Consider the following 56,591-nt stretch of genomic DNA (forward strand, 5'->3'; position numbering starts at 1 on the left):
CGATCACGGCCTGGCGGAGGAGGTTCCTGACCGCGGCCCGGATCGCGGCCTATGCGCTGGTGCCGCTGGGTCTGGTGATGACGGGCGCGATCGACTGGCTCTTCGAGGCCCTGACGTTCAACCTGACCGTGTGGGCCGGCTTCGGCGTGCTCGGTCTGTCCTGGCTGCTGTTCATGAGCACGCGCGCGATCGAGCGGCGCAGGGCCGGGGGGAAGGCGGTGGCCGGGGGAGAGGCCCCGCAGGCCGTGGCGCCCGCCGCGCCGGCGCCGTCGCTGGGAGCCGGTCGGCCCGCTCCGGCCGCGAAGCAGCAGGCGAAGCCGGCGGACGAGGACTTCAGCGACATCGAGGCGATTCTGAAGAAGCACGGAATATGACCGGGATCGGACCGCGGTCCGACCGGTTCTGACGCTTCTCGATTCCGTGGTCCACGGGATGGGGTGAACACGGCCGGGCGCGGGGGTGTTGCGTGATCTTCGGGGCCGGGCGTGCTGCATCATCCCCCCGAGATGCTCGAGACCTCGGGGGACACCGCCCCCGTCCCCGCCCCTGCCCCTGTGCCCGGTGCGGCGCCGCCCGCGTCCGCCGTGCCCGTCGCCGAGGAGCCGCGCGGTTGTCTGTTCGCGCTGTCCCAGCCGCCGCTGATGATCTTCCTCGCGGTGATCGGCGCGCTGCTGCTCATGGCCGCCGTCCACGACCTGTTCCTGCTGTGAGCGGGCCGGCGCCCGAGCCCGTTCCCGGGATCAGCCGGCGGCCTCCTTGCGGCGGGCGCGGTAGGCGGCGACGTGCAGGCGGTTGCCGCAGGTGCGGCTGTCGCAGTAGCGGCGGGAGCGGTTGCGGGAGAGGTCGACGAAGGCCCGGCCGCAGTCCGGCGCCTCGCAGCGGCGCAGCCGCTCCTGCTCGCCCGCGACGACGATGAAGGCCAGTGCCATGCCGCAGTCCGCGCCGAGGTGGTCGGCGACCGAGGCGCCCGGCGCGAAGTAGTGCACGTGCCAGTCGTAGCCGTCGTGGTCGGTCAGCTGCGGGGTGGTGCCGGCCGCCGCGACCAGCTGGTTGATCAGCGTGGCGGCGATCCGGGCGTCGGGCGCGGAGAAGACCGCCGCGAACCGGTCGCGCACCTCGCGCACCGCGCGCAGGTCGGCCGCTCCGAGCTGGCCCACGTCACTGATCTTGTGGGCGTGCACGAAGGACTGCAGCGCCTGGATGTCCCCGAGCGCGTCGTCGCGGTCCCCCTCCGGGGCGGTGTTCATCAGATCGACGACGGTGTCGAGGGCGATCCGGGTGTCGTGAGGGATCAGCACGATTCGCTCCCTGGCCGGCTGCGGGCGGGTGCCCGCGAATTGCGCTGACTCTAGCGTGGACCCGGAAACGGGCATCGGCGCTCCCACCGCGCCGGCTGCGCGGTGGGAGCGCCGATGAGGGACGTGCACGGTTGTCCGCGCGGCGCCGTCTCCCCGAGTCGGACGGCGCCGTGCGGCTGTAGGCCTGGCCTCAGCTGTCGGCCAGGATGTGGGAGAGCTCCGTGTCGAGGTCGAAGTGGCGGTGCTCGGTGCCCGGTGGCACGGCAGCGTCGGTCCGCTTGAGGAACGACTCCAGGGCCCGCGCCGGGGCCTCGAGCAGGGCTTCGCCCTCGGGGGAACTCAGTGCGATGCAGACGACTCCCTGACCGTGGCTGCGGGACGGCCAGACCCGGACGTCGCCCGTGCCGGTGGGCCGGTGCAGCCCCTCGGCGAGAAGGTCGCGGGCGAAGACCCACTCGACCGTCTCCTCGGCTCCGGTGTGGAAGGTGGCGTGCACGGCATACGGATCGGCCGTGTCATACCGCAGGCCCGCGGGTACAGGCAGTGAGGACTCGCTCGACACAACGAGGCGCAGGTGCAGCTCGCAGCTGACCGTGGTGTTCATAAGCGCCAGGGCCTTTCGCTCAGTGTGCGCTCGGGGATTCGCACGTCGGCGAAATCGACATGCCACCTACGGTGCCGTTGTAAACCCCTCTGTCTGTTTTGTGATCGTTCAGGTAGCTCGTATGGGCGCGTGTGACTTTGGGTAATAGCTCCATTTCGACAGTCGGAGGCGGTCCGGTAAGTTGGGGTCATGAATGCGGAGAGTGACGAGCGCACCGGGGAGTCCGCGGCCGACGGGGACAAGGGTGCGCGGCAGGAGACCACCCCGGACACGACCGGGGGTGCCGAAGGGGCGCCGCTCGGCTCCCGGGCGCCGGAGTTCATCAAGGCCCGCCGGACCCTGCATCTGAGCTGGCAGGTCGGCGTCTTCGTCGTCGGCCTCGCCGTCGTCGGCGCCGGCATCGTGATGCTGCCGCTGCCCGGCCCCGGCTGGCTGGTGATCTTCGCCGGCATGGCGATCTGGGCGACCGAGTTCGTCTGGGCCCAGCTGGTGCTGCGCTGGACCAAGCGAAAGGTCACCGAGGCCGCCCAGCGCGCCCTGGACCCCAGGGTCCGCCGTCGGAACATCATCCTCACCAGCATCGGCCTGGTGATCATCGGCGTGCTGCTCGCCATCTACCTGTGGAAGTTCGGCTTCGTCATGCCGTGGAAGATCGACGAGTGAGCGAGTGAGCCGGTGATGGTTCGGAAGCACCGCTGACATGCGGTAATGTTTGCGGTGCACCCGGGCGATTAGCTCAGCGGGAGAGCACTTCGTTCACACCGAAGGGGTCACTGGTTCGATCCCAGTATCGCCCACCCGGACCGAAGGCCCGGAGACGGAATCCGTCTCCGGGCCTTCGGCGTTCACCGCATCCGGCCGAGCCGCTCGCGCAGTCGGCGTGCGTCGCGCAGGCGCTGCTCGTACGTCGCGCCCACCGCGAGCAGCAGCAGACCGGCCAGGGCCGGCGGCAGCCAGCGGGGCAGCGCGCCCACCGCCTGCACCACGTACGGCGCGAGCTCGTGCAGTCCGACCAGGGCGAGCACCGAGCCCCCGAGCAGCAAGGGCGCCTGCAGCCGGAACCGCGCGCCGAGCAGCGTCACCGCGAGCGCTCCCAGGCCGAGCAGCAGCGGACGCGTCCAGTGCGGGTCGGCCCAGGCCGCGAAGAGGCTCGGCACCAGCGTGGCCGCGAGCCCCGGCCCGTAGGCCGTCCACGAGGACGCCTCCGGGTCCCGGCGTCGCCGCAGCACGCCGACCGCCAGGGCCGGCACCGTCACCGGCAGGGTGTACGCCTCCGGGGTCGTGACCTCCCACACCGCGAGGCGCACCCAGGTCGCGAGCAGGAACAGCACCGCCGCCGCCCACGAGGCCACCGGGCGCCGCTCCGGCCGTACCGCCGTCGCCGCCGCGAGCACCCCGGCCAGCGCCAGACCCAGCGCGAGCAGTGCCGGGCGCTCGGCCGTCAGCGCCACCCCGAACAGCCCCACGGCCGCGCCGGTGGCCTCCACCGCCACGGACACCGGACGGCGGCGCAGCCACGCGCCCAGGGCGCCCGTCCCGGCCGGCACGGCGAGCAGCAGCAGACCCGTCACCGGCTCCGACAGGCCCCCGGCCGCCGACCCGGCCCCCACCAGGCCCGCCACCGTCAGAACGGCCGCACAGGCCGCCATCGTCCGCCGGAGCCCGTCGCCGAACACCGCGACCGCGCCGAACAGCGCCGCCAGCACCCCGAGCACCGCGAACGTCGCCGCCCGCGAGTCGAGCGCCGGTGCCACCGCGGCCAGGCCCGAGGCCATGCCGAACCCGAAGCCGAGCCAGGCCAGGACCTCCGTCGCACCGTCGAGGCGGCGCGCCACCGGTGCCGGGCGCACCGCCACCGCCAGGGCCGCCGCCGCGGCCGCCGGCTGGACGGCGAGGGACGCCCCGTACGGCAGGCCGAACGCCACCGGCAGGCCGACGACCAGCGCCCACGCCAGCCCGAGCGCGGCCCCCCTCGCCCACAGACGCGGCACGGCCACGAGCGCGGCCGTCACCACAAGCAGCACCAGCGACGCCGTCGCCGGGTAGCCGGACAGCGTCCGCTCCGCGTGCTCCCCGGACCAGACCGCCGTCGAGCGCACCCGCGGGTCGAGCAGGGCCAGGACGGTCGGCGGCAGCGCCCACAGCGTCGCGAGGCCCAGCACCCCGGCGCCCGCGAGCGCCAGACCGTCACGCGGCCGCGCAAGCGCCACCGGAGCCGTCCGCGGGCCCGCCCACGGACCCCGGTGCCAGACCGCGGCGCCCGTGAGCGCCAGCGCGCACAGCGCGTACCCCGGGACGATCCACGCCTCCGGCACCCCGGACCGCAGCAGACCGCCGAGCGCGGCGATCCCCGCCAGACCCGCCACCGAGGCGGAGGCGAGCGCCGAAGGGGTGTGGCGCACCGCGAGGAACAGCAGCACGACGGCGCAGGCGAGCAGCAGCGGCAGCGCCCTCACCGGCGAGGTGAGCGAGAGCCCCAGGCCGGCGAGCAGCGCCCAGCCGCCCAGACCCGCCGCACCCACCCCGGCCGTCACCCGCACCGGCAGAACCTTGAGCCACACCATCGCCGCCACGTCCAGGGCGGCCGTGCCGAGCGCCGCCCAGGCGAACGCGGTGATCCCGCCGTCCGCCGCCAGGACCCCCAGCGTCAGCGGCAGTTGGGCCGCCACCACGGCGGCCGGGAGCGGGGTGCGCAGGCGGGGGAGGGCGGAGCCGTACGCCGCCCAGGCGCCGGCCAGGACCGCCGAGGCGGCCGCCGTGTAGCCGAGACCGCCGGTCTCCGGCAGCGCCACCCGGTGCAGGGCGTACGCGTCGAGGACCGTCAGGACCAGACCGAGCGCCGCCACCGACTCCGCCGTGGACACCAGACCGCGACGCAGCAGCACCACCGGCGCGAACAGCGCGCCCGACGTCACCACCGCGAGCACCGCGGACCGGCCGCCGATGCCCATCGTGCCCCAGCTGACCAGCGTGAACACGAGCGCGGCCACGGTCAGCAGCACGCCGCCGAGGGTGAGCAGCACGTTCTGGGTGCTGCGCGGGGTCGCCTCGGGCGGGCGCGGCACCGCACCGGGAACCGTGCCGGGCGTCGGCCAGGGCCGCGGGGCGGCCGCCGGCAGGGCCGACGCGGCCCGCTGCGCGTCGAGAACCCGTACCAGCCAGTCCCGGCGCAGCAGCAACTGCGCCCGGTGGGTGTCGAGTCGGGCCAGTTCGCGGTCGACGAGCGCGAGCTCTTCCGCGGGAGGCAGGGAGGTGTTCATAGCCGGAGTGTGGCGCCGGGCACGGCGAAAGGGGATGCGCTCGGATACTCAGATCCGGCCCTGAGTAGCCCACACTGGGCCCATGGACTGGTGCCGCTACCGCTTCCGCAGCGTCTGGCGTCTCGCCGCCCCGCCCGCCGCCGTCTACGGCGTCCTGGAGCGGGCCGAGGACTACCCGCTCTGGTGGCCGCAGGTCCGCGAGGTCGTCCCGCTCGACGAGCACACCGGCACCGCCCGCTTCCGCTCCCTGCTGCCGTACGACCTGGTGGTCACCGCCCAGGCCCGGCGCCGCGACCCCGACGCCGGGGTGCTGGAGGTCGGCATGTCCGGAGACCTGGACGGCTGGGCCCGCTGGACCCTCAGCGCCGAGGGCGCCGGCACCCGCGCGGTCTACGAGCAGGAGGTCGAGGTCCGCAGCCCCCTCATGCGCGCCCTCGCCGTCCCCGGCCGGCCCTTCTTCCGGGCCAACCACGCCCTGATGATGCGCGGCGGCCGCCGCGGCCTCGCCGCCCACCTGCGTACCTAGGGCGCACCCCACGCGCGCCCCGCCTGATCCGGTTTGAACGAAGCCCGTCCGGGCCTGTATGGTTTCACCCGTTGCCCGGGCGATTAGCTCAGCGGGAGAGCACTTCGTTCACACCGAAGGGGTCACTGGTTCGATCCCAGTATCGCCCACCGGGAAAAGGCCGGTCCGTCACACGACGGACCGGCCTTCGCCGTTCCGGTCGTCGTCCCGCCGTCGTTCGCGCCCCGCTCACGCCGCCGTCGACAGCTCCGGACGCAGCGGCCATGCCGGGTCCACCGTCTCCGGAGTGCCCTGCCGGGCGAACCAGGCCTGAAGACCGCGCGCCTGCGCCGCGTGCCACACCGCCTGCAGGGTGTGCAGCTCCGCCGGGGTCAGCCGCTCCAGGCGGGACGCGAACCGCCGCCCCACCGCCCGTACGACCTCGAGCGCGGCCTTCGCGTCCGCCGCCGCGTCGTGCGCGCCGTCGAGCACCACCTCGTACTGCTCGCACAGATCCGTCAGCGTCCGCCGGCCCTTGCGGTAGCGGTCCAGGTGCTTGTCCAGGACCCGCGGGTCGAGCACGCACAGCGGCACGTGCTCCGTGTAGCGGCCCAGCGAGGACGCCCGGTGCCGGCGCAGCTCGCGGTCCAGGATCGTCAGGTCGAACGGCGCGTTCATCACCACCAACGGGCGGCCCGCCGCGCTCTGTTCGGCTATCGCCCGGGCCAGCTCCTCCATCACGGGCGACGGCCACCGCCCGTTGCGCTGCAGATGATCGTCCGTCAGGCCGTGGATCGCGGTGGCCCCGGGCGGCACCGGCACCCCGGGGTTCACCAGCCAGCGTGTCACCCGCGGCCGCATGCCCGCCGCGTCCTGGACGACGAGGGCGGCGGACACGATCCGGTCCTCCTCGACGTCGACTCCCGTCGTCTCCGTGTCGAACGCGGCCAGGGGCCCGTCGAACCAGTGCGTCGTCATCCCGAACTCCTCGCACATGCACGGCAGATGGCCAGCCCCCTGCCCGAATCGTTGATACCCGGGCTGTTTGCGCCGTACGCGGGCCGGTGACAACACAGGTGACGGGGAAGGGAACTGACATGGCGCTCGCCCAGCCCGCGTCGGACGGGCTGCCGCCCCAGCGGGCGGCACCGCTGCGCGGCTCGCTCGCCACCACCGCCTGCATGGAGACCCTCCAGGTCGGATACCTCCACGCGGTCGCGGCGGCGGCCGGCTGCTCGCTGTCGCAGCCGTTTCCGGACAACGGCATCGACTGGCACGTGAGCCACAGCGCTCCCGACCACACCGTCGACGACGAGGTGACCATCAAGGTGCAGCTCAAGTGCACCTACCAGCTACCGCCGCGCACCCGGCGGGACGCGAGCGGCGCCTTCTCCTTCACGCTCGACAACGAGCACCTGGTGAAGCTCGCCCGCACCCCCGTCGCGGTCCACAAGATCCTGGTCGTGATGCTCGTGCCCCGCGACCGCGAGGACTGGCTGCGGGCCGGGCACGAGCGGCTCGACCTGCGGCACTGCTGCTACTGGATCAACCTGGCCGGCCACCCGGTCACGGGACGCCGCAGGACCACCGTGCGCATCCCGACGACGCGGATCTTCGACGACCGGGCGCTCTGCGAGATCATGGCGCGGGTCGGCGTGGGAGGGAGACCCTGATGCACCGGCCGATCGACGAACCGGAGAACGGGGCCGGACACGGCCCCGACCCACTGCTCCCACCGGGCCACACCGTGCCCCCACCCCTCCGGCCGCAGCCCCACCCGGCGCCCGGCGAGTTCCCCGGCCACTGGACCGGCGTGCCCGCCGCGCCCGTCGGCCCCTGGGCCGACGCGGGGGAGGCCCCCGACCCCTGCCGCGTCGACCCCCGGGTGCTCGGCGCGCTGCTCGCCCGCCACGGCTGGCGCCGCCGCGGCGGCGCGGCCGGCCGCTACAGCCGCTGGTCCCCGCCCGGACCCGGCACCGGCGGGCGCGGCACCAGCCTGCTCGTCCCCGAGAACCGGGCCTTCCCCGACTCCGACGACCTCATCGGCGAGGCCCTCGCCGCCCTCGCCCACAGCGCCGACCCCTCCGCCCGCGAGGTGCTCACCGGCCTCGCCGTCCCCAGCGACGAGATCCGCTGGTGGCGCGACGTGCCGCCGGGACCCGCCGGGGCCGTGCCCTGGCCCGTGCAGGAACAGCTCCGCAGCGCCGCCCGCGGACTGCTCCTCGCCGGCGCCCTCGCCGTCCGCGACCGCGCCGGCTACCACGGCGCCCGCCACAAGCGGCAGGCCCAGGCATCCCTGGAGTCCGTCGTCGTCGGCGCCGCCCCCGGCGGCCGCGGCCTCACCGCCTTCCTGCCCGTCGACCCCGGCCGCGCCGTCTCCGTCCGGCTCTACCACGCGCTGTACGCGACCCGGGAGGCCGTCGACTACCAGCGGGCCACCGGCGGCATGGAGGCCTTCGACACCGCCGTGCAGGCCGGTGTCAGCCGCGAGCTCACCGAGGCCCTGGTCGCCCTGGTGCGCGGCACCGAGGGCGCCGGCATCACCCTGGAGTGGTCCCCGGCCGCCGGCACCCCCGCGGGCTGCGCCGCGCGCCCCGAGCCCGTCGAGTTCTCGCCCGGCGACCTGCCCGCCCTGCGCGAGGCCGGCGCCCGCTATCTGAACGACGAGCCCTCCGTACCCGTACGCATCACCGGCACCGTCGTCCGCATGCGCCGCTCCGGCCCGCGCGGCGAGGGCACCGTCCGGCTCCGCGTCCTGGCCGGGGCCGAGGTCGGCCATGTCCGCGCCACCCTCGACGAGGAGGCCTACCGCACCGCCGGCCACGCCCACCTGGTCGGGCTGCCCATCCGGGTCGTCGGGCGCCTGGAGAGCCGCGGCGGCTTCCGCCGGCTGACCGACGCGACCGGGGTCGTCCCCGTCCAGGTCGACGAGGCCGAGCGGGACCGGCTGATGAAGGCGGTCCACGACAGCGGCGAGGGCGGCGGGTTCTTCGACGAGGGGGGCGACGCGGAGGAGACGTGAGCCGGAGGAACGCTCCTCGGGGCGCGACCGGGCCGCACGCGAGCCCGTAGGATCGGTGACGCGCGGCACCTCGTCTCTGCCGCGCACCGTTGGCGCCGGCACCTCGTGTCTGCCCGCGCCCCTATGTATGGAGCATCCGTGTCTGAAGTCCGTGTGACCGTCCAGTCCGCCTCCGGGCCCGAGGAGAGGACGGTGAGCGCGGGCACCACGGCCGGCGCGCTGTTCGCCGACGACCGCACCGTCATCGCCGCCCGCGTGGCCGGCGAGCTGAAGGACCTGTCGTACGAGCTCGCCGAGGGCGATGTCGTCGAGGGTGTCGAGATCTCCTCCGAGGACGGTCTGAACATCCTGCGCCACTCCACCGCGCACGTCATGGCGCAGGCCGTGCAGGAGATCTTCCCCGAGGCCAAGCTGGGCATCGGCCCGCCGGTCCGGGACGGCTTCTACTACGACTTCGACGTCGAGAAGCCGTTCACGCCGGAGGATCTCAAGACCATCGAGAAGAAGATGCAGGAGATCCAGAAGCGCGGGCAGCGGTTCGCCCGCCGTGTCGTCACGGACGAGGCGGCCCGCGAGGAGCTCGCCGACGAGCCGTACAAGCTGGAGCTCATCGGCATCAAGGGCTCCGCGTCGACCGACGACGGTGCGGACGTCGAGGTGGGCGGCGGCGAGCTGACCATCTACGACAACCTGGACGCCAAGACCGGCGAGCTGTGCTGGAAGGACCTCTGCCGCGGTCCCCACCTGCCCACCACCCGCAACATCCCGGCCTTCAAGCTCATGCGCAACGCCGCCGCCTACTGGCGCGGCAGCGAGAAGAACCCGATGCTCCAGCGCATCTACGGCACCGCGTGGCCGTCGAAGGAGGAGCTCAAGGCCCACCTCGACTTCCTCGCCGAGGCCGAGAAGCGCGACCACCGCAAGCTCGGCAACGAGCTCGACCTCTTCTCGATCCCGGACGAGATCGGCTCAGGCCTCGCCGTCTTCCACCCCAAGGGCGGCATCATCCGCCGGACGATGGAGGACTACAGCCGGAAGCGGCACGAGGAGGAGGGCTACGAGTTCGTCTACTCGCCGCACGCCACCAAGGGCAAGCTCTTCGAGAAGTCGGGCCACCTCGACTGGTACGCCGAGGGCATGTACCCGCCCATGCAGCTCGACGAGGGCGTGGACTACTACCTCAAGCCCATGAACTGCCCGATGCACAACCTGATCTTCGACGCGCGCGGGCGCAGCTACCGTGAGCTGCCGCTGCGCCTGTTCGAGTTCGGCACCGTGTACCGGTACGAGAAGTCCGGCGTCGTGCACGGCCTGACCCGGGCCCGCGGCTTCACGCAGGACGACGCGCACATCTACTGCACCCGCGAGCAGATGGCGGAGGAGCTCGACAAGACGCTCACCTTCGTCCTCAACCTGCTGCGCGACTACGGTCTGACCGACTTCTACCTGGAGCTGTCGACCAAGGACCCGAACAAGTTCGTCGGCTCGGACGAGGTGTGGGAGGAGGCCACCGCGGTCCTCCAGCAGGTCGCCGAGAAGCAGGGCCTCCCGCTGACCCCCGACCCGGGCGGCGCCGCGTTCTACGGCCCGAAGATCTCGGTGCAGGCGCGCGACGCCATCGGCCGTACCTGGCAGATGTCGACCGTGCAGCTGGACTTCAACCTGCCGGAGCGCTTCGACCTGGAGTACACGGCGGCGGACGGCTCGCGCCAGCGCCCGGTCATGATCCACCGCGCTCTGTTCGGCAGCATCGAGCGGTTCTTCGCGGTGCTCCTGGAGCACTACGCGGGCGCCATGCCGCCGTGGCTGGCCCCGGTGCAGGCGGTCGGCATCCCGATCGGCGACGCGCACGTCGAGTACCTGCAGGAGTTCGCCGCGGACGCGCGGAAGCGGGGTCTGCGGGTCGACGTGGACGCCTCGTCCGACCGCATGCAGAAGAAGATCCGGAACCAGCAGCGCCAGAAGGTGCCGTTCATGATCATCGTCGGTGACGAGGACATGAACGCGGGCACGGTCTCCTTCCGCTACCGCGACGGTTCGCAGGAGAACGGCATTCCGCGCGAGGACGCGCTGGCGAAGCTGGCCGACGTGGTGGAGCGCCGCGTCCAGGTCTGACCAGGCCTGACGAGGTCTGACGAGTCGGTCAGCAGGCCCCCGGGGTTCCCCGGGGGCCTGCTCCGTCGGTCAGTCCTCGTCGCCCTCCCGGCGGAAGACCTGGATCAGCCAGGACGAGAACGAGCCCGTCACCGCGCCGAGCAGGGCCAGGCCGCAGGCCATGATGCCCACCGCGACCATCCGTCCCGCCGGCGTCACGGGCACCACGTCCCCGTAGCCCACGGTCGCCAGCGTCGCGCAGGCCCACCACACCGCGTCGCCGAAGGTGACGATGGACGCGCCCGGGGCGCCGTACTCGAGGTCGTAGACGGTGAGCGCGCCCGCGAAGCCGAGCAGGATCGCGGAGATTCCCGCGTACGCCATGACGCGGGCGTAGAGCGTGAGCCGGGGCTCCTGATGTCGGCGCTGGGCGCGGTCGTACGCGGTCACCACCCGCAACGGCCGCAGCAGCGGCAGGATCAGCACCACCGTGTCCAGAAAGTGCCGGCGCACGAAGCGCAGCGGGCCGAGGCCGCTGAGCCTGAGGCGTACCGCGTAGTCGACGACGAACACGGCCCAGGACGCGAAGATGAGGGCGAGACAGAAGTCGCGCCAGCCGGTGGGCAGGTCGCGGCCGAGGATCCGCATCGCGTAGCTGCCGAGGTAGACGAGGGACGTCACCGTCAGGGGGATCTCCATCCGACGGTCCCAGCGCTCCTGCCTCGGAGGAGTCGGCGGCCTGTCCTTCATCGGACCAGCATGGCCCGTGCAGCGATCTTCCGCCCCGGCGACACGTTCCGAACGGGCGAAGCAATATGCTGCACAGCATGACGACTGAGCCGGAGCAGCAGATCGGAGTGGGGACGCAGGACGCGTTCCAGCGCCTGTGGACGCCTCACCGGATGGCGTACATCCAGGGCGAGAACAAGCCGACCGGGCCGGGTGCCGAGGACGGCTGTCCCTTCTGCACGATCCCGGCGAAGTCGGACGAGGACGGTCTGGTGATCGCGCGCGGCACGAGCGTGTACGCGGTGCTCAACCTGTACCCGTACAACGGCGGGCACCTGATGGTGGTCCCGTACCGGCACGTCGCCGACTACACGGACCTCGACGCGGCCGAGACGGCGGAGCTCGGGGAGTTCACCAAGCGGGCCATGGTGGCGCTGCGGGCGGCCTCGGGCGCGCACGGCTTCAACATCGGCATGAACCAGGGCACGGTCGCGGGCGCCGGGATCGCCGCCCATCTGCACCAGCACGTGGTGCCCCGCTGGGGCGGCGACACCAACTTCATGCCGGTGGTGGGCCACACCAAGGTGCTTCCGCAGCTGCTCGCCGACACCCGGAAGATGCTGGCCGACGCCTGGCCGGCCGGCCTCTGAGCCTGGACCGTACGGCAGTGAGGGGAGCCCCGTCCGGGGCTCCCCTCACTGCCGTACGGCGCGCTACGCGTCGTAGACGTCGGCCTTCTTCGGGCCCGGGTCCTGGATGCCGCCGCTGAGGACCAGCGAGCGGGCGGCGAAGCGCTCGGTGTCGACGTTGTGCTCGTCGAGGACCCGGAGGGTCGCCGCGTGCACCGCGCGGAGCACCGGGGTGGCGGTACGGATGGCGTCGTCGGCCATGAAGCGGTGGCGCCAGGGCTGGCCGGCCCAGGCGTGGCGGAGGCCGAAGGGCTCGGGCAGCACGAGCTTGCCGCCGAGGAAGTCCAGGATCGGCGGGAACCAGGTGAGCGGAGCGCGGACGGCCTGGCGGACCACGTCGTCGGTGTCGGTCAGCGGCAGCTTGATCTCGCGGGTCTCCCAGAACCGGACGGTCTTGGAGACCTCCTTGGTCTTCGCCTTCGGCTTCGTCGTGAAGAGGCCGTGGACCGGGCCGAGGGCGTGGCCGGTGACCTCGACGCGCAGGGTGTGGTGGAGGGAGGTGACCGTCACCATCATGGTGAGCACGAGCTGTCCGTCCCAGAGGGTGAACTGGACTCCCAGATAGTGGCGGTTCCCACTGCCGAACTGCTGGTCGTTGCAGATGCGCTGTATCTCGTGCGGCTTCACCTGGAAGTGCACGATGTTCTCGCCGTCGGGGCGGGCGACCTCGTCGGCGCCCTCGCCGACGGGGGAGACGATCCAGTGCTTGACGGTCGGCTTGGGGAAGCCGGTCTTGAGCGAGCCGCGTTCGAGCAGCGTCAGCTCGGTGTGGATCTGGCGGACCACGTCCCAGGCGCGGAAGTCGTGGATCTCCTTGCCTTCGCGCGGGAGCAGCTCCTCGGCCATGGTCCAGCTGCCCCAGCGGGTGCCCATGCCCAGTATTCCCTTGGGGCCCGCGTAGAAGACGACGTTGGACTGCTGCTCGGCGCCCAGCTTCTCCAGGTTGAGGCGCAGTTCCTCGGCGGTCTTCTCGGTGGGGTCCTTGGGCACGGCCTCGGGGATCGCGGCGCCGAGGCCGCCGCCGCTGAGCAGCGTGGTCCAGCGCTCGCGCAGGTCCTTGGCGGTGTTCTCGCAGATCTGCCGGGCCAGGTACCAGCCGACGACCGGGGCCACGATCATGGCGCGGAGGTAGTTGGGCAGCACGCCGTCGAAGGGCAGCTTGACCAGGACGAGCAGGGCGAAGAGGCCGGCCGCGACGAGGAGGGCGGTGCCGATGGCGCTGGTGCGCTTGTTGGCGGATCCGGCGGCGGTGCGGCGCAGCCAGATGACGCCGAGCCAGATCAGCAGACCGGGCAGGAACAGCACGCCGAAGACGACGGTGACCAGGGTGAGCCGGATGTCGCGCCGCTTGCGGATGCCGTTGGCGGCGAGGCAGTGCTCGACGACGGGCTGGGGGTCGGCGCCGAAGGACTGGATGAGCGGCTTGCGGGCGCCGCCCAGCATCCGCACCTGGACGGCGCGGGAGAAGGCCTCGCCGAGGTCGGGACGGAAGAGCGTGGACGCCTTGCCCTCCTTGACCGTCGACTTGTGCAGGTCGTTGTTGGCGTCGAGGATCGCCTCGACCGGGCTGTCGCGGTACGCGGCGGAGGCGAGGGCATGGGTCGCCGCCGTAGTCGCGTCCGAGCCCTGGAGGGGAATCTGTGCCCCGGGTCCGAAACTGCCGATCGTCACTGCCGCCCCCATCGCCACGGTTCCTGTGCGGGCTGTTCCCAACTGCCGCGCCCCGCACACCTTCTGAGCTGGGCACCACAGCGTAACCGGGTGGCGACGGATGCGTCACCGGAGCGCGCGGAGGCGGCCGAATGCACGAGGGGCGGCCGAATGCCGCCCGCCGGAGGGGAGTTGACGGGCGGCACCGGCTGTCGGAGGGTCAGGATCCGGACGTCGGCGTCCGGATCCGGCGCGTCAGGCGGCGGACTCCGCGCGGAGCCTCTCCGCCAGGTGCGGGGGCATCGCCTCGTGCCGGGCGTAGGAGCGGTCGAAGGTGCCCGTGCCGTGGGAGACGGACCGCAGGTCCACCGCGTACCGTCCGATCTCGATCTCCGGCACTTCGGCGCGCACCACGGTCCGGCCGGGACCGGCCTGTTCGGTGCCGACCACCCGGCCGCGCCGGGTCGACAGATCGCTCATCACCGCGCCCACGTAGTCGTCGGGAACGAGGACGGTGACCTCGGCGACCGGTTCCAGGAGGTGGATCGGCACCTCGGCCGCCGCCTCCCGCAGGGCGAGCGCGCCCGCCGTCTGGAAGGCCGCGTCGGAGGAGTCCACCGAGTGCGCCTTGCCGTCCCGCAGGGTGATCCGGATGTCGACCAGCGGATAGCCGGCCGCGACCCCGCGGGCCGCCTGCGCCCGGACGCCCTTCTCGACGGACGGGATGAACTGGCGCGGCACCGCGCCTCCGACCACCTTGTCCACGAACTCGATGCCGCTGCCCGGCGGCAGCGGTTCCACGTCGATCTCGCAGATGGCGTACTGGCCGTGGCCGCCGGACTGCTTGACGTGCCGGCCGCGCCCCGCGGCGCCCGCGCCGAAGGTCTCCCGTAGCGAGACCTTGTGCGGGACGGTGTCGACCTGGACGCCGTACCGGCCGCGCAGCCGCTCCAGTGCCACGTCCGCGTGTGCCTCGCCGAGGCACCACAGCACCACCTGGTGCGTGTCCTGGTTCTGTTCGAGCCGCATGGTCGGGTCCTCGGCGACGAGCCGGGCGAGCCCCTGCGAGAGCCGGTCCTCGTCGGCCTTGCTGTGCGCCTCGATCGCCAGCGGCAGCAGCGGCTCGGGCATCCGCCACGGCTCCATCAGGAGCGGGGCGTCCTTGCCGGACAGGGTGTCGCCGGTCTCCGCGCGGCCCAGCTTGGCGACACAGGCGAGGTCGCCGGCGACGCAGTGGGCGAGGGTGTTCTGCTGCTTGCCGAAGGGGGCGGTCAGCGCCCCGACCCGCTCCTCCACGTCATGGTCCTCATGGCCCCGGTCGGCCAGGCCGTGCCCGGAGACGTGCACCGTCTCGTCGGGCCGCAGCGTCCCGGAGAAGACCCGGACGAGGGAGAGCCGTCCCACGTAGGGGTCGGAGGAGGTCTTCACGACCTCGGCGACCAGCGGCCCGGCCGGGTCGCAGACCACCGCCGGGCGCGACTGCCCCTCCGGGGTGGTCACGGCCGGTGCCTCGCGCTCCAGCGGGCTGGGGAAGCCGCCGGTGATCAGCTCCAGGAGCTCGACCGTGCCCAGGCCCTGCTTGCCGCCGTCCGCCGCCGGGGCCGCGGCGAGCACCGGATGGAAGGAGCCGCGCGCGACGGCCTTCTCCAGGTCGGCGATCAGGGTCTTCAGGTCCACCGCCTCGCCGCCGAGGTAGCGGTCCATCAGGGTCTCGTCCTCGCTCTCGGCGATGATCCCCTCGATCAGCCGGCCCCGGGCCTCCTCGATGAGCGGCCGCTGCGCCGCGTCGGGCGGGTCCTCCCGCCGTACCCCCGTGGAGTAGTCGAAGATCCGCTCCGTGAGCAGTCCCACCAGGCCGGTGGCCGGGGCGTGCCCGTCGGCGCCCTCGGCGCCGCGCACGGGCAGGTAGAGCGGGAGCACGGCGTCCGGGTCGTCGCCGCCGAAGTGCTGCCCGAGGAGCTCGGTGAGCCGGGTGAAGTCGGTGCGGGCCGTGTCCAGGTGGGTGACGACGATCGCCCGGGGCATGCCGACGGCCGCGCACTCCTCCCACACGGCGCGGGTCGAGCCGACCACGGCGTCGGCCTCCTGGGCGGCCGAGACGACGAAGAGGGCCGCGTCCGCCGCGCGCAGACCGGCCCTCAGTTCCCCGACGAAGTCGGCGTATCCGGGTGTGTCCAGGATGTTGATCTTGTAGCCGCCCCATTCGACCGGGACGAGCGAGAGTTGTACGGAGCGCTGCTGGCGGTGCTCGATCTCGTCGTAGTCGGAGACCGTCCCGCCGTCCTCGACGCGGCCTGCCCGGTTGACCGCGCCCGCGGTCTGCGCCAGTGCCTCGACGAGGGTCGTCTTTCCCGATCCGCTGTGGCCGACCAGCACCACGTTCCGCACGGCCGAGGGCCGGTCGGCCGTTGGAGCCCTGCCGGCGGCTCCGGAGCGGGGGTTCGCCTTGTCGCCCATGATGTTCCTCCCGACTGCTCGTACGGTGAGGCGGGGCGCGGGCCCCGGGGGAGCGGCGGCACCCGGGCCGTGTCTTCCGGCCCGGCGGGCGGCGCACGGCACCGCCCGTCGCGTGCGGCTCGGCTCCGGCCGACGCCCGCGGTTGTCCTTCGAGCTTTGCACCGACGTCACGGTGCGTCCATACGTCGTACGTGCGGTGGCCGGCGGCCGGCCACCGCACGGCGGGGGCGACGCGGCGGGCGGGTGCCGCCGCTGCGGCGGGGGCCCGCGTGGCTACGATGGGCGGGCCGGTGGCCGTAGGGGCCGCGCGGCCCACGAACATCGGGAAGGCCACAAGGCCATGCTGAACAAGTACGCGCGTGCGTTCTTCACGCGTGTCCTCACACCGTTCGCCGCGTTTCTGCTCCGCCGGGGTGTGAGCCCCGACACCGTCACGCTCATCGGCACGGCCGGTGTCGTCGTCGGCGCCCTGGTCTTCTTCCCCCGCGGAGAGTTCTTCTGGGGGACGATCGTGATCACGCTGTTCGTCTTCTCCGACCTGGTCGACGGCAACATGGCCCGGCAGGCCGGGGTGTCCAGCCGCTGGGGCGCCTTCCTCGACTCGACCCTCGACCGGGTCGCCGACGGGGCGATCTTCGGCGGGTTCGCGCTCTGGTACGCGGGCAAGGGCGACGACAACGTGCTGTGCGCGGTCGCGATCTTCTGCCTGGCCAGCGGCCAGGTGGTGTCCTACACCAAGGCGCGCGGCGAATCGATTGGCCTGCCGGTGGCCGTCAACGGTCTCGTCGAGCGCGCCGAGCGCCTGGTGATCTCGCTGGTCGCGGCCGGCCTCGCCGGACTGCACGGCTTCGGCGTGCCCGGCATCCAGGTCCTGCTGCCGATCGCCCTGTGGATCGTGGCGGTCGGCTCGGCCGTGACGCTCGGCCAGCGGGTCGTGACCGTGCGCAGGGAGTCGGCGGAGGCGGACGCCGCCGCCCGGGGGAGCGAGGCGACGTCATGAGCGGTCTGAAGGACCGGGTGGTCGACGGCCTGTACGGGCTCGGCTGGACCACCGTGAAGAAGCTGCCCGAGCCGGTGGCGAGGGGCCTCGGCCGGCGTATCGCCGACACCGCGTGGAAGCGGCGCGGCAAGAGCGTGCTGCGCCTGGAGGCGAACCTCGCCCGCGTGGTGCCCGACCCGACGCCGGCGCGGCTCCAGGAGCTGTCGAAGGCCGGCATGCGCTCGTACATGCGCTACTGGATGGAGTCCTTCCGGCTGCCCACCTGGAGCAAGGAGCGGGCGGCGGGCAGCTTCGACCCCAAGGACGTCCACCACCTGACCGACGGGCTCGCCTCGGACCGGGGCGTCATCCTCGCCCTGCCGCACATGGCGAACTGGGACCTCGCGGGGGTGTGGGTGACCCGGGCGCTCGGCGTGCCGTTCACCACCGTCGCCGAGCGGCTCAAGCCGGAGACCCTCTTCGACCGGTTCGTCGCCTACCGCGAGTCCCTGGGCATGGAGGTGCTGCCGCACACCGGCGGCTCCGCCTTCGGCACGCTCGCCCGCCGGCTGCGGGCCGGCGGCCTGGTCTGTCTGGTCGCCGACCGCGATCTGTCGGCCTCGGGCGTCGAGGTCTCCTTCTTCGGCGAGAAGGCGCGGATGCCCGCCGGGCCCGCGATACTCGCCCAGCAGACCGGTGCGCTGCTGCTGCCCGTGACCCTCTGGTACGACGAGACCGAGGTCATGAAGGGCCAGGTGCACGCGCCGATCGAGGTACCGGAGTCAGGGACGCGCGCCGTGAAGACGTCCTCCATGACGCAGACCCTCGCCGACGTCTTCGCCGGGGGCATCGCCGAGCACCCGGAGGACTGGCACATGCTGCAGCGGTTGTGGCTCGCGGACCTGGAGGAGCGGCCGGGAGAGGGGCGCCCGGAGGAACAGCGCCCGGAGGAACAGCGCCCGGAGGGGGAGCGGACCGCGTGAAGATCGGGATCGTCTGCCCGTACTCCTGGGACGTGCCGGGCGGCGTCCAGTTCCACATTCGCGACCTCGCGGAGCATCTGATCCGGCTGGGCCACGAGGTCTCCGTCCTCGCGCCCGCCGACGACGAGACGCCGCTGCCGCCGTACGTGGTGTCGGCGGGCCGCGCGGTCCCGGTGCCGTACAACGGCTCCGTCGCCCGGCTCAACTTCGGCTTCCTGTCGGCGGCCCGGGTGCGGCGCTGGCTGCACGAGGGCACCTTCGACGTGGTCCACATCCACGAGCCGGCCTCGCCCTCGCTCGGGCTGCTCACCTGCTGGGCGGCGACGGGGCCGCTGGTGGCCACCTTCCACACCTCCAACCCGCGCTCGCGGGCGATGATCGCCGCGTACCCGATCCTCCAGCCGGCCCTGGAGAAGATCAGCGCGCGGATCGCGGTGAGCGAGTACGCCCGCCGCACCCTGGTCGAGCACCTGGGCGGCGACGCGGTGGTCATCCCCAACGGTGTCGACGTCGACTTCTTCGCGCGTGCCGAGCCCAAGAAGGAGTGGACGGGCGGGACCCTCGGCTTCATCGGGCGGATCGACGAGCCGCGGAAGGGCCTGCCGGTCCTCATGCGCGCCCTCCCGAAGATCCTGGCCGAGCGGCCGGACACCCGGCTCCTGGTCGCCGGCCGCGGCGACGAGGAGGAGGCCGTCGCCTCCCTGCCGAAGGACATGCGCTCCCGCGTCGAGTTCCTCGGCATGGTCAGCGACGAGGACAAGGCGCGGCTGCTGCGCAGCGTCGACGTGTACGTGGCGCCCAACACCGGCGGCGAGAGCTTCGGGATCATCCTCGTCGAGGCCCTCTCGGCGGGCGCCCCGGTGCTCGCCTCCGACCTCGACGCCTTCGCCCAGGTCCTCGACCAGGGCGCGGCGGGCGAGCTCTTCGCCAACGAGGACGCCGACGACCTCGCGGCCCGGGCCGTCGCCCTCCTGGGCGACGCCCCCCGCCGCGAGGAACTCCGCGAGCGCGGCTCGGCGCACGTCCGCCGCTTCGACTGGTCGACGGTCGGCGCGGACATCCTCGCGGTCTACGAGACGGTGACGGACGGCGCGGCCTCGGTGGCGACGGACGAACGCGCGAGCGGGGGGCTGCGGGCGCGGCTGGGGCTGTAGACCGCGCGCACCGCGCCCTGAGCGCGAGGTGCGGGAGAGGAGGCTGCCGGCGCCCCGGTAGCCTGTGCGCCCGTGACCGAAACCCTGATCTGGACCGTCGCCGCGCTGATCCTCGTCGGCGTCTACCTCAGCTGGACGGCCGGCCGGCTCGACCGGCTGCACACCCGCATCGACGCGGCGCGCGCCGCGCTGGACGCGCAGTTGCTGCGCCGGGCCTCGGTCACCCAGGAGCTCGCCACCTCCGGCGTCCTCGACCCGGCCGCCTCGATCGTGCTGTACGAGGCGGCGCACGCGGCCCGGCAGGCCGAGGAGGACCAGCGGGAGGTCGCCGAGAGCGAGCTCAGCCAGGCGCTGCGGGCCGTGTTCGGGGAGCCCGAGCAGGTCGAGCTCGTGCGGGCGGCGCCGGGCGGCGAGGAGGCCGCGGGGGAGCTCGCGGCGGCCGTGCGCCGGGTGCCGATGGCCCGCCGCTTCCACAACGACGCCGTACGGGCGGCCCGGGCGCTGCGGCGGCACCGCAAGGTCCGCTGGTTCCGGCTCGCGGGCCACGCCCCCTTCCCCATGGCCTTCGAAATGGACGACGAACCGCCCGTCGCACTTGCGGATCGTCCGGCCTGAGCATTGATCACCTTCGGAACCTGAGAAAACGATCCACCGGCTGCATATTGGCCCTTGATGTGGACCGCACGCGGCCTGTTTCCTCACTCTTGTCGTCAACCCCGTTGTCACATGTGAGGTACCCGTGTCCAGCACGCCTTCCACCACCGCCCAGTCCCCCGAGACCGGCACCGCCCGCGTCAAGCGCGGCATGGCCGAGCAGCTCAAGGGCGGCGTGATCATGGACGTGGTCAACGCCGAGCAGGCGAAGATCGCCGAGGACGCCGGCGCCGTCGCCGTCATGGCCCTGGAGCGGGTCCCCGCGGACATCCGCAAGGACGGCGGCGTGGCCCGGATGTCCGACCCGAACATGATCGAGGAGATCATCGGCGCGGTCTCCATCCCGGTGATGGCCAAGTCCCGCATCGGCCACTTCGTCGAGGCCCAGGTCCTGCAGTCCCTCGGCGTCGACTACATCGACGAGTCCGAGGTCCTCACCCCGGCCGACGAGGTCAACCACTCCGACAAGTGGGCCTTCACCACCCCCTTCGTCTGTGGCGCCACCAACCTGGGCGAGGCCCTGCGCCGCATCGCCGAGGGCGCGGCCATGATCCGCTCCAAGGGCGAGGCCGGCACCGGCAACGTCGTCGAGGCCGTCCGTCACCTGCGCCAGATCAAGAACGAGATCGGCCACCTGCGCGCCCTCGACCACAACGAGCTCTTCGCCGCCGCCAAGGAGCTGCGCGCCCCGTACGAGCTCGTCAAGGAGGTCGCCGAGCTCGGCAAGCTGCCCGTCGTGCTGTTCTCCGCCGGTGGTGTGGCCACCCCGGCCGACGCCGCGCTGATGCGCCAGCTCGGCGCCGAGGGCGTCTTCGTCGGCTCCGGCATCTTCAAGTCGGGCGACCCGGCCAAGCGCGCCGCCGCCATCGTGAAGGCCACCACCTTCTACGACGACCCGAAGGTCATCGCGGACGCCTCCCGCAACCTGGGCGAGGCCATGGTCGGCATCAACTGCGACACCCTGCCCGAGGCCGAGCGCTACGCGAACCGTGGCTGGTAAGCACCGATGAGCAGCACACCCGTGATCGGTGTCCTGGCCCTCCAGGGCGACGTACGGGAGCACCTGATCGCCCTGGCCGCGGCGGACGCCGTGGCCAGGCCGGTCCGGCGCCCCGAGGAGCTCGCCGAGGTCGACGGCCTGGTCATCCCCGGTGGCGAGTCCACCACCATCTCCAAGCTGGCCGTGCTCTTCGGCCTGATGGAGCCGCTGCGCGAGCGGATCGCCGCGGGCCTGCCGGTCTACGGCACCTGCGCCGGCCTGATCATGCTCGCCGACAAGATCCTCGACCCGCGCTCGGGCCAGGAGACCTTCGGCGGCATCGACATGATCGTGCGCCGCAACGCCTTCGGGCGGCAGAACGAGTCGTTCGAGGCCGGTGTCACCGTGGCCGGAATCGACACTCCCGTCGAGGGCGTCTTCATCCGCGCCCCCTGGGTGGAGTCCGTCGGCGCCGAGGTCGAGGTGCTCGCCGAGCACGAGGGCCACATCGTCGCCGTGCGACAGGGCAAGGTCCTGGCGACCTCGTTCCACCCCGAACTCACCGGCGACCACCGCATCCACGAACTCTTCGTGGACATGGTGCGCACCGAGCGGTGACCCGATCCTTGTAGGATCTCTGGGGTTCGTTCAGAAATTGGTTACGCGAAGGAGACAGGCAGATGTCCGGCCACTCTAAATGGGCTACGACGAAGCACAAGAAGGCCGTGATCGACGCCAAGCGCGGCAAGCTCTTCGCGAAGCTGATCAAGAACATCGAGGTCGCGGCCCGCACCGGCGGTGCCGACCTGGACGGCAACCCGACGCTGTTCGACGCCGTCCAGAAGGCGAAGAAGCAGTCGGTCCCGAACAAGAACATCGACTCCGCGATCAAGCGCGGCGGCGGCCTCGAGGCCGGCGGCGTCGACTACGCCACGATCATGTACGAGGGTTACGGCCCGAACGGTGTCGCGGTGCTCATCGAGTGCCTCACCGACAACCGCAACCGTGCCGCCTCCGACGTGCGTGTCGCCATGACCCGCAACGGCGGCTCGATGGCCGACCCGGGCTCGGTCTCGTACCTGTTCAACCGCAAGGGCGTCGTCATCGTCCCCAAGGGCGAGCGGACCGAGGACGACGTCCTGGAGGTCGTGCTCGACGCGGGCGCCGAGGAGGTCAACGACCTCGGCGAGAGCTTCGAGGTCATCAGCGAGGCCACCGACCTGGTCGCGGTCCGTACCGCGCTCCAGGAGGCCGGCATCGACTACGACTCGGCCGAGTCCAGCTTCGTCCCGACCCTCCAGGTCGACCTGGACGAGGAGGGCGCGCGCAAGATGTTCAAGCTGATCGACGCGCTCGAGGACAGCGACGACGTGCAGAACGTCTACGCCAACTTCGACGTGAGCGACGAGATCATGGAGAAGGTCGACGCCTGATCAGGCGCCTGACCGACGCCTGATCCAGGGCGCCTTCCGCAGCGGGCCGACGGGACACACCCCGTCGGCCCGCCGTCGTTGTCAGTGGCGCCGATTAGCCTGAGGCCGCAACCATCAATCGAGGAACCACGACGGCGAATGCCACCTCCGCGAGAGCGGCGGCGGTTTGGCCGCAAAAGGGGAGGGGGCGGGGCGTGCGCGTACTCGGGGTGGACCCGGGGCTCACCCGGTGCGGCGTCGGCGTCGTCGAGGGCGTCGCCGGACGGCCGCTCACCATGCTCGGCGTCGGTGTCGTCCGCACCCCGGCCGACGCCGACATCGGCGTCCGCCTGGTCGGCATCGAGCGCGGCATCGAGGAGTGGATTGACCGCTTCCAGCCCGAACTCGTCGCCGTGGAGCGGGTGTTCAGCCAGCACAACGTGCGTACGGTGATGGGCACCGCACAGGCCAGCGCCGTCGCCATGCTGTGCGCCGCCCGCCGCGGACTGCCCGTCGCCCTGCACACCCCCAGCGAGGTCAAGGCCGCCGTCACCGGCAGCGGCCGCGCCGACAAGGCCCAGGTCGGCGCCATGGTCACCCGGCTGCTGCGGCTCTCCGCGCCGCCGAAGCCGGCCGACGCCGCCGACGCCCTGGCCCTCGCCATCTGCCACATCTGGCGCGCCCCCGCCCAGAACCGCCTCCAGCAGGCCGTCGCCCTGCACGCCTCGAAAGGCCGCACGTCATGATCGCCTTCGTCAGCGGCCCGGTGGCCGCCCTCGCCCCCACGACCGCCGTCGTCGAGGTCGGGGGCGTGGGCATGGCCGTCCAGTGCACCCCGAACACCATCGCGGGCCTCCGGATCGGCGAGCACGCGCGCCTCGCCACCTCCCTGGTCGTCCGCGAGGACTCGCTCACCCTGTACGGCTTCGCGGACGACGACGAGCGGCAGGTCTTCGAACTGCTGCAGACCGCCAGCGGCGTCGGCCCCCGCCTCGCCCAGGCCATGCTCGGCGTGCACAGCCCCGACGCGCTGCGCCTCGCGGTCTCCACCGGCGACGAGAAGGCACTCACCGCCGTTCCCGGCATCGGCAAGAAGGGCGCCCAGAAGCTCCTCCTCGAACTGAAGGACAAGCTCGGCGCCCCGCTCGGCAGCAGCGGCCTGGTCGGCCAGCAGCGCGCCGTCGCCACCGGCCCCGCCCCCTGGACCGAGCAGCTCTCCGCCGCCCTCGTCGGCCTGGGCTACGCGAGCCGCGAGGCCGAGGAGGCCGTCGCCGCCGTCACTCCGCAGGCCGAGGCCGCGATCGCCGACACCGGCTCCGCGCCCGTGCCGCAGCTGCTGCGCGCGGCGCTCCAGACGCTGAACCGGGCGCGCTGAGCCGCCCGCCCCCCTCCCCGTACGAGCGAAAAGGCGACCACCACCGTGAACTGGGACGACGACAGCACCGCCGAGCCGGACGCGCGCCTCGTCGGCGCCGCCGCCGAAGGCGACGACCAGGCCGTCGAGGCCGCGCTGCGCCCCAAGGACCTGGGCGAGTTCATCGGCCAGGAGAAGGTGCGCCAACAGCTCGACCTGGTCCTCAAGGCCGCCCGCCAGCGCGGCGCCACCGCCGACCACGTGCTGCTCTCCGGCGCTCCCGGCCTCGGCAAGACCACCCTGTCGATGATCATCGCCGCCGAGATGAACGCGCCGATCAGGATCACCTCCGGCCCCGCCATCCAGCACGCCGGCGACCTCGCCGCGATCCTCTCCTCCCTCCAGGAGGGCGAGATCCTCTTCCTCGACGAGATCCACCGGATGTCCCGGCCCGCCGAGGAGATGCTCTACATGGCGATGGAGGACTTCCGCGTCGACGTCATCGTCGGCAAGGGCCCCGGCGCCACCGCCATCCCGCTCGACCTGCCGCCCTTCACCCTGGTCGGCGCCACCACCCGGGCCGGTCTGCTGCCGCCCCCGCTGCGCGACCGCTTCGGCTTCACCGCCCACATGGAGTTCTACGAGCCGCACGAGCTGGAGCGGGTCGTCACCCGCTCCGCCGGACTCCTGGACGTCGCCGTCGACCCGGCCGGAGCGGCCGAGATCGCCGGCCGCTCCCGCGGCACCCCGCGCATCGCCAACCGGCTGCTCCGCCGCGTCCGCGACTACGCCCAGGTCAAGGCCGACGGCATGATCACCCGCGAGATCGCCGCCGCCGCCCTCGGCGTGTACGAGGTGGACAGCCGCGGCCTCGACCGCCTCGACCGCGCGGTCCTGGAGGCCCTGCTCAAGCTCTTCGGCGGCGGACCGGTCGGCCTGTCCACCCTCGCGGTCGCCGTCGGCGAGGAGCGCGAGACCGTCGAGGAGGTCGCCGAGCCCTTCCTCGTACGGGAGGGACTGCTCGCGCGCACGCCCCGTGGTCGGGTCGCCACGCCCGCCGCCTGGAACCACCTCGGACTGGTTCCGCCGCAGGCAGCGGGCCCGGGAGGGGCCGGAAGCGGTGGGGGAAAGGGACAAGCGGGGCTGTTCGGGATGTGACGACGGGGTGACGGCGCGGATAGTCGCCCGGTCAGGAACCACGGTGCCATGCTGGGCGTTGTTCCATCGATGCGGACTCGCCTAGACTCCGCCGATGCCGCCCTTTCTGGTCGGCGTACCCACCCCCGAAGATCAGGCCGCGGTTCCTCCGCGACCGTGCGAAGGAAACCCGTCCCGTGAACATCGTGACCCTCCTCCCCTTCATCGTCCTCATCGGGGCCATGTTCCTGATGACCCGCTCTGCCAAGAAGAAGCAGGCGCAGGCGGCTCAGATGCGGAACGAGATGCAGCCCGGCACCGGCGTACGCACCATCGGGGGGATGTACGCCACCGTCAAGGAGATCGGCGACGAGACCGTTCTCCTCGAGGTCGCGCCCGGCGTGCACGCCGTCTACGCCAAGAACGCGATCGGCGCGGTGCTCGAGGACTCCGAGTACAACCGGATCGTCCATGGTGACGACGACACCGAGACCGACACCGTCGTGCCGGACGACGCCTCCTCGCTCACCGGGGACGCCGACACCGCTGCGGACCAGGAGGGGGCGGCCAAGGCCGACCTGACCAAGAAGGACGCCGCTCCGGCGGCGGACTCCGAGGTCGAGAAGGACGGCAAGGCCGACGGGGAGACCGAGGCGAAGTAATCGCCTCCGGGGCGAAGGCGGACGCCCACCGGCGTCCGCCGCCCCGGAACGGTTCCACGTCTGCGGGGGCAGGTCCCCACACACACTTCGTGGCCGTCTCGCGCCCACCCGGCGCGGGGCGGTTTGGACAGGGAGAAACGACAGGTGGCAGCACCGAAGAAGGGCCGAAGGCCGGCGGGGGGCCAGAGCCGGCCGGGCCGTGCCCTGGCACTCATTGTGATCGCCATGGTCGCGCTCACCGGCGGCATGTTCTGGTCGGGGCACACCACCCCGCGCCTGGGCATCGACCTCGCCGGCGGCACGTCGATCACACTCAAGGCGAAGGCGGAGCCCGGCAAGGAGTCCGCCGTCAACGAGACCAACATGAACACGGCGGTCGGCATCATCGAGCGCCGTGTCAACGGTCTGGGTGTCTCCGAGGCCGAGGTCCAGACGCAGGGCCGCGAGAACATCATCGTGAACGTCCCGCGCGGGGCGAACGAGAAGCAGGCTCGCGAGCAGGTCGGCACCACCGCCCAGCTGTACTTCCGGCCGGTCCTGGCCGTCGCCGCCGGCCAGCCCACGCCGAACCCGAGCGCCACGCCGAGCGGTTCCGCCACCCCGTCCGCGAAGCCCTCCGGCGCCACCGCGGACAAGCCCAAGGGCGACGCGTCGGCGAAGCCGACCGCGACCGCCTCCAGCCAGGGCCGCGCGGTCTCCGAGGCCCTGAAGGCCCCGAGCCCGACGCCGACCGCGAGCTCCTCCGCATCGCCGAAGGCCACCACGCCGCCGGCCGCGACGCCGCCGGCCGACCCGGCCACCGCGAAGCTGGAGCAGCAGTTCGCCACGCTCGACTGCACCCCCAAGACCGAGGGCGACAAGAAGGTCGTGCCCAACCCGGCCCGCACCGTTCCGGCGGACCAGCCGACCGTCGCGTGCAGCACCGAGGGTGACGCCAAGTACCTGCTCGGTCCGGCCGAGGTCGACGGCAAGGACGTCGACGACGCCGCCGGCGTCTTCGACCAGCAGCGCGGCATGTGGATCGTGACCATGGACTTCACGGACGCCGGTTCGAAGAAGTTCCAGAAGATCACCGGCAAGCTGTCGACGCAGACCGAGCCGCAGAACCAGTTCGCGATCGTCCTCGACGGCGAGGTCGTCTCGGCCCCGTCCGTGCGCCAGACGCTGAGCGCCAGCGCCGAGATCTCCGGCAGCTTCGACCAGCAGTCGGCCCAGGACCTGGGCAACATCCTGTCCTACGGTGCCCTGCCGCTGTCCTTCGAGACCCAGAGCGTCGACACCGTGACCGCCGCCCTCGGTGGCGAGCAGCTGCAGGCCGGTCTGATCGCCGGCGCCATCGGCCTCGCCCTGGTCATCATCTACCTGGTGGTCTACTACCGCGGTCTGTCGCTCATCGCGATCGCCAGCCTCGGCGTCTCGGCCCTGCTCACCTACGTGATCATGTCCCTGCTCGGCCCGGCCATCGGCTTCGCCCTGAACCTGCCGGCCGTCTGCGGCGCCATCGTGGCCATCGGTATCACCGCCGACTCGTTCATCGTGTACTTCGAGCGCATCCGCGACGAGATCCGCGAGGGCCGGACCCTGCGCCCGGCCGTCGAGCGCGCCTGGCCGCGGGCCCGCCGCACCATCCTGGTCTCCGACTTCGTGTCGTTCCTCGCCGCTGCGGTGCTCTTCATCGTCACCGTCGGCAAGGTCCAGGGCTTCGCGTTCACCCTCGGTCTGACCACGCTGCTCGACATCGTGGTGGTGTTCCTCTTCACCAAGCCGGTGATGACGCTGGTGGCCCGCACCACGTTCTTCGGCAACGGCCACAAGCTGTCCGGCCTCGACCCGAAGAGCCTCGGTGCCAAGCCGCCGCTGCGCCGCACGCGCCGTACCTCTGTCAATGCCGCCGGCCCTGTCGACCCGAAGGAGGCGTGAGATGTCGAAGCTCGGCGATCTCGGCGCCCGACTGCACCGCGGTGAGGTCGGCTACGACTTCATCGGCAACCGCCGTATCTGGTACGGCATCTCGATCCTGATCACCATCACGGCCATCGTCGCCCTCGCGGTGCGCGGCCTGAACATGGGCATCGAGTTCCAGGGCGGCGCCGTCTTCACCACCCCGAAGACGCCCGTCTCCGTCTCGCAGGCCCAGGAGTACGCCGAGGAGGCCTCCGGCCACCCGGCGGTCGTCCAGAAGCTCGGCAGCGGCGCCCTGCGCATCCAGGTCGGCGGCCTCGACACCGCCAAGTCCGACCAGGTCCGCGCCGAGCTCGCCAAGGACCTGAACGTCCCCGAGCCGAAGATCGCCGCCGAGCTCGTCGGCCCGAGCTGGGGCGAGCAGATCGCCAACAAGGCCTGGACCGGCCTCGGGATCTTCATGATCCTCGTGGTGATCTACCTCGCGATCGCCTTCGAGTGGCGGATGGCCGTCGCGGCGCTCGTCGCGCTGATCCACGACCTCACCATCACCGTCGGCATCTACTCGCTGGTCGGCTTCGAGGTCACGGTCGGCACGGTCATCGGTCTGCTGACGATCCTCGGTTACTCGCTCTACGACACGGTCGTCGTCTTCGACTCGCTCAAGGAGCAGACGAAGGACATCACCAAGCAGACCCGCTGGACCTACAGCGACGTCGCGAACCGCTCGATCAACGGCACCCTGGTCCGTTCGATCAACACCACGGTCGTGGCCCTGCTCCCGGTCGCCGGCCTGCTGTTCATCGGCGGCGGCGTCCTCGGCGCCGGCATGCTGAACGACATCTCGCTGTCGCTGTTCGTGGGTCTCGCCGCCGGTGCGTACTCCTCGATCTTCATCGCCACCCCGCTCGTCGCCGACCTCAAGGAGCGCGAGCCGGCGATGAAGGCCCTGCGCAAGCGCGTCCTCGCCAAGCGGGCCGCCGCGGCCGCCAAGGGCGACGAGCCCGACGGCGCCGACCTGGCGGACGACACGGGCGCCGAGCCGGCCGTCGTCGGCCAGCACGGCCGCCGCGGCCGGTCCTCCGGGCGGCGCGGATGACGGCCGAGGCGCAGAGCATCACCGAGCTGCTCCTCAGCCGTATCCGGGACGTCCCCGACTACCCGAAGCCCGGGGTGCTGTTCAAGGACATCACCCCGCTGCTCGCGGACCCGGAGGCGTTCACGGCGCTCACCGGCGAGCTGGCCGAGCTGTGCGCCGCGCACGGCGCCACGAAGATCGTGGGCCTGGAGGCCCGCGGCTTCATCCTGGCCGCGCCCGTCGCCGTCCGCGCGGGCCTGGGCTTCATCCCGGTCCGCAAGGCCGGCAAGCTGCCCGGGGCCACCCTGCGGCAGGCGTACGAGCTGGAGTACGGCACCGCCGAGATCGAGGTGCACGCCGAGGACCTGGCCGCGGGCGACCGCGTCATGGTCATCGACGACGTCCTCGCCACCGGAGGCACCGCCGAGGCCTCCATCGAGCTCATCCGGCGCGCCGGGGCCGAGGTCGCCGGCGTCGCCGTCCTCATGGAGCTCGGCTTCCTGCCGGGCCGGGCCCGTCTGGAGCCCGCCCTCGGCGGCGCGCCGCTCACCGCGCTCATCACGGTCTGACGGGCCACGTCCGACCCGCACCGAACGCACCGAAGCCGCCCCGGCCGAGGCCCACAGCCTCCCGCCGGGGCGGCTTCGCGTCGCGACCGGCGCGTCCGCACGGCGCCGGACCCGGACGACGGGGGCGGCCCGGGGAATCCCCGGGCCGCCCCCGTCGTTTTTCGGACAGAGCCCGGAACGGGTCCCGGTGCCGTCTCAGCTCTCAGGCGCGTGAGCACCGGCGCTCCCAGGTCGATACGATGGCCTTTCCGGGCCTGACCGGGGGACCCGGAAGCTCCCCCAGACTCCGTCCGGGGGTACCGCCAGAGGAGCGCTCTTGCCAGACGAGGCCCAGCCACTCTCCGCCGCGCAGCCCGACAAGCAGGCCGACCAGGCCGCGCCGGGCACCGCCGCGCCCAAGAACCCGCCCGCGGAGACCAAGCCCCGTCCCGCGGCGCCGGCTCCGGCCCCGTCCGCCCGGCCCACGCCGGCCCCGCCCGCCCGCTCCGGCGGCTCCTCCAGCCGCGTCCGCGCCCGGCTCGCCCGGCTCGGCGTCCAGCGCTCCTCCCCGTACAACCCGGTCCTCGAACCGCTGCTGCGGATCGTCCGCTCCAACGACCCGAAGATCGAGACGGCGACCCTGCGCCAGATCGAGCGCGCCTACCAGGTCGCGGAGCGCTGGCACCGCGGCCAGAAGCGCAAGAGCGGCGACCCTTACATCACCCACCCGCTCGCCGTCACCACCATCCTCGCCGAGCTGGGCATGGACCCGGCGACCCTGATGGCCGGACTCCTCCACGACACCGTCGAGGACACCGAGTACGGCCTGGAGGACCTGCGCCGCGACTTCGGCGACCAGGTCGCCCTCCTCGTCGACGGCGTCACCAAGCTCGACAAGGTCAAGTTCGGCGAGGCCGCGCAGGCCGAGACCGTCCGCAAGATGGTCGTCGCCATGGCCAAGGACCCCCGGGTCCTCGTCATCAAGCTCGCCGACCGCCTGCACAACATGCGCACCATGCGCTACCTCAAGCGGGAGAAGCAGGAGAAGAAGGCCCGCGAGACCCTGGAGATCTACGCCCCGCTGGCGCACCGGCTGGGCATGAACACCATCAAGTGGGAGCTGGAGGACCTCGCCTTCGCGATCCTCTACCCCAAGATGTACGACGAGATCGTCCGGCTCGTCGCCGAGCGCGCCCCCAAGCGGGACGAGTACCTCGCGATAGTGACCGACGAGGTCCAGGCCGACCTGCGGGCCGCCCGGATCAAGGCCACCGTCACCGGCCGGCCGAAGCACTACTACAGCGTCTACCAGAAGATGATCGTCCGCGGCCGGGACTTCGCGGAGATCTACGACCTGGTCGGCATCCGCGTGCTCGTGGACACCGTCCGCGACTGCTACGCGGCCCTCGGCACCGTCCACGCGCGATGGAACCCGGTCCCCGGCCGGTTCAAGGACTACATCGCGATGCCGAAGTTCAACATGTACCAGTCGCTGCACACCACGGTCATCGGCCCCAACGGCAAGCCGGTCGAGCTGCAGATCCGCACCTTCGACATGCACCGCCGCGCCGAGTACGGCATCGCCGCGCACTGGAAGTACAAGCAGGAGGCCGTCGCGGGCGCCTCCAAGGTGCGCACCGACGTGCCGAAGAACGCCGGCAAGGACGACCACCTCAACGACATGGCGTGGCTGCGCCAGCTGCTCGACTGGCAGAAGGAGACCGAGGACCCGGGCGAGTTCCTGGAGTCGCTGCGCTTCGACCTCTCGCGCAACGAGGTCTTCGTCTTCACCCCCAAGGGCGATGTCATCGCGCTGCCCGCCGGCGCCACCCCGGTCGACTTCTCCTACGCCGTCCACACCGAGGTCGGACACCGCACCATAGGGGCCCGGGTCAACGGGCGCCTGGTGCCGCTGGAGTCCACCCTCGACAACGGCGACCTGGTCGAGGTCTTCACCTCCAAGGCCGCCGGCGCCGGGCCCTCCCGGGACTGGCTGGGCTTCGTCAAGTCGCCGCGCGCCCGCAACAAGATCCGCGCCTGGTTCTCCAAGGAGCGCCGCGACGAGGCCATCGAGCAGGGCAAGGACGCCATCGCGCGGGCCATGCGCAAGCAGAACCTGCCGATCCAGCGCATCCTCACCGGCGACTCGCTCGTCACCCTCGCCCACGAGCTGCGCTACAGCGACATCTCGTCCCTGTACGCGGCGATCGGCGAGGGCCATGTCACCGCCCAGTCCATCGTGCAGAAGCTGGTCCAGGCCCTCGGCGGCGAGGAGGCCGCGACCGAGGACATCGCCGAGGCCGCCCCGCCGACCCGCGGCCGCGCCAAGCGCCGCTCCAACGCCGACCCGGGCGTGGTGGTCAGGGGCGTCGAGGACGTCTGGGTGAAGCTGGCCCGCTGCTGCACCCCGGTGCCCGGCGACCCGATCATCGGCTTCGTCACCCGCGGCAGCGGCGTATCGGTTCACCGCAGCGACTGCGTCAACGTGGAGTCCCTGTCCCGGGAGCCCGAGCGGATCCTGGAGGTCGAGTGGGCCCCTACCCAGTCCTCCGTCTTCCTGGTCGCCATCCAGGTCGAGGCCCTGGACCGCTCGCGCCTCCTCTCGGACGTCACCCGGGTCCTCTCGGACCAGCACGTCAACATCCTCTCGGCCGCCGTCCAGACCTCCCGCGACCGCGTGGCCACCTCCCGCTTCACCTTCGAGATGGGCGACCCCAAGCACCTGGGGCACGTGTTGAAGGCGGTACGGGGCGTGGAGGGCGTGTACGACGTGTACCGCGTGACCAGCGCGCGCAGGCCGTAACGGCGTACGCGTCGTACGAGCAGGTACGAGGAGGGCCCCCGGCACAGCGTGTGCCGGGGGCCCTCCTCGTACCGCTACGGGGCCGGCGTCAGCCGCCGAACTCCTGCAGGCCCTTCAGCGCCTGGTCCAGCAGGGCCTGGCGGCCCTCCAGCTCCTTGGCGAGCTTGTCGGCCCGGGCGTCGTTGCCGGCGGCGCGGGCCGTGTCGATCTGCTTCTGGAGCTTGTCGACCGCGTCCTGGAGCTGGCCCGTCAGACCGGCCGCACGGGCGCGGGCCTCCGGGTTGGTGCGACGCCACTCGTTCTCCTCGGCGTCCTGGATGGCGCGCTCCACCGCGTGCATCCGGCCCTCGACCTTCGGGCGGGCGTCGCGCGGCACATGGCCGATGGCCTCCCAGCGCTCGTTGATCGAGCGGAAGGCGGCCCGGGCGGCCTTCAGGTCCGAGACCGGGACCAGCTTCTCCGCCTCGCCCGCGAGCTCCTCCTTCAGCTTGAGGTTCTCGACCTGCTCGGCGTCGCGCTCGGCGAACACCTCGCTGCGGGCCGCGAAGAACACGTCCTGGGCGCCGCGGAAGCGGTTCCACAGGTCGTCCTCGTGCTCGCGCTGGGCCCGGCCCGCCGCCTTCCAGTCCGCCATCAGCTCGCGGTAGCGGGCGGCCGTCGCACCCCAGTCGGTCGAGTTCGACAGCGACTCGGCCTCGGCGACCAGACGCTCCTTGGTCTTACGGGCGTCCTCGCGCTGCGCGTCGAGCGCGGCGAAGTGGGCCTTGCGGCGCTTGGAGAACGCCGAGCGGGCGTGCGAGAAGCGGTGCCACAGCTCGTCGTCGGACTTGCGGTCGAGCCGCGGCAGACCCTTCCAGGTGTCCACCAGGGCCCGCAGCCGCTCGCCCGCGGCGCGCCACTGCTCGCTCTGCGCCAGCTCCTCGGCCTCGGTGACCAGCGCCTCCTTGGCGGAGCGCGCCTCGTCGGCCTGCTTCGCCTTCTGGACCTTGCGTTCCTCGCGGCGCGACTCCACCGACTCGGTCAGCTTGTCGAGCCGGACCTTCAGCGCGGCGAGGTCGCCCACCGCGTGGTGCTCCTCGACCTGCTGCCGGATGTGCTCGATGGCCGCCGTGGCGTCCTTGGCCGACAGGTCGGTGGTCCGCACCCGCTTCTCGAGGAGGCCGATCTCGACCACCAGCCCCTCGTACTTGCGCTCGAAGTAGGCCAGCGCCTCCTCAGGGGTGCCGGCCTGCCACGATCCGACGACCTGCTCGCCCTCGGCCGTACGCACGTACACGGTGCCCGTCTCGTCGACGCGGCCCCACGGGTCGCTGCTCACAGCGCCTCCTCCACATGATGCCGTCGCGGGGGCCTCGGCCCCCGGGCATCGTCCACGGTTTCCCGGCGGGTCTCGCCCGCCCTCCACAGCGCGGCCGTCGGCCTGCGCTGCACAACGCCAATCTAGGCGAACGGCGGCCCGGCTGTCCGCACTCAGCGCGACCGAAATTCAACGGTCGTACGCAGGTGTGGTCGCCGGGCCGCCTCCGCACTCACTTCTTGGCGACGGTGGCCTTCTCGATCGTGACCGCCTTCTGCGGCGCGCCGTCGCCCGCACCGCCCTGGACGCCCGCCTTCGCCACGTCCTCGACGACCTTCAGGCCGTCCGCGTCGAAGGTGCCGAACGGGGTGTAGTTCGGCGGGAGTTTGGTGTCCTTGTAGACGAGGAAGAACTGGCTGCCGCCGGTGTTCGGGCCGGCGTTGGCCATCGCCACGGTGCCCTTCGGGAAGGTGACCGAGCCGTCCTGGCCCGCCTTGCCGAGGCCGTTCAGGTTCTCGTCCGGGATCGAGTAGCCCGGGCCGCCGGTGCCGTCGCCCTTCGGGTCGCCGCACTGGAGCACGAAGATGCCCGAGGTGGTGAGACGGTGGCACTTGGTCCCGTCGAAGTACTTCTTGTCGGCGAGGTGCTTGAAGGAGTTCACGGTGTGCGGGGCCTTCGCCGCGTCCATCGTGACCCTGATGTCGCCGACGTTCGTGCTGAGGGCCATCGTGTACGTGGCCTTCTGGTCGATCGACATCGCCGGCTCGGGCTGCGCCGAGGGCGTCGGCTCCGCGCTCGGGGTGTCGCTCGCGGTCGCCGCACTGTCGCTCTTCGCGTCGTTGTCGCCGGTCAGGGCCACCGAGGCCCATACGGCGAGGCCTGCGGCGAGCACCACCGCGAGCGACGAGGCGATGACGGTGTTCCGGCGCGCCTTGCGCTGCGCCTCGGCACGCCGCTGCTGCTGCCGCGCGTACTTCTCCCTGGCGAGCTGCCGCCGCCGCTGATCGCTGGTGACCACCGGGTCCGCTCCCTTTCGATCGGGTGTTCCTGTCCTGGTCGGATGTGCCCGTACCGTATACGGGTTGGCTGTGGAATACGCACCGCCGGTAGGCTCTGATCTGCTGCATTCCGCTGCGTTCCGCGCCGGCGCAGCCAACTGCCGGACGACAAATAAGGACGATCGTGCTGATTGCCGGGTTCCCCGCCGGGGCCTGGGGGACCAACTGTTATGTGGTCGCCCCCGCCGCGGGCGAGGAGTGCGTCATCATCGACCCGGGCCACCAGGCGGCCCAGGGAGTCGAGGAGACGCTGAAGAAGCATCGGCTCAAGCCCGTCGCCGTGGTCCTCACGCACGGCCACATCGACCACGTCGCCTCCGTCGTCCCGGTCTGCGGCGCCCATGACGTACCCGCGTGGATCCACCCTGCCGACCGGTACATGATGAGCGACCCGGAGAAGGCCCTCGGCCGCTCCATCGGGATGCCCCTCATGGGCGAGCTGACCGTGGGCGAGCCGGACGACGTGCACGAGCTCACCGACGGTGCCGCGCTGAAGCTCGCGGGCCTCGACTTCTCCGTCGCGCACGCGCCCGGCCATACCAAGGGGTCGGTGACCTTCCGGACGCCGGAGACCACGGAGATCCCCTCCGTCCTCTTCTCCGGCGACCTGCTGTTCGCCGGCTCCATCGGACGCACCGACCTGCCCGGCGGTGACATGGACGAGATGCTCGCATCGCTGACCCGCGTGGTCCTGCCGCTCGAGAACTCGACCGTCGTCCTGTCCGGCCACGGTCCCCAGACGACCATCGGCCAGGAGCGCGCCACCAACCCGTATCTGCGGCAGGTGGCCTCCGGTCTCGGGAGCGAGACCCAGGCTCCCCGACGAGGAATGTGACAAGACTTTCGTGAGCACCTTCAAGGCCCCCAAGGGCACCTTCGATCTCATCCCGCCGTTCTCGGCGACCTATCTCGCTGTCCGCGACGCGATCTCCGCGCCCCTCCGGAAGTCCGGATACGGCTACGTCGAGACCCCCGGCTTCGAGGACGTCAACCTGTTCGCGCGCGGTGTCGGCGAGTCCACCGACATCGTGACCAAGGAGATGTACACCCTCACGACCAAGGGCGGCTCCAATCTCGCCCTGCGTCCCGAAGGCACGGCCTCCGTGCTGCGGGCGGCTCTGGAAGCGAACATGCACAAGGCCGGCGGACTGCCGGTCAAGCTCTGGTACAGCGGCTCGTACTACCGCTACGAGCGTCCGCAGAAGGGCCGCTACCGCCACTTCTCCCAGGTCGGTGCCGAGGCCATCGGCGCCGAGGACCCGGCGCTCGACGCCGAGCTGATCATCCTGGCCGACCAGGCCTACCGCTCGCTCGGGCTGCGTGAGTTCCGCATCCTGCTGAACTCGCTCGGCGACAAGCAGTGCCGTCCCGTCTACCGCGAGGCCCTGCAGACCTTCCTGCGCGGCCTCGACCTCGACGAGGAGACGCTGCGCCGCGCCGAGATCAACCCGCTGCGGGTGCTCGACGACAAGCGCGCCGACGTCCAGAAGCAGCTCGTCGACGCCCCGCTCCTGAAGGACTACCTGTGCGAGGAGTGCAAGGCGTACCACTCCGAGGTGCGTGAGCTGCTCACCGCGGCCGGCGTGACCTTCGAGGACGACGACAAGCTGGTCCGTGGCCTGGACTACTACACCCGGACCACCTTCGAGTTCGTCCACGACGGTCTCGGCTCGCAGTCCGCGGTGGGTGGCGGCGGTCGCTACGACGGTCTGTCGGAGATGATCGGCGGCCCCGCGCTGCCGTCCGTCGGCTGGGCGCTCGGCGTGGACCGCACGGTGCTGGCGCTGGAGGCCGAGGGCATCGAGCTCGACATCCCGCCGGCCACCAGCGTCTTCGCGGTGGCGCTGGGCGACGAGGCGCGCAAGGTGCTGTTCGGGTTCGTCACGCGGCTCCGCAAGGAGGGTGTCGCCACGGACTTCAGCTATGGCGCGAAGGGCCTCAAGGCCCACATGAAGAGCGCCAACCGCTCCGGCGCCCGCTTCACCCTCGTCGCCGGCGAGCGCGACCTCGCCGAGGGCGTCGTCCAGCTCAAGGACATGGAGTCCGGCGAGCAGACGGCGGTCGCGCTCGACGAGCTGGTCGACGCGGTGAAGGCGAAGCTCGCCTGATCCGGAAGCGCTGTACGTGCGAGCGGGCCCCCGGCCGTGTGCCGGGGGCCCTCCGCGTTCGCTCACACCGTCCGTACGGCCGGGTGCGGCAGAATGTCCGTACCCCCGGCCGTGCCCAGGCCATGCCCCGTCAGCGGAATCGACGAAGAGCGAGTGAGCGACATGACCAACGCAGCGGCCGCGAGCGGGACCGCCGGGCGGGAGGACTCCCGCACCATCGGCGCGAGCCGTGCCTTCGCCTGGCTCCTGGTGATCACCGGGGCGGCGGGACTGCTCGCCGCCTGGGTCATCACCATCGACAAGTTCAAGCTCCTGGAAGACCCGAACTTCGTCCCCGGGTGCAGCCTCAACCCCATCGTGTCCTGCGGGAACATCATGAAGAGCGAGCAGGCCTCGGTCTTCGGCTTCCCGAACCCGATGCTCGGCCTGGTCACCTACTCCGTGGTGATCGCGATCGGCGTCGGCCTCCTCGCCGGCGCCCGCTACCGCCGCTGGTACTGGCTCGGGCTCAACGCCGGCACCCTCTTCGGCGTCGGCTTCTGCACCTGGCTGATGCAGCAGTCCCTGTACGAGATCAACGCGCTGTGCCTGTGGTGCGTTCTCGCCTGGGTCGCCACCATCGTCATGTTCTGGTACGTGACCTCGCACAACGTGCTGGGCGGGGTGCTGCCCGCGCCGGCCGGCCTGCGCACCTTCTTCGCCGAGTTCACCTGGGTGCTCCCGGTGCTGCACATCGGCATCATCGGCATGCTGATCCTGACCCGCTGGTGGGACTTCTGGACCAGCTGAGCGACCGGCTGAGCCCGGGCCGAGCCACACGGACTGTCAGTGCTCTGACTTAGGCTTCTCTTCCGTGGAGCCCGACCTTTTCACCGCAGCAGCCGAAGAACGCCAGGAGAAGGACCCGGCCAGCAGCCCGCTGGCCGTGCGGATGCGTCCGCGCACCCTCGACGAGGTCGTGGGGCAGAGCCATCTGCTGAAGCCCGGCTCCCCGCTGCGCCGCCTGGTCGGCGACGGCTCGGGCGGACCGGCGGGCGCGTCCTCGGTGATCCTCTGGGGCCCGCCCGGCATCGGCAAGACCACCCTCGCCTACGTGGTCTCCAAGGCCACCGACAAGCGCTTCGTGGAGCTGTCCGCGATCACCGCGGGCGTCAAGGAGGTCCGGGCCGTCATCGACGGGGCCCGCCGTGCCGTCGGCGGCTTCGGCAAGGAGACCGTCCTCTTCCTCGACGAGATCCACCGCTTCTCCAAGGCCCAGCAGGACTCCCTCCTCCCGGCCGTCGAGAACCGCTGGGTGACCCTGATCGCCGCCACCACCGAGAACCCGTACTTCTCGGTGATCTCCCCGCTGCTCTCCCGCTCCCTCCTGCTCACCCTGGAGCCGCTCACCGACGCCGACCTGAGCGGACTGCTGCACCGCGCCCTGGACGAGGAGCGGGGGCTCGGCGGGGCCGTCGGGCTCGACGAGGACGCCGAGGCGCACCTGCTGCGGATCGCAGGCGGGGACGCCCGGCGTGCCCTGACCGCCCTGGAGGCGGCGGCCGGCGCGGCCCTCGCCAAGCAGGAGAAGACCATCACCCTGGAGACGGTCGAGGAGACCGTCGACCGGGCGGCCGTGAAGTACGACCGGGACGGCGACCAGCACTACGACGTGGCGAGCGCGCTGATCAAGTCGATCCGCGGCTCCGACGTGGACGCGGCGCTGCACTATCTGGCCCGGATGATCGAGGCGGGGGAGGACCCGCGGTTCATCGCCCGGCGCCTGATGATCTCGGCCAGCGAGGACATCGGCCTCGCCGATCCGAACGCACTGCCGCTGGCCGTCGCCGCCGCCCAGGCCGTCGCCATGATCGGCTTCCCCGAGGCGGCGCTGACCCTGAGCCACGCCACCATCGCCCTGGCGCTCGCCCCGAAGTCCAACGCGGCGACGAACGCGATCTTCGCCGCCCGCGCGGACGTCCAGGGCGGTCTGGCCGGCCCCGTACCGCCCCATCTGCGCGACGGCCACTACAAGGGCGCCGCCAAGCTGGGCCACGCCCAGGGCTATGTGTATCCGCACGACGTGCCGGGGGCCATCGCCAGCCAGCAGTACGCGCCGGACTCGGTCCACGGGAAGCAGTACTACGAGCCGACGCGCTACGGCGCGGAGGCGCGCTACGCGGACGTGGTCGAGAAGGTGCGGGAGCGCCTGAGGGGCGAGGGCGGCTGAGAGGGCCCGGCGCGAGGCGCCCGGCGGACCCGGTACACTGATCCGAAGTGCTGCGTCCTGTGTCCGGCTCCGGCCGGCATCACCAGAACAGGACGGACAGCCGGAGTCCCGGTCTTCGGGCGGGGTCTCCAGGAGCGTCGCGCACCTTCGAAGGTGTCGCGGGCAACCCACCACCACCGGGATTCCCGGAGCGGGCGGTGGGTCGTTCGCGTGCTGCACGTATGTGCCCAGACCTGGGAGCGGCTGCCCGGCAGGTCCCTTGCGGACCCGACGGGTTTCCCGGCTGCGGATTGCGACCTCCCTAACCCTGGTGAAGCCGTATTCGAAACAGTGAGAGAGGTTGGTTCATGCCGAACCAGTCCCGTCCCAAGGTCAAGAAGTCGCGTGCCCTCGGCATCGCGCTGACCCCGAAGGCCGTCAAGTACTTCGAGGCCCGCCCCTACCCGCCGGGCGAGCACGGCCGTGGCCGCAAGCAGAACTCGGACTACAAGGTCCGTCTGCTCGAGAAGCAGCGTCTGCGCGCCCAGTACGACATCAGCGAGCGCCAGATGGCCCGCGCCTACGACCGCGCCAAGAAGGCCGAGGGCAAGACGGGCGAGGCGCTGGTCGTCGAGCTCGAGCGTCGCCTCGACGCCCTGGTCCTGCGTTCGGGCATCGCCCGCACCATCTACCAGGCCCGCCAGATGGTCGTCCACGGCCACATCCAGGTCAACGGTGGCAAGGTCGACAAGCCGTCCTTCCGTGTCCGTCCCGACGACGTCGTGATGGTCCGCGAGAAGTCGCGCAACAAGACCCTGTTCCAGGTGGCCCGCGAGGGTGGCTTCGCCCCCGACGGCGAGACCCCGCGCTACCTGCAGGTCAACCTGAAGGCCCTGGCCTTCCGCCTGGACCGCGACCCGAACCGCAAGGAGATCCCGGTCGTCTGCGACGAGCAGCTGGTCGTCGAGTACTACGCCCGTTGATCTTCAGCGAGCGCTAGTACCACCTCCGCGGTGTTCAGCCCGCCGCTTCCCCACCCGACACGGTGGGGGAGCCGGCGGGCTTCCGCGTGTCCGGGACGGGTGCCCGTCCGGTACGGAAGGGGCGCGGGGCCGCCGCGCCCGCCCCTTCCCCGGCGGCCGGATCCCGGCGCTCGGCGAGCGCCCGGTCCACCGTCGCGTCCAGCGACAACCGCTCGCCCTCGCCGTACCAGGCGCCGTACGCCTCCCCGCCGAGCAGCTCGCCCGCCTGCCGGGCACACAGCGCCCGGGCCCCGTTGAAGTTGCTCGAACCGAACAGCGGCAACCCCACCGCCTGCCACACCGGTGCCGCCGCCCCCTGCAGCAGCGCCGCCTCCGTCGGATCCCCCTCGACCGCCGTCACCAGCGCGAGCAGCTCGATCCCGAGCACCAGACCCACCAGGTCGTGGAACGCGTGGTTGATCGTCACGCACTCGGTGAGGAGCTCCCGCGCCGACAGCGGATCGCCGTCCGTCAGCGCCGCGTACGCCAGGACGTACAGCGCGTACGCCCGGGTCCACCGCTCCCCGCGCTCCTCGCAGACCTCCCGCACCTCGGCGCACAGCGCGACCGCACTCTCCAGATCCCCCTGGAAGGCCCGCGCCATCGCCAGCTCCACCTGCCCCATCAGCACATTGCTGTTCAGCTCGCCCAGCTCGCGATAGGCGTCGAGCGCCCGACCGATCAGCTCCTCGGCCCGCGGCAGCTCGTCCGAGATCAGCGCCAGACACCCCATCCGGTGCGTCGCGTACGCCTCCGCCAGCGCGTTCCCGGTGATCCGGGCCCGCTCCCCGCACTCGTGCAGCGCCGCCACCGCCGCCGTCGGATCGCCCTGCAGGATCGCCACGTACCCGAGCACCCACAGGGCCTTGAGCCGCGCCTCCTCGTGCAGCGCCACCGGCTGGTGCGCGCAGGCCGTCACCGCCCGGTCCAGCCAGTGCCGGCCCTCTGAAAGGCGCCCGCAGCCCGCCCAGTAGAACCACAGCGTGCCCGCCAGATGCTGGGCGAGCGCAGAGTCCTCCGCCGACTCCAGACACAACTCCAGCGCCGCCCGCAGATTCGGCAGCGCCACGTCCGTGGCCGCCGCCACCTCCGCCTGCCGGGGACTGAACCACTCCAGCTCGCACCAAGTGGCCAGGCCCATGTACCAGTCCCGGTGGCGGCGCCGCATCCGCTCGGTGTCGCCGAGCGCCGCCAGCCACTCCGCCCCGTACGCCCCGACCGTGTCGAGCATCCGGTAGCGCGGGCCCGCCGCCGTGGACTCGCGGGTCACCAGGGACTGTGCGAGGAGCTCGCCGAGCACGTCGAGCACCCGGTCCGCCGGCAGCTCGGGGCCCCCGCACACGTACTCCACGGCCTCCAGGTCGAAGGGACCGGCGAAGACCGAGAGCCGCGCCCACAGCAGCCGCTCCTCCGGCGTGCACAGCTCATGGCTCCAGCCGATCGCCGTGCGCAGCGTCTGATGCCGGGGGAGTGCGCCGCGCCGCCCGCCGTCGAGCAGCCGGAAACGGTCCTCCAGACGCCGGAGCAGCTGCTCCGGCGTGAGCAGCGGCAGCCGCGCCGCCGCCAGTTCGAGAGCCAGCGGGATCCCGTCGAGCCGCCGGCACAGTTCCCGCAGGGTCTCCGGGTCCCCGCCCGCGTCCGGGCCCGCACCCGCCTCCGCGGCCCGCCCCGCGAGCAGCTCCATCGCGTCCGCCGCGCCCATCGGCGCCAGCGTGCACACCGCCTCGCCGTCCACCCGCAGCGGCCGGCGGCCCGCCGCGAGCACGGTGAGCCCCGGACACCGGGCGAGCAGCTCCCGCAGCAGCCCCGCGCACTCTTCGACCAGGTGCTCGAAGCCGTCCACCACGAGGAGCAGCCGCCGCTCCGCCAGGTGCTCGAGCAGCACCTCGCGCGGCGGGCGCGCCGTGTGGTCGGTCAGGCCGAGCGCCTCCACCAGGGCGTGGGCGACCAGGCCCGGGCCGCGCAGCGCGCTCAGCTCCGCGAGCCGCACCCCGTCGACGTAGCGTTTCTGCGACGCCGCGGCAGCCCGCACCGCAAGGCGTGTCTTGCCCACCCCGCCCACTCCGACCACCGTGACCAGCCGGAACTCGGCGAGCATCCGGGCCAGTCGGTCCTGTTCGGCGGTCCGGCCCACGAACCGGTTCAGCTCCGCCGGGAGATCGCTCCGTCGCATGGCACACGGAGCGTACTCATCCGCGCGCACTCCGTACAATCGGCCTGCGCAACTCCCCTCCCACAGGCGGTAATGCGGTGCGGTCGCGGACCGCGGGCGCGATAGGGTCGGAGGACGTGTACACACGGGTCCGACGACCGTCCGGGACCCGACGACAGCAGAGAGCGGTGCAGCGTGACCGGTGGTGAGGTTGCCGGGATCCTGGTGGCCGTGTTCTGGGCGATCCTCGTCTCCTTCCTCGCCGTGGTGCTGGTGAGGCTGGCGCAGACGCTCCGGGCGACCACCAGGCTCGTCGCGGACGTGACCGAGAAGGCCGTCCCGCTGCTCGCCGACGCCTCCGCGACCGTGCGCTCCGCGCAGACCCAGCTGGACAAGGTCGACGCCATCGCGTCCGACGTCCAGGAGGTCACCTCCAACGCCTCCGCGCTGGCCGGCACCGTGGCCTCCACCTTCGGCGGCCCGCTCGTCAAGGTCGCGGCCTTCGGCTACGGGGTGCGCCGGGCGCTGGGCCGGGACCGGGACCGGGACCGCCAGGACGCGCCCCCCGAGGCCGACCGGCGTACTGTGATCGTCGGTCGTACCGTGCCGTCCGCGAGACGCCGGAAGCAGAAGGGCTGAGCACGATGTTCCGCCGTACGTTCTGGTTCACCGCGGGCGCGGCCGCCGGTGTGTGGGCCACCACCAAGGTCAACCGGAAGCTCAAGCAGCTGACCCCGGAGAGCCTGGCCGCACAGGCGGCGAACAAGGCCGTCGAGACCGGCCACCGGCTCAAGGACTTCGCCCTCGACGTGCGGGCGACCATGCTCCAGCGGGAGGCCGAGCTCGGCGCGGCCCTGGGCCTGGACGCCCCGCCGCCCGTGGAGCAGGAGCGCGAACTGCCCGGCCCGCGCCGCCGCGCGGAGCTCGGCGGCCGCGCCGCCGAAGACACGACCACCACCTATTCGTTTTCGCACAAGTCTCACAACCGGAATGAGGACCACTGATGGAGTCGGCTGAAATCCGCCGCCGCTGGCTGAGCTTCTTCGAGGAGCGCGGGCACACCGTCGTCCCTTCGGCGTCGCTCATCGCGGACGACCCGACTCTGCTCCTCGTCCCGGCCGGCATGGTGCCCTTCAAGCCCTACTTCCTGGGTGAGGTCAAGCCGCCCTTCGCGCGCGCCTCCAGCGTGCAGAAGTGCGTGCGCACGCCCGACATCGAAGAGGTCGGCAAGACCACCCGCCACGGCACGTTCTTCCAGATGTGCGGCAACTTCTCCTTCGGCGACTACTTCAAGGAAGGCGCCATCAAGCTCGCCTGGGAGCTGCTGACCACCCCGGTCGAGCACGGCGGCTACGGGCTCGAGCCGGAGAAGCTCTGGATCACGGTCTACCAGGACGACGACGAGGCCGAGCAGATCTGGCGCGACGTCGTGGGCGTCCCCGCCGAGCGCATCCAGCGCCTGGGCAAGAAGGACAACTTCTGGTCCATGGGCGTCCCCGGCCCCTGCGGCCCCTGCTCCGAGATCAACTACGACCGCGGCCCCGAGTTCGGCGTCGAGGGCGGCCCGGCCGTCAACGACGAGCGGTACGTCGAGATCTGGAACCTCGTCTTCATGCAGTACGAGCGGGGCCAGGGCATCGGCAAGGAGGACTTCGAGATCCTCGGCGACCTGCCGTCCAAGAACATCGACACCGGCCTCGGTCTCGAGCGCCTGGCGATGATCCTCCAGGGCGTGCAGAACATGTACGAGACCGACACCCTCAAGGTCGTCATCGACAAGGCCACCGAGCTCACCGGCGTCGCCTACGGCAAGGCCCACGACTCGGACGTCTCGCTGCGCGTGGTCGCCGACCACATGCGCACCAGCGTCATGCTCATCGGCGACGGCGTCACCCCCGGCAACGAGGGCCGCGGCTACGTGCTGCGCCGCATCATGCGCCGCGCCGTCCGCAACATGCGCATGCTCGGTGCCACCGGCCCGGTCGTCGGCGAGCTCGTCGACACGGTCATCAAGACGATGGGCGAGCAGTACCCGGAGCTGGAGACCGACCGCAAGCGCATCGAGACCGTCGCCCTCGCCGAGGAGGCCGCGTTCCTCAAGGCCCTCAAGGGCGGCACCAACATCCTCGACACCGCCGTCACCGAGACCAAGGCCGCCGGCGGCACGGTCCTCGCCGGCGAGAAGGCCTTCCTGCTCCACGACACCTGGGGCTTCCCGATCGACCTCACCCTGGAGATGGCCGCCGAGCAGGGCCTCTCCGTGGACGAGGACGGCTTCCGCCGCCTGATGAAGGAGCAGCGGGAGCGCGCCAAGGCCGACGCCCAGGCCAAGAAGACCGGCCACGCCGACGTCACCTCGTACCGCGAGATCGCCGACACCGCCGGTGCCACGCAGTTCACCGGCTACACCAACACCGAGGGCGAGACCACGGTCGTCGGCCTGCTCGTCAACGGTGTCCCGTCGCCGGCCGCCTCCGAGGGCGACGACGTCGAGGTCGTCCTCGACCGCACCCCGTTCTACGCCGAGGGCGGCGGCCAGCTCGCCGACCACGGCCGGATCAGGCTGCACTCTGGCGCCGTCATCGAGATCCGCGACGTGCAGCAGCCGGTCCCCGGCGTCTCCGTGCACAAGGGTTCGGTGCAGGTCGGCGAGGTGACCGTGGGTGCCACCGCCTACGCCGCCATCGACGTGCGCCGCCGCCGGGCCATCGCCCGCGCCCACAGCGCCACCCACCTGACCCACCAGGCGCTGCGCGACGCCCTCGGCCCGACCGCCGCCCAGGCCGGTTCGGAGAACTCCCCGGGCCGCTTCCGTTTCGACTTCGGCTCGCCGAACGCCGTCCCCGGCGCCGTCCTCACCGACGTCGAGCAGAAGATCAACGAGGTGCTCTCGCGCGAGCTCGACGTGCACGCCGAGGTCATGCCGATCGACGAGGCCAAGCGCCAGGGCGCCATCGCCGAGTTCGGCGAGAAGTACGGCGAGCAGGTCCGCGTCGTCACCATCGGCGACTTCTCCAAGGAGCTGTGCGGCGGCACCCACGTGCACAACACCGCCCAGCTCGGTCTGGTGAAGCTGCTCGGCGAGTCCTCCATCGGCTCCGGCGTGCGCCGCATCGAGGCCCTCGTCGGCGTCGACGCGTACAACTTCCTGGCCCGTGAGCACACGGTCGTCGCCCAGCTCCAGGAGCTGGTCAAGGGCCGCCCGGAGGAGCTGCCGGAGAAGATCTCCTCGATGCTCGGCAAGCTGAAGGACGCCGAGAAGGAGATCGAGAAGTTCCGCGCCGAGAAGGTGCTGCAGGCCGCCGCCGGTCTGGTCGACTCCGCCCGCGACATCCGCGGCGTCGCCCTGGTGACCGGTCAGGTCCCGGACGGCACCGGCGCCGACGACCTGCGCAAGCTGGTCCTCGACGTGCGCGGCCGCATCCCTTCGGACCGCCCGGCCGTCGTGGCCCTGTTCACCACGGCCAACGGCAAGCCGCTCACGGTCATCGCCACCAACGAGGCCGCCCGCGAGCGCGGCCTCAAGGCCGGCGAGCTGGTCCGCACGGCCGCCAAGACCCTCGGCGGCGGCGGTGGCGGCAAGCCGGACGTCGCCCAGGGCGGAGGCCAGAACCCGGAGGCCGTCGGCGAGGCCATGGCCGCCGTCGAGCGTCTCGTGACGGAGACGGCGTGACGATGCGCCGAGGACGTCGGATCGCCGTCGACGTCGGGGACGCCCGCATCGGGGTCGCCTCGTGCGACCCCGACGGGGTCCTGGCCACGCCGGTGGAGACCGTGCCGGGGCGTGACGTCCCGGCCGCCCACCGGCGGCTGCGCCAGATCGTCGAGGAGTACGAGCCGATCGAGGTCGTCGTGGGCCTGCCCCGCTCGCTCAGCGGGCGGGAGGGCCCGGCCGCGACCAAGGTCCGGGCCTTCGCCCGGGAGATGGCCAAGGGCATCGCCCCGGTCCCGGTCCGGCTCGTCGACGAGCGGATGACCACGGTGACCGCGACGCAGGGCCTGCGGGCCTCGGGCGTGAAGTCCAAGAAGGGGCGGTCCGTGATCGACCAGGCCGCCGCTGTGATCATCCTGCAGAACGCTCTTGAGTCCGAACGGGTATCAGGTAATCCGCCCGGTGAGGGCGTCGAAGTGGTCATCTGATCGCGATACGGTAACGTTCCGCGCGATGCGGCGGTGTTCGAACAGCTGCCGCACAACGTAGAGGCGGAACGTCCGGAAGCCTCGCGGCTGTTTGGGGATCGATGACTGATTATGGCCGGAGCCCCGGCTCCGAACCGTGGCACCCCTCGGACCCCTTGTACGGGGACCAGGGGTGGGAGGGCCAGCAGCAGTACCCGCAGCAGCAGTACCAGCAGCAGGCTCCGTACGGCCACCAGGACCCGTACGCCCAGCAGCAGACGTACACCGGCGGACCGTACGAGCAGCAGCCGCAGCAGCATCAGCAGCACCCTCAGCAGCAGCACCCGCAGGCCTACGGCCAGCAGTACGGCGAACAGCAGTACGGGAACCCGGCCGGTTACGACACGCCCGGGTATCCCGCACAGCAGTACGACGGCAACTGGGAGACGGGTCAGGCGGCGATGCCGTACAACGCCCCGCCCGCGGATCCGTACGGCGGCCAGCAGCCCGACCTCTACGGCACCCCCGAGGCCTACCCCCCGCCGCAGCCCCCCGGCCGGCGCCAGGTCCCGCCGCAGCCGGTGACCGACTGGGACGCGGAGCCCGAGGAGGAGAACCACCCCTTCTTCACCGGTGAGGACGCTCCCGGCAACGAGTCCGAGCGCTATGCCGGGTCCGACCGCTATGACGACGAGGACGCGTACGACGACGACTACGAGGACGAGCCGGACGGCCGTCGCTCGGGCCGCCGCGGTGGAAAGAACGGCCGGGGCGGCAAGGGCGAGAAGGGCAAGAAGGCCAAGAACGGCGTCGCCTGCCTGGTCGTCGCGCTCGTCCTGGTCGGCGGCGTGGGCGGCCTCGGCTATGTCGGCTACACCTTCTGGCAGGGCCGCTTCGCCGAGGCGCCCGACTACACCGGCAGCGGCACGGGCGAGGTCCAGGTCGAGATCCCGCGCGGCGCGCTGGGCTACGACATCGGCAACATCCTGAAGAAGAGCGGCGTCGTGAAGAGCGTCGACGCGTTCGTCTCGGCGCAGCAGAAGAACCCCAGGGGTCAGCTGATCCAGGCCGGCGTGTACACGCTGAAGAAGGAGATGTCGGCGGAGAGCGCGGTGGCGCTGATGCTGAATCCGGCGAGCCAGGCCAACTTCGTCATTCCCGAGGGCAAGCGCAACGCCTGGGTCTACGAGCAGATCGACAAGCGCCTCGAACTCAAGCCCGGCACCACCAAGGACATCGCCCACAAGCAGGCGAACGACCTGGGCCTGCCCGACTGGGCCAAGAACCACGCCGAGGTCAAGGACCCGCTGGAGGGCTTCCTCTTCCCCGCGAGCTATCCGGTCGCGAAGGGTGCGAAGCCCGAGGACGTGCTGCGCAAGATGGTGTCCCGGTCGGCCGCCGAGTACGGCAAGCTCGACCTCGACGCCAAGGCGAGGGAACTCGGTCTCAAGGGCCCGTGGGAACTCGTCACCGTCGCGAGCCTCGTGCAGGTCGAGGGCAAGTACAAGCACGACTTCGACAAGGTCTCGCGGGTCGTCTACAACCGCCTCAAGCCGGGCAACATGGAGACCGTCGGCCGGCTGGAATTCGACTCCACGGTCAACTACCTGCGCGGCGAGAGCACTCTCGACGTCGGCGCGGTCAAGGACCTGCGGCAGATCAAGGACCCGTACAACACGTACCGCGTCCAGGGCATCATCCCCGGCCCGATCAGCAACCCGGGCCTCGACGCGGTCAACTCCGCCATGAACCCGACGCCGGGCCCGTGGTACTACTTCGTGTCGATCAACGAGAACAAGACGGTCTTCGCCGTGACGATCGCGGAGCACAACAAGAACGTCGCGGAGTACGAGAAGGAGCGGGAGAAGTCCGGGCAGTGAGTACACGACACCGGGCGGCCGTCCTCGGCTCGCCCATCGCCCACTCGCTCTCCCCGGTCCTGCACCGGGCCGCGTACGCCGAACTCGGCCTCGACGACTGGTCCTACGGCCGGTTCGAGGTCGACGAGGCGGCGCTGCCCGGGTTCGTCGGCGAGCTCGACGCGTCGTGGGCCGGGCTCTCGCTGACCATGCCGCTCAAGCGGGCGATCATTCCGCTGCTCGACGAGATCACCGACACGGCCGCCTCGGTCGAGGCCGTCAACACGGTGGTGTTCACGGACGACGGGCGCCGGGTCGGCGACAACACCGACATCCCCGGCATGATCGCCGCGCTGCGCGAGCGGGGCGTCGAGAAGGTCGACTCGGCCGCGATCCTCGGCGCGGGCGCCACCGCCTCCTCGGCGCTCGCCGCCCTCGCCCGGGTCTGCGCCGGCCCCGTCACCGCGTACGTACGCAGCGAGGCCCGCGCCGGCGAGATGCGTGGCTGGGGCGAGCGGCTCGGCGTGGACGTGCGCACGGCCGCCTGGGACGACGCGGCGGAGGCCTTCGCCGCGCCGCTGGTGATCGCGACGACCCCGGCCGGGACGACGGACGCCCTGGCCGGAGCCGTACCCGACGCCCCCGGCACGCTCTTCGACGTGCTCTACGACCCCTGGCCCACCCGCCTCGCCGCCGCCTGGTCGGCGCGCGGCGGGAAGATCGTCGGCGGGCTCGACCTCCTGGTCCACCAGGCGGTGCTCCAGGTCGAGCAGATGACCGGCCGCACGCCGGGGCCGCTGGCCGCGATGCGGGCGGCGGGGGAGCAGGCGCTCGCCCGGCGCTGAGCACCGTGCCGCCGGCGGAGCAGCCGTCCGGCCCCACCCGACGCGTGAGACGGGCGTCCCGACTCGTGGACCGGCGATCGATCGGCCGCCCGGACGTGGGAGGATCGGGGGAGGCGGACCCGGGCCGCGCACCCAGGTCGTGCCGTCGCAGTGCCCAGGCGCGAGCATGAGGAGCATCGTTGAGCAGGTTGCGTTGGCTGACGGCGGGGGAGTCGCACGGCCCCGCGCTGGTTGCAACCCTTGAGGGACTTCCGGCCGGTGTTCCGGTCACCACGGAGCTGGTGGCGGACCATCTCGCACGGCGGCGGCTCGGCTATGGACGCGGTGCCCGCATGAAGTTCGAGCAGGACGAGGTCACCTTCCTCGGCGGCGTCCGGCACGGTCTCTCCCTCGGGTCGCCGATCGCCGTCATGGTCGGCAACACCGAGTGGCCCAAGTGGGAGAAGGTCATGTCGGCCGACCCGGTCGACGCCTCCGAGCTCAAGGAGACCGGCCGCAACGCGCCGCTGACCCGCCCCCGGCCCGGGCACGCCGACCTGGCCGGCATGCAGAAGTACGGCTTCGACGAGGCCCGGCCGATCCTGGAGCGCGCCAGCGCCCGGGAGACCGCCGCCCGCGTCGCGCTCGGCGCCGTGGCCCGCTCCTTCCTGAAGGAGGCGGCCGGCATCGAGATCGTCTCGCACGTGGTGGAGCTGGCCCAGGCGAAGGCCCCGTACGGCGTCTACCCGACCCCGGCCGACGTCGAGAAGCTCGACGCCGACCCGGTGCGCTGCCTCGACGCCGACGCGTCGAAGGCGATGGTCGCCGAGATCGACCAGGCCCACAAGGACGGCGACACCCTCGGCGGCGTCGTCGAGGTCCTCGCCTACGGCGTGCCCGTCGGCCTCGGCTCGCACGTGCACTGGGACCGCCGGCTCGACGCGCGGCTCGCCGCCGCGCTCATGGGCATCCAGGCCATCAAGGGCGTCGAGGTCGGCGACGGCTTCGAGCTCGCCCGGGTGCCCGGCTCGCAGGCCCACGACGAGATCGTGCGCACCGAGGACGGCATCAAGCGCACCTCCGGCCGCTCCGGCGGCACCGAGGGCGGCCTCACCACCGGTGAGCTGCTGCGAGTGCGCGCCGCGATGAAGCCGATCGCGACCGTCCCGCGCGCCCTCGCCACGATCGACGTCGCCACCGGCGAGGTCGCGGCCGCCCACCACCAGCGCTCCGACGTCTGCGCCGTGCCGGCCGCCGGCATCGTCGCCGAGGCCATGGTCGCGCTGGTCCTCGCGGACGCCGTCGTGGAGAAGTTCGGCGGCGACTCGGTCCCCGAGACCCGTCGCAACGTCCGGTCGTACCTCGACAACCTGCACATCCGGTGACCGGCGGCCCGCTGGTCGTCCTCGTCGGACCCATGGGATCCGGCAAGTCCACCGTCGGCGCGCTGCTCGCCGAGCGGCTCGGCGCCGTCTACCGGGACACCGACGCGGACATCGTCGCCGCCGAGGGGCGGGAGATCTCGGACATCTTCGTCGAGGACGGCGAGGAACACTTCCGCGCCCTGGAGCGCGCGGCCGTGGCCACCGCCCTCGCCGAGCACGAGGGCGTCCTCGCGCTCGGCGGCGGCGCCGTGCTCGACGCCGGCACCCGCGCCCTGCTGCGCGGGCGCCCCGTCGCGTACCTCTCGATGGACGTCGAGGCCGCCGTCCGCCGCGTCGGCCTCGGCGCCGCCCGGCCGCTGCTCGCCGTCAACCCGCGCCGGCAGTGGCGCGAACTGATGGACGCGCGCCGCCACCTGTACGAAGAAGTCGCGAGCGTCGTCGTCGCCACCGACGAGCGCACGCCCGAAGAGGTCGCCGAGGCGGTCCTCGACGCACTGGAGTTGAAGGACGTATGACGGACCAGGAAGTCACCCGGATCCCGGTCGGCGGCTCCGCGGGCACGGACCCGTACGAGGTGCTGGTCGGCCGGCAGCTGCTCGGCGAGCTCGGCGGGCTGATCGGCACGCAGGCCAGGCGCGTCGCGGTGATCCACCCCGAGGCGCTCGCCGAGACCGGTGAGGCGCTGCGCGCCGACCTCGCCGACCAGGGCTACGAGGCCGTCGCCATCCAGGTGCCCAACGCCGAGGAGGCGAAGACCGCCGAGGTCGCCGCCTACTGCTGGAAGGCGCTCGGCCAGACCGGCTTCACCCGCAGCGACGTCATCGTGGGCGTCGGCGGCGGCGCCACCACCGACCTGGCCGGCTTCGTCGCCGCGACCTGGCTGCGCGGGGTGCGCTGGATCGCCGTGCCCACCACGGTGCTCGGCATGGTCGACGCGGCCGTCGGCGGCAAGACCGGCATCAACACCGCCGAGGGCAAGAACCTCGTCGGCGCCTTCCACCCGCCGACCGGAGTGCTCTGCGACCTGGCCGCGCTGGACTCGCTGCCGGTGCACGACTACGTCTCCGGGCTCGCCGAGATCATCAAGGCCGGTTTCATCGCCGACCCGGTCATCCTCGACCTGATCGAGGCCGACCCGGAGGCCGCCCGCACCCCGGCGGGCCCGAACACCGCCGAGCTGATCGTCCGCTCGATCAAGGTCAAGGCCGAGGTCGTCTCCGGCGACCTCAAGGAGGCCGGGCGCCGCGAGATCCTCAACTACGGGCACACCCTCGCGCACGCCATCGAGAAGAACGAGCGCTACAAGTGGCGGCATGGCGCCGCCGTCTCCGTCGGCATGGTCTTCGCCGCCGAGCTCGGCCGGCTGGCCGGCCGCCTCGACGACGCCACCGCCGACCGGCACCGCGCCGTCCTGGAGTCCGTCGGCCTGCCGCTCACCTACCGCGGCGACCAGTGGCCCAAGCTCCTGGAGACCATGAAGGTCGACAAGAAGTCCCGCGGCGACCTGCTGCGCTTCATCGTCCTCGACGGCCTCGGCAAGCCCACCGTCATGGAGGGCCCCGACCCGGCGGTGCTGATCGCGGCGTACGGCGAGGTGTCCGCGTGAGCGGGCCGCGCCGCGTCCTCGTGCTGAACGGCCCGAACCTGGGCCGGCTCGGCTCCCGCGAGCCCGACATCTACGGCGCCACCTCCTACCGGGGCCTGGTGGAGTCCTGCCGCGCGCTGGGCGAGCAGCTGGGCTTCGACGTCGAGGTGCGCGAGACCAACGACGAGGGGGAGATGATCCGCTGGCTGCACGAGGCCGCCGACGGTTCGATCCCGGTCGTCCTCAACCCCGGTGCCTTCACCCACTACTCGTACGGGATGCGCGACGCGGCCGCCCAGCGCACCGCGCCGCTGATCGAGGTGCACATCTCCAACCCGTACACCCGTGAGGAGTTCCGGCACACCTCCGTGGTCGCCGCGGTGGCCACCGGGACGGTGGCCGGCTTCGGCATCGGCTCCTACCGGCTGGCGCTGCGGGCGCTCGCGGAGGAACTGGACGCGTGAGCGGGTCCGGCGGAGCGAGTCCTCACCCCATCGGGTGAGGACTCGCACCCCCGGCCGATTCCCCCGGGCCGTTTCCCCTCCGGAAGTCGGGGGCGGTAACGTTCCGGCAACGACGGAAACATCGCCGGCAGGGAACGGAGTGGGGCACCGGATGCAGCACGGAATGGGGGCTCCGCTGCCACCGCAGGAACCCGCGGCCCGCACCGGCTGGGCACAGGGCCCGCAGGCCCACGCCCCCGGCGCCCCGGTCCAGGGCGGACACCCGCCCGTGCCGCCGCCCGTCCCCGGCCACCACCCCGCCCCCGGGCACCACCAGCCCTACCCGGTGCCGCCGACACCGCAGGGCCCGCCCGCGCCGCCCGGCCCGCCCGCCGCGCAGGCACCGCAGGCCCCGCCGCCGCCCGGCTGGGGCGGCGCCGCCCCCACGGGGCAGGCCACCGGCCACATCACCCTGCCGCCCCCGGTCACCGGCACCGGCGGCGCCACCATCGCCGTCCTGCTCATCGGCCCGGCAGGTGCGGGCAAGACCACCGTGGCCCGCCACTGGGCCGGCCGACGGCCCGTGCCGACGGCCCACATCAGCCTCGACGACGTCCGCGAATGGGTCTGCTCCGGCTTCGCCGACCCCCAGTCCGGCTGGAACGAGAACTCCGAGGCGCAGTACCGGCTCGCCCGCCGCACCTGCGGCTTCGCCGCCCGCAACTTCCTGGCCAACGGCATCTCCTGCATCCTCGACGACGCGGTCTTCCCCGACTGGCCGGTCGTCGGCCTCGGCGGCTGGAAGCGCCATGTCGGCCCCGGACTCCTCCCGGTCGTGCTGCTGCCCGGCCTCGACGTCGTCCTGGAGCGCAACGCCGAGCGCAGCGGCAACCGGCGCCTCTCCGACGAGGAGGTCGCCGCGATCCACGGCCGGATGGCCGGCTGGTACGGCTCCGGGCTGCCGATCATCGACAACTCCACGTACGACGTGGAGACCACCGCCCGGGTCCTGGACGACGTCCTCGCCCGCGCGATATCCGGCCAACCGCCGGCCTAGGCCGTGTCTGACAAATAGCGTCGTCCGCCCGCAGCGCGTGTGCGTGCCGGGCGTCGCGCGCCAGGCGGGATTTGTCAGACACGGCCTAGGGCGCCTCCCGGCAGACGGGACTTCCGACACACGCCCTAGCGTCGCTCCGGTCGCTCCGGTCGCTCCTCGGCCGCCCGGTCGGGCGCGCACAACAGGCCGGGGCGCGCGGGCGCTCGTAGGCTCGGAACATGTCAGAGGTGTTTGCCGACCGCCGGACCCGGCTGCGCGACCGGTGCGCGGCCGCGGGCAGCCCGGCCGCCCTGGTCTCCCGCCCCGCCAATGTCCGCTATCTCAGCGGCGGTTCGCCCGCCGGGGCCGTGCTGCTGCTCGGACCCGACGAGGACGTGCTGCTCTGCCCGACCGCCCCCGGCGCCGATCCGGCCGACGGGCGGCTCGACGAGCTGCTGCGCACGCTGGTGCTGCCCACCGGCGGCGGGGATCCGGCCGTCGCCGGTGTCGACTTCGCCCGCAAGGCCGGCGCGGACGCCCTCTCCGTCGAGGAGCACCATCTGACCGTGGCCCGGCACCGGGCCATGGGCTCGGCCGCCCCCGGGCTGCGGCTCGCCGACCTGTCCTGCGCGGTCGAGCAGCTGAGGATCGTCAAGGACGAGGACGAGATCGGCTGTCTGCGGATCGCCGCGGAGATCGCCGACCAGGCGCTCGGCGAGCTCCTGGAGTCGATCCTGGTCGGCCGCACCGAGCGGCACCTCGCCCTGGAGCTGGAGCGGCGGCTCGTCGACCACGGCGCCGACGGTCCGGCCTTCGCGACCTCCGTCGCCACCGGACCGCACTCCGGGCGGAGCGGGCACCGGCCCACCGACCGGCGGGTCGAGGAAGGAGACTTCCTGACCGTCTGCCTGGGCGCCGACTACCGCGGCTACCGCTGCGAGATCGGCCGCACCTTCGTCATCGGGACCACCCCGGCCGACTGGCAGATCGAGCTGTACGACCTCGTCTTCGCCGCTCAGCGGGCCGGACGCGAGGCGCTGGTGCCCGGCGCCGAGTACCGGGACGTGGACCGCGCGGCCCGGCAGATTCTCGCCGCGGCGGGTCACGGAGACGCCACCACCCCGCTCACCGGGCACGGCGTGGGCCTGGAAATCGACGAGGACCCGCAGCTCGCACCCGCGGCCATGGGTAAACTGGACGCTTGCGTGCCGGTCACCGTCGAACCGGGGGTCCACCTCCCGGGCCGGGGCGGCGTCCGGATCGATGACACGCTCGTCGTACGCCAGGAGGCGGACGGCGGACCCGAGCTACTCACCATCACGACCAAGGAGCTGCTCGCGCTGTAGCGCGCGCCGTGCCTCTCGGTCCACGTCAGTACCAGGAGATTCCGCAACCGTGGCTTCCACGAACGACCTCAAGAACGGCATGGTGCTCAAGCTCGACGGGGACCAGCTCTGGTCCGTCGTCGAGTTCCAGCACGTCAAGCCCGGCAAGGGCCCGGCCTTCGTGCGCACCAAGCTCAAGAACGTGCTGTCCGGCAAGGTCGTCGACAAGACCTTCAACGCGGGTGTGAAGGTCGAGACGGCCACCATCGACCGCCGGGACATGCAGTTCTCCTACATGGACGGCGAGTACTTCGTCTTCATGGACATGCAGACCTACGACCAGCTGCACGTCGACAAGAAGGCCGTCGGCGACGCCGCCAACTTCCTCATCGAGGGCTTCACCGCCTCCGTGGCGCAGCACGAGGGCTCCGTGCTCTACGTCGAGCTCCCGGCCGCCGTCGAGCTGGTCATCCAGCACACCGACCCGGGCGTCCAGGGCGACCGCTCCACCGGTGGCACCAAGCCCGCCACCCTGGAGACCGGCCACGAGATCCAGGTCCCGCTCTTCGTCACCACCGGTGAGAAGGTCAAGGTCGACACTCGTGACAGCAGCTACCTCGGCCGGGTGAACAGCTAACCGTGGCTGCCCGGAGCAAGGCCCGCAAGCGGGCCTTCCAGATCCTGTTCGAGGCCGACCAGCGCGGTGCCTCGGTGCAGGAGGTCCTCGCGGACCAGGTCCGGCTGCACCGGTCCGACAACCGCCAGCCGCCGGTGAGCGACTTCACCATGCAGCTGGTCGAGGGCTACGCGCAGCACATCGCGCGGATCGACGAGCTCATCGCGACCTATGCGGTGGACTGGGACCTCGACCGGATGCCCGCCGCCGACCGGAACATCGTGCGCCTCGCCGCGTACGAGCTGCTCTGGGAGGACGGCACCCCGGACGCGGTGGCCATCGACGAGGCGGTGAACCTCGCCAAGGAGTTCTCCACGGACGAGTCGCCGACCTTCGTCAACGGCCTGCTCGCGCGCTTCAAGGACCTGAAGCCGCGCCTGCGCCGGGACGCGGACGCCTAGGCTCGACCCAGCCCGTCCACGCGCCTCTCAGGCAGTCGAAAGGGGCCCGCAGCACTCGTGTGCTGCGGGCCCCTTCGTCGTACGGAGGCCATGGCGGCCGAGAACGCCGGGGCCCCGGGAGTCGAGGTGACTCCCGGGGCCCCGGCGGCACGTTTCTGCGGCTGTTTCCCGCAGATTCAGTTGTTGTCCTCGTGGGCGACCGCGCGGCGCGCGTCGGCGTCGAGCACGCCCCAGCTGATCAGCTGCTCGGTGAGGACCGAGGGGGACTGGTCGTAGATCACGGCGAGGGTGCGCAGGTCGTCCTGGCGGATCGACAGCACCTTGCCGTTGTAGTCGCCGCGCTGCGACTGGATCGTCGCCGCGTAGCGCTGGAGCGGGCCGGCCTTCTCCGCGGGGACGTGGGCCAGGCGCTCCAGATCCAGAACCAGCTTCGGCGGCGGCTCGGCGGCACCGCCAGGGGTCGTGCCCGGCAGCAGCTCCTGCACCGGCACGCCGTAGAAGTCCGCAAGCTCGGCCAGGCGCTGCACCGTCACGGCGCGGTCGCCACGCTCGTACGAACCGACCACGACCGCCTTCCAGCGGCCCTGGGACTTCTCCTCCACCCCGTGGAGGGAAAGGCCCTGCTGGGTGCGGATCGCACGGAGTTTGGCCCCGAGCTGCTTTGCGTATTCGCTGGACATAACGCTCCCGGACGCTGAGACGACGTTGCGGCTGCGCCGCGCGGCTGGTAACTCACTGTGAGGTTACGCAGCGTGACACTCTCCCGTCAAGCCGAATGGTCCATACCGCCCCCTCCCGGGGGACGGCGCCCGGTGTGGTGGACGGGGGGTGAGCGGGCGGTCCGCCCGCCCCTGGTAGGGTGGATGGCGCAATTACGACGTCCTTTAAGGTCCGTCCCGTGAGGCGGAGAAGGAGGTCCGTTTTCACATGGACGCTCAGCAGCAGTACAGCGAGACGGCGCGGCCCGTTCTGGAGGCCCCCGACATCGCGCGGGTCCTGACCCGTATCGCCCACGAGATCGTCGAGCGCGCCAAGGGCGCCGACGACGTGGTCCTCCTCGGCATCCCCACCCGTGGCGTGTTCCTCGCCGCCCGGCTGGCCGAGAAGCTCGAATCCATCACCGGCGGCAAGATCCCGGTCGGCTCCCTGGACATCACCAT

54 protein-coding genes and 2 tRNA genes (2 of these 56 cut by a window edge) are annotated in these 56,591 nt (G+C 72.0%); 45 read left to right on the forward strand and 11 right to left on the reverse strand.

The window, feature by feature from the left end; translation table 11 throughout:
* Positions 1-374 carry the 3' portion of a hypothetical protein gene (locus AB0M18_RS06830; RefSeq protein WP_365755733.1) on the forward strand. 55 nt of this gene lie to the left of the window's left edge, so 374 of the gene's 429 nt are visible here — the last part of the coding sequence; its start codon lies beyond the left edge, outside the window; the stop codon is at positions 372-374.
* A 132-nt stretch (positions 375-506) separates the two neighbouring features.
* The gene (locus AB0M18_RS06835; RefSeq protein WP_365755734.1) at positions 507-710 is read left to right on the forward strand and encodes a hypothetical protein; all 204 of its coding nucleotides are present in this window, start codon (positions 507-509) and stop codon (positions 708-710) included.
* A gap of 30 nt (positions 711-740) precedes the next feature.
* Here AB0M18_RS06835 and AB0M18_RS06840 read toward each other — a convergent pair whose 3' ends face one another.
* Complete coding sequence (locus tag AB0M18_RS06840; RefSeq protein ID WP_365755735.1) at positions 741-1,298, reverse strand: CGNR zinc finger domain-containing protein; 558 nt, start codon at positions 1,296-1,298, stop codon at positions 741-743.
* Between the two features lie 190 nt (positions 1,299-1,488).
* Entirely contained in the window at positions 1,489-1,902 is a 414-nt protein-coding gene (locus tag AB0M18_RS06845; protein WP_015032345.1) for an SsgA family sporulation/cell division regulator, read from the reverse strand.
* A gap of 189 nt (positions 1,903-2,091) precedes the next feature.
* Here AB0M18_RS06845 and AB0M18_RS06850 point away from each other — a divergent pair, with 189 nt between their 5' ends.
* Positions 2,092-2,565, forward strand: a complete 474-nt coding sequence (locus AB0M18_RS06850) for a TIGR02611 family protein (protein ID WP_365755736.1) — start codon at positions 2,092-2,094, stop codon at positions 2,563-2,565.
* Positions 2,566-2,627: 62 nt separating this feature from the next.
* Positions 2,628-2,699, forward strand: a tRNA-Val gene (locus AB0M18_RS06855).
* Positions 2,700-2,747: 48 nt separating this feature from the next.
* Here the strand turns inward: AB0M18_RS06855 and AB0M18_RS06860 are convergent.
* Positions 2,748-5,162, reverse strand: coding sequence for a hypothetical protein (locus AB0M18_RS06860; protein ID WP_365755737.1), 2,415 nt, complete (start codon positions 5,160-5,162; stop codon positions 2,748-2,750).
* Between the two features lie 82 nt (positions 5,163-5,244).
* On the opposite strand from AB0M18_RS06860, the gene AB0M18_RS06865 reads away from it, so the two are divergent.
* Both AB0M18_RS06865 and AB0M18_RS06870 read left to right on the forward strand, forming a co-directional pair.
* Positions 5,245-5,688, forward strand: coding sequence for an SRPBCC family protein (locus AB0M18_RS06865; protein WP_365755738.1), 444 nt, complete (start codon positions 5,245-5,247; stop codon positions 5,686-5,688).
* A gap of 77 nt (positions 5,689-5,765) precedes the next feature.
* A tRNA-Val gene (locus AB0M18_RS06870) sits at positions 5,766-5,837 on the forward strand.
* A gap of 79 nt (positions 5,838-5,916) precedes the next feature.
* Here AB0M18_RS06870 and AB0M18_RS06875 read toward each other — a convergent pair.
* Complete coding sequence (locus AB0M18_RS06875; protein ID WP_365755739.1) at positions 5,917-6,645, reverse strand: 3'-5' exonuclease; 729 nt, start codon at positions 6,643-6,645, stop codon at positions 5,917-5,919.
* 119 nt (positions 6,646-6,764) lie between these two features.
* Between AB0M18_RS06875 and AB0M18_RS06880 the strand changes: the two genes are divergently transcribed.
* From AB0M18_RS06880 to thrS, 3 genes are all read left to right on the forward strand, one after another.
* On the forward strand, positions 6,765-7,340 hold the full coding sequence (locus AB0M18_RS06880) for a DUF4365 domain-containing protein (protein ID WP_365755740.1): 576 nt from the start codon (positions 6,765-6,767) through the stop codon (positions 7,338-7,340).
* A complete protein-coding gene (locus AB0M18_RS06885; protein ID WP_365755741.1) occupies positions 7,340-8,689 on the forward strand; it encodes a hypothetical protein in 1,350 nt (449 codons plus the stop codon). Before AB0M18_RS06880 ends, AB0M18_RS06885 begins: the two co-directional genes overlap by 1 nt.
* A 138-nt stretch (positions 8,690-8,827) precedes the next feature.
* Complete coding sequence (thrS, locus tag AB0M18_RS06890; RefSeq protein WP_365755742.1) at positions 8,828-10,804, forward strand: threonine--tRNA ligase; 1,977 nt, start codon at positions 8,828-8,830, stop codon at positions 10,802-10,804.
* 69 nt (positions 10,805-10,873) lie between these two features.
* Here the strand turns inward: thrS and AB0M18_RS06895 are convergent, their stop codons facing one another.
* Positions 10,874-11,482, reverse strand: a complete 609-nt coding sequence (locus AB0M18_RS06895; protein WP_365755743.1) for a potassium channel family protein — start codon at positions 11,480-11,482, stop codon at positions 10,874-10,876.
* 116 nt (positions 11,483-11,598) lie between these two features.
* On the opposite strand from AB0M18_RS06895, the gene AB0M18_RS06900 reads away from it, so the two are divergent.
* On the forward strand, positions 11,599-12,162 hold the full coding sequence (locus AB0M18_RS06900) for an HIT domain-containing protein (protein WP_265865414.1): 564 nt from the start codon (positions 11,599-11,601) through the stop codon (positions 12,160-12,162).
* Positions 12,163-12,225: 63 nt separating this feature from the next.
* Here AB0M18_RS06900 and AB0M18_RS06905 read toward each other — a convergent pair whose 3' ends face one another.
* Together AB0M18_RS06905 and AB0M18_RS06910 are read right to left on the reverse strand one after the other, a co-directional pair.
* On the reverse strand, positions 12,226-13,884 hold the full coding sequence (locus AB0M18_RS06905) for a hypothetical protein (RefSeq protein WP_365755745.1): 1,659 nt from the start codon (positions 13,882-13,884) through the stop codon (positions 12,226-12,228).
* Positions 13,885-14,106: 222 nt separating this feature from the next.
* Positions 14,107-16,308, reverse strand: a complete 2,202-nt coding sequence (locus AB0M18_RS06910) for an elongation factor G-like protein EF-G2 (protein WP_365755746.1) — start codon at positions 16,306-16,308, stop codon at positions 14,107-14,109.
* Between the two features lie 340 nt (positions 16,309-16,648).
* On the opposite strand from AB0M18_RS06910, the gene pgsA reads away from it, so the two are divergent.
* The 15 genes from pgsA (at position 16,649) to AB0M18_RS06985 (ending at position 31,953) form a co-directional block, all read left to right on the forward strand.
* On the forward strand, positions 16,649-17,308 hold the full coding sequence (gene pgsA / locus AB0M18_RS06915) for a phosphatidylinositol phosphate synthase (RefSeq protein ID WP_365755747.1): 660 nt from the start codon (positions 16,649-16,651) through the stop codon (positions 17,306-17,308).
* Positions 17,305-18,270, forward strand: a complete 966-nt coding sequence (locus tag AB0M18_RS06920) for a phosphatidylinositol mannoside acyltransferase (protein ID WP_365755748.1) — start codon at positions 17,305-17,307, stop codon at positions 18,268-18,270. Before pgsA ends, AB0M18_RS06920 begins: the two co-directional genes overlap by 4 nt.
* Positions 18,267-19,424, forward strand: a complete 1,158-nt coding sequence (locus AB0M18_RS06925) for a glycosyltransferase family 4 protein (protein WP_365755749.1) — start codon at positions 18,267-18,269, stop codon at positions 19,422-19,424. Before AB0M18_RS06920 ends, AB0M18_RS06925 begins: the two co-directional genes overlap by 4 nt.
* A 72-nt stretch (positions 19,425-19,496) precedes the next feature.
* The gene (locus AB0M18_RS06930; RefSeq protein ID WP_365755751.1) at positions 19,497-20,039 is read left to right on the forward strand and encodes a hypothetical protein; all 543 of its coding nucleotides are present in this window, start codon (positions 19,497-19,499) and stop codon (positions 20,037-20,039) included.
* A gap of 124 nt (positions 20,040-20,163) precedes the next feature.
* The gene (gene pdxS, locus AB0M18_RS06935) at positions 20,164-21,078 is read left to right on the forward strand and encodes a pyridoxal 5'-phosphate synthase lyase subunit PdxS (RefSeq protein WP_265865407.1); all 915 of its coding nucleotides are present in this window, start codon (positions 20,164-20,166) and stop codon (positions 21,076-21,078) included.
* 6 nt (positions 21,079-21,084) lie between these two features.
* Positions 21,085-21,675 carry a pyridoxal 5'-phosphate synthase glutaminase subunit PdxT gene (pdxT, locus tag AB0M18_RS06940; protein WP_365755752.1) on the forward strand — a complete coding sequence of 197 codons (591 nt, stop codon included), beginning with the start codon at positions 21,085-21,087 and terminating at the stop codon, positions 21,673-21,675.
* 62 nt (positions 21,676-21,737) lie between these two features.
* Positions 21,738-22,490: a YebC/PmpR family DNA-binding transcriptional regulator gene (locus tag AB0M18_RS06945; protein ID WP_365755753.1), complete on the forward strand. Its 753-nt coding sequence runs from the start codon at positions 21,738-21,740 to the stop codon at positions 22,488-22,490.
* A gap of 194 nt (positions 22,491-22,684) precedes the next feature.
* Positions 22,685-23,215 carry a crossover junction endodeoxyribonuclease RuvC gene (ruvC, locus tag AB0M18_RS06950; RefSeq protein ID WP_365755754.1) on the forward strand — a complete coding sequence of 177 codons (531 nt, stop codon included), beginning with the start codon at positions 22,685-22,687 and terminating at the stop codon, positions 23,213-23,215.
* Positions 23,212-23,844 carry a Holliday junction branch migration protein RuvA gene (ruvA, locus tag AB0M18_RS06955; RefSeq protein WP_365755755.1) on the forward strand — a complete coding sequence of 211 codons (633 nt, stop codon included), beginning with the start codon at positions 23,212-23,214 and terminating at the stop codon, positions 23,842-23,844. The genes ruvC and ruvA overlap by 4 nt, the downstream gene beginning before the upstream one ends.
* Before the next feature lie 45 nt (positions 23,845-23,889).
* Complete coding sequence (gene ruvB / locus AB0M18_RS06960) at positions 23,890-24,981, forward strand: Holliday junction branch migration DNA helicase RuvB (RefSeq protein ID WP_365755756.1); 1,092 nt, start codon at positions 23,890-23,892, stop codon at positions 24,979-24,981.
* A 176-nt stretch (positions 24,982-25,157) separates the two neighbouring features.
* A complete protein-coding gene (gene yajC / locus AB0M18_RS06965) occupies positions 25,158-25,622 on the forward strand; it encodes a preprotein translocase subunit YajC (RefSeq protein ID WP_365755757.1) in 465 nt (154 codons plus the stop codon).
* A 144-nt stretch (positions 25,623-25,766) separates the two neighbouring features.
* On the forward strand, positions 25,767-27,542 hold the full coding sequence (gene secD / locus AB0M18_RS06970; protein WP_365755758.1) for a protein translocase subunit SecD: 1,776 nt from the start codon (positions 25,767-25,769) through the stop codon (positions 27,540-27,542).
* A 1-nt stretch (position 27,543) separates the two neighbouring features.
* The gene (gene secF, locus AB0M18_RS06975) at positions 27,544-28,623 is read left to right on the forward strand and encodes a protein translocase subunit SecF (protein WP_365755759.1); all 1,080 of its coding nucleotides are present in this window, start codon (positions 27,544-27,546) and stop codon (positions 28,621-28,623) included.
* Positions 28,620-29,171, forward strand: a complete 552-nt coding sequence (locus tag AB0M18_RS06980; protein WP_365755760.1) for an adenine phosphoribosyltransferase — start codon at positions 28,620-28,622, stop codon at positions 29,169-29,171. The genes secF and AB0M18_RS06980 overlap by 4 nt, the downstream gene beginning before the upstream one ends.
* A 316-nt stretch (positions 29,172-29,487) precedes the next feature.
* Positions 29,488-31,953, forward strand: a complete 2,466-nt coding sequence (locus tag AB0M18_RS06985; protein ID WP_365755761.1) for a bifunctional (p)ppGpp synthetase/guanosine-3',5'-bis(diphosphate) 3'-pyrophosphohydrolase — start codon at positions 29,488-29,490, stop codon at positions 31,951-31,953.
* A gap of 88 nt (positions 31,954-32,041) precedes the next feature.
* Here AB0M18_RS06985 and AB0M18_RS06990 read toward each other — a convergent pair whose 3' ends face one another.
* A complete protein-coding gene (locus tag AB0M18_RS06990; protein ID WP_365755762.1) occupies positions 32,042-33,271 on the reverse strand; it encodes a DUF349 domain-containing protein in 1,230 nt (409 codons plus the stop codon).
* 211 nt (positions 33,272-33,482) lie between these two features.
* The gene (locus AB0M18_RS06995; RefSeq protein WP_365755763.1) at positions 33,483-34,268 is read right to left on the reverse strand and encodes a peptidylprolyl isomerase; all 786 of its coding nucleotides are present in this window, start codon (positions 34,266-34,268) and stop codon (positions 33,483-33,485) included.
* 164 nt (positions 34,269-34,432) lie between these two features.
* Between AB0M18_RS06995 and AB0M18_RS07000 the strand changes: the two genes are divergently transcribed.
* The 5 genes from AB0M18_RS07000 to rpsD all read left to right on the forward strand — a co-directional run bounded on the left by AB0M18_RS07000 (position 34,433) and on the right by rpsD (position 39,587).
* Entirely contained in the window at positions 34,433-35,143 is a 711-nt protein-coding gene (locus AB0M18_RS07000; protein WP_365755764.1) for an MBL fold metallo-hydrolase, read from the forward strand.
* A 10-nt stretch (positions 35,144-35,153) separates the two neighbouring features.
* Positions 35,154-36,416, forward strand: a complete 1,263-nt coding sequence (hisS, locus tag AB0M18_RS07005) for a histidine--tRNA ligase (RefSeq protein WP_365755765.1) — start codon at positions 35,154-35,156, stop codon at positions 36,414-36,416.
* Between the two features lie 162 nt (positions 36,417-36,578).
* Positions 36,579-37,205: a vitamin K epoxide reductase family protein gene (locus AB0M18_RS07010; RefSeq protein ID WP_365755766.1), complete on the forward strand. Its 627-nt coding sequence runs from the start codon at positions 36,579-36,581 to the stop codon at positions 37,203-37,205.
* A 64-nt stretch (positions 37,206-37,269) separates the two neighbouring features.
* Positions 37,270-38,625 carry a replication-associated recombination protein A gene (locus AB0M18_RS07015; protein WP_365755768.1) on the forward strand — a complete coding sequence of 452 codons (1,356 nt, stop codon included), beginning with the start codon at positions 37,270-37,272 and terminating at the stop codon, positions 38,623-38,625.
* 347 nt (positions 38,626-38,972) lie between these two features.
* Positions 38,973-39,587 (forward strand): 30S ribosomal protein S4, encoded by a 615-nt coding sequence (rpsD, locus tag AB0M18_RS07020; protein WP_265867159.1) that lies wholly within the window; start codon positions 38,973-38,975, stop codon positions 39,585-39,587.
* A gap of 34 nt (positions 39,588-39,621) precedes the next feature.
* On the opposite strand, the gene AB0M18_RS07025 is transcribed toward rpsD, so the two are convergent.
* Positions 39,622-41,799: an AAA family ATPase gene (locus tag AB0M18_RS07025; protein ID WP_365755769.1), complete on the reverse strand. Its 2,178-nt coding sequence runs from the start codon at positions 41,797-41,799 to the stop codon at positions 39,622-39,624.
* A 174-nt stretch (positions 41,800-41,973) separates the two neighbouring features.
* Here AB0M18_RS07025 and AB0M18_RS07030 point away from each other — a divergent pair, with 174 nt between their 5' ends.
* The 14 genes from AB0M18_RS07030 (at position 41,974) to nusB (ending at position 55,431) form a co-directional block, all read left to right on the forward strand.
* A complete protein-coding gene (locus tag AB0M18_RS07030; protein WP_365755770.1) occupies positions 41,974-42,417 on the forward strand; it encodes a DUF948 domain-containing protein in 444 nt (147 codons plus the stop codon).
* 5 nt (positions 42,418-42,422) lie between these two features.
* Positions 42,423-42,782 carry a hypothetical protein gene (locus AB0M18_RS07035; protein WP_365755771.1) on the forward strand — a complete coding sequence of 120 codons (360 nt, stop codon included), beginning with the start codon at positions 42,423-42,425 and terminating at the stop codon, positions 42,780-42,782.
* Positions 42,782-45,451, forward strand: coding sequence for an alanine--tRNA ligase (gene alaS / locus AB0M18_RS07040; protein ID WP_365755772.1), 2,670 nt, complete (start codon positions 42,782-42,784; stop codon positions 45,449-45,451). The genes AB0M18_RS07035 and alaS overlap by 1 nt, the downstream gene beginning before the upstream one ends.
* A gap of 2 nt (positions 45,452-45,453) precedes the next feature.
* Positions 45,454-45,918, forward strand: a complete 465-nt coding sequence (ruvX, locus tag AB0M18_RS07045; RefSeq protein WP_123954413.1) for a Holliday junction resolvase RuvX — start codon at positions 45,454-45,456, stop codon at positions 45,916-45,918.
* Between the two features lie 101 nt (positions 45,919-46,019).
* Positions 46,020-47,777: an endolytic transglycosylase MltG gene (mltG, locus tag AB0M18_RS07050; RefSeq protein WP_365755773.1), complete on the forward strand. Its 1,758-nt coding sequence runs from the start codon at positions 46,020-46,022 to the stop codon at positions 47,775-47,777.
* On the forward strand, positions 47,774-48,601 hold the full coding sequence (locus AB0M18_RS07055; RefSeq protein WP_365755774.1) for a shikimate dehydrogenase: 828 nt from the start codon (positions 47,774-47,776) through the stop codon (positions 48,599-48,601). The genes mltG and AB0M18_RS07055 overlap by 4 nt, the downstream gene beginning before the upstream one ends.
* Positions 48,602-48,780: 179 nt before the next feature.
* The gene (aroC, locus tag AB0M18_RS07060; RefSeq protein WP_365755775.1) at positions 48,781-49,965 is read left to right on the forward strand and encodes a chorismate synthase; all 1,185 of its coding nucleotides are present in this window, start codon (positions 48,781-48,783) and stop codon (positions 49,963-49,965) included.
* Complete coding sequence (locus AB0M18_RS07065) at positions 49,962-50,480, forward strand: shikimate kinase (protein ID WP_365755776.1); 519 nt, start codon at positions 49,962-49,964, stop codon at positions 50,478-50,480. The genes aroC and AB0M18_RS07065 overlap by 4 nt, the downstream gene beginning before the upstream one ends.
* Entirely contained in the window at positions 50,477-51,571 is a 1,095-nt protein-coding gene (gene aroB, locus AB0M18_RS07070; protein ID WP_365755777.1) for a 3-dehydroquinate synthase, read from the forward strand. Before AB0M18_RS07065 ends, aroB begins: the two co-directional genes overlap by 4 nt.
* On the forward strand, positions 51,568-52,014 hold the full coding sequence (gene aroQ / locus AB0M18_RS07075) for a type II 3-dehydroquinate dehydratase (protein WP_365755778.1): 447 nt from the start codon (positions 51,568-51,570) through the stop codon (positions 52,012-52,014). Before aroB ends, aroQ begins: the two co-directional genes overlap by 4 nt.
* A 151-nt stretch (positions 52,015-52,165) precedes the next feature.
* Positions 52,166-53,050, forward strand: a complete 885-nt coding sequence (locus AB0M18_RS07080; RefSeq protein ID WP_365755779.1) for an AAA family ATPase — start codon at positions 52,166-52,168, stop codon at positions 53,048-53,050.
* 218 nt (positions 53,051-53,268) lie between these two features.
* Positions 53,269-54,375 carry an aminopeptidase P family protein gene (locus tag AB0M18_RS07085; RefSeq protein WP_365755781.1) on the forward strand — a complete coding sequence of 369 codons (1,107 nt, stop codon included), beginning with the start codon at positions 53,269-53,271 and terminating at the stop codon, positions 54,373-54,375.
* A 49-nt stretch (positions 54,376-54,424) separates the two neighbouring features.
* Positions 54,425-54,991 (forward strand): elongation factor P, encoded by a 567-nt coding sequence (efp, locus tag AB0M18_RS07090; protein ID WP_365755782.1) that lies wholly within the window; start codon positions 54,425-54,427, stop codon positions 54,989-54,991.
* A gap of 2 nt (positions 54,992-54,993) precedes the next feature.
* Positions 54,994-55,431: a transcription antitermination factor NusB gene (gene nusB, locus AB0M18_RS07095; protein WP_365755783.1), complete on the forward strand. Its 438-nt coding sequence runs from the start codon at positions 54,994-54,996 to the stop codon at positions 55,429-55,431.
* A gap of 176 nt (positions 55,432-55,607) precedes the next feature.
* Here nusB and bldD read toward each other — a convergent pair whose 3' ends face one another.
* Positions 55,608-56,111 carry a transcriptional regulator BldD gene (bldD, locus tag AB0M18_RS07100; RefSeq protein ID WP_365755784.1) on the reverse strand — a complete coding sequence of 168 codons (504 nt, stop codon included), beginning with the start codon at positions 56,109-56,111 and terminating at the stop codon, positions 55,608-55,610.
* A gap of 247 nt (positions 56,112-56,358) precedes the next feature.
* On the opposite strand from bldD, the gene pyrR reads away from it, so the two are divergent.
* On the forward strand, positions 56,359-56,591 hold the beginning of the coding sequence (gene pyrR, locus AB0M18_RS07105; RefSeq protein WP_365755785.1) for a bifunctional pyr operon transcriptional regulator/uracil phosphoribosyltransferase PyrR. The gene runs 337 nt beyond the window's last position; 233 of the gene's 570 nt are visible here — the first part of the coding sequence; its start codon is at positions 56,359-56,361; the stop codon falls past the right edge of the window.

Origin of the sequence: Streptomyces sp. NPDC051909, from assembly GCF_040681095.1 — a bacterium.
Classification (GTDB): domain Bacteria; phylum Actinomycetota; class Actinomycetes; order Streptomycetales; family Streptomycetaceae; genus Streptomyces.

Excerpts from the sequence above, each read along its gene's own strand:
- AB0M18_RS06835 (WP_365755734.1), top strand. The coding sequence starts at position 507 with ATGCTCGAGACCTCGGGGGACACCGCCCCCGTCCCCGCCCCTGCCCCT.
- AB0M18_RS06845 (WP_015032345.1), bottom strand. The coding sequence starts at position 1,902 with ATGAACACCACGGTCAGCTGCGAGCTGCACCTGCGCCTCGTTGTGTCG.
- AB0M18_RS06850 (WP_365755736.1), top strand. The coding sequence starts at position 2,092 with ATGAATGCGGAGAGTGACGAGCGCACCGGGGAGTCCGCGGCCGACGGG.
- AB0M18_RS06860 (WP_365755737.1), bottom strand. The coding sequence starts at position 5,162 with ATGAACACCTCCCTGCCTCCCGCGGAAGAGCTCGCGCTCGTCGACCGC.
- AB0M18_RS06865 (WP_365755738.1), top strand. The coding sequence starts at position 5,245 with ATGGACTGGTGCCGCTACCGCTTCCGCAGCGTCTGGCGTCTCGCCGCC.
- AB0M18_RS06875 (WP_365755739.1), bottom strand. The coding sequence starts at position 6,645 with ATGACGACGCACTGGTTCGACGGGCCCCTGGCCGCGTTCGACACGGAG.
- AB0M18_RS06880 (WP_365755740.1), top strand. The coding sequence starts at position 6,765 with ATGGCGCTCGCCCAGCCCGCGTCGGACGGGCTGCCGCCCCAGCGGGCG.
- AB0M18_RS06885 (WP_365755741.1), top strand. The coding sequence starts at position 7,340 with ATGCACCGGCCGATCGACGAACCGGAGAACGGGGCCGGACACGGCCCC.
- AB0M18_RS06895 (WP_365755743.1), bottom strand. The coding sequence starts at position 11,482 with ATGGAGATCCCCCTGACGGTGACGTCCCTCGTCTACCTCGGCAGCTAC.
- AB0M18_RS06900 (WP_265865414.1), top strand. The coding sequence starts at position 11,599 with ATGCTGCACAGCATGACGACTGAGCCGGAGCAGCAGATCGGAGTGGGG.
- AB0M18_RS06905 (WP_365755745.1), bottom strand. The coding sequence starts at position 13,884 with ATGGGGGCGGCAGTGACGATCGGCAGTTTCGGACCCGGGGCACAGATT.
- AB0M18_RS06910 (WP_365755746.1), bottom strand. The coding sequence starts at position 16,308 with ATGGGCGACAAGGCGAACCCCCGCTCCGGAGCCGCCGGCAGGGCTCCA.
- pgsA (WP_365755747.1), top strand. The coding sequence starts at position 16,649 with ATGCTGAACAAGTACGCGCGTGCGTTCTTCACGCGTGTCCTCACACCG.
- AB0M18_RS06920 (WP_365755748.1), top strand. The coding sequence starts at position 17,305 with ATGAGCGGTCTGAAGGACCGGGTGGTCGACGGCCTGTACGGGCTCGGC.
- pdxT (WP_365755752.1), top strand. The coding sequence starts at position 21,085 with ATGAGCAGCACACCCGTGATCGGTGTCCTGGCCCTCCAGGGCGACGTA.
- AB0M18_RS06945 (WP_365755753.1), top strand. The coding sequence starts at position 21,738 with ATGTCCGGCCACTCTAAATGGGCTACGACGAAGCACAAGAAGGCCGTG.
- ruvA (WP_365755755.1), top strand. The coding sequence starts at position 23,212 with ATGATCGCCTTCGTCAGCGGCCCGGTGGCCGCCCTCGCCCCCACGACC.
- secF (WP_365755759.1), top strand. The coding sequence starts at position 27,544 with ATGTCGAAGCTCGGCGATCTCGGCGCCCGACTGCACCGCGGTGAGGTC.
- AB0M18_RS06980 (WP_365755760.1), top strand. The coding sequence starts at position 28,620 with ATGACGGCCGAGGCGCAGAGCATCACCGAGCTGCTCCTCAGCCGTATC.
- AB0M18_RS07010 (WP_365755766.1), top strand. The coding sequence starts at position 36,579 with ATGACCAACGCAGCGGCCGCGAGCGGGACCGCCGGGCGGGAGGACTCC.
- rpsD (WP_265867159.1), top strand. The coding sequence starts at position 38,973 with ATGCCGAACCAGTCCCGTCCCAAGGTCAAGAAGTCGCGTGCCCTCGGC.
- AB0M18_RS07025 (WP_365755769.1), bottom strand. The coding sequence starts at position 41,799 with ATGCGACGGAGCGATCTCCCGGCGGAGCTGAACCGGTTCGTGGGCCGG.
- AB0M18_RS07035 (WP_365755771.1), top strand. The coding sequence starts at position 42,423 with ATGTTCCGCCGTACGTTCTGGTTCACCGCGGGCGCGGCCGCCGGTGTG.
- alaS (WP_365755772.1), top strand. The coding sequence starts at position 42,782 with ATGGAGTCGGCTGAAATCCGCCGCCGCTGGCTGAGCTTCTTCGAGGAG.
- ruvX (WP_123954413.1), top strand. The coding sequence starts at position 45,454 with ATGCGCCGAGGACGTCGGATCGCCGTCGACGTCGGGGACGCCCGCATC.
- mltG (WP_365755773.1), top strand. The coding sequence starts at position 46,020 with ATGACTGATTATGGCCGGAGCCCCGGCTCCGAACCGTGGCACCCCTCG.
- aroB (WP_365755777.1), top strand. The coding sequence starts at position 50,477 with ATGACGGACCAGGAAGTCACCCGGATCCCGGTCGGCGGCTCCGCGGGC.
- AB0M18_RS07080 (WP_365755779.1), top strand. The coding sequence starts at position 52,166 with ATGCAGCACGGAATGGGGGCTCCGCTGCCACCGCAGGAACCCGCGGCC.
- AB0M18_RS07085 (WP_365755781.1), top strand. The coding sequence starts at position 53,269 with ATGTCAGAGGTGTTTGCCGACCGCCGGACCCGGCTGCGCGACCGGTGC.
- bldD (WP_365755784.1), bottom strand. The coding sequence starts at position 56,111 with ATGTCCAGCGAATACGCAAAGCAGCTCGGGGCCAAACTCCGTGCGATC.